Genomic DNA, 56,900 nt, shown 5'->3' with positions numbered 1-56,900 from the left:
GTGGGCCGCACTGGACGCCGGGCCCATCCCGCGCACCGGCCGGCCGCTCGCCGTCGCCCTCGCGGGCTGGCTGGTGGTCGGCTCCGCCGTCGCCTCGCTCGGCGCGGTGGCGATCCTGCTCTCGGGCGGGGGGAGCGTCGGCCCCCGGGTGGTCCTCGCGGGGACCGGCGGCGCGGTGGTCGCGCTCGTCTTCCTGCTGCTGGGACTGGGGAGCGTCCGACGCCAGGGCCGCTGAGGGCGATGACAACAGCGTGAATGGGGCCGTTCGGCCCTGGGGTCCGGCGGTGCGGTGGGCGATGATGCCGTGGGCCCCGCCAGGAGTGTGCGGGGGTGACGAAGGTGGGGCCGCGCGATGGCGACCAAGACGGAGGGGGCCGGGGCACCGGCCCCGGTCCGGGTGTTCCTGCTGGACGACCACGAGGTGGTGCGCCGCGGCGTGCACGACCTGCTGGACGGCGAGCCTGACCTGGAGGTGGTCGGCGAGGCGGCCACCGCCGAGCAGGCCCTCGTCCGGGTGCCGGCGCTGCGGCCCGACGTCGCGGTGCTGGACGTCCGCCTCGGCGACGGGGACGGCGTCTCGGTCTGCCGGGAGCTGCGCTCGCGGATGCCCGGCCTCGCCTGTCTGATGCTCACCTCCTTCGACGACGAGGAAGCGCTGCTGGACGCCGTGATGGCGGGCGCCGCCGGGTACGTGCTGAAGCAGATCAGCGGCACCGACCTGGTCGCCGCCGTCCGTACCGTCGCCTCCGGCCGCTCGATGCTCGACCCCGGCGCGGCCACCCGCCTGCTCAACCGGCTGCGCAGCGACGCCGAACCCGCCCAGCCGGTCACCACCGGACCCGGGCTGACCGCGCGCGAGCAGGAGGTGCTCGCGCTGGTCGGCGAGGGCCTGACCAACCGGCAGATCGGCGAGCGGCTCTACCTCGCCGAGAAGACCGTCAAGAACCACGTCTCGCGGCTGCTCGCCAAGCTCGGCGTGGAGCGGCGGGTCCAGGCGGCTCTGATCGCCACCGAACTGCGTCAGACGTCCGCCGCGCCGTCCTCCCCGCTGCGCGGCTTCCGGGGCTGACCGGCCCCGGATTCGCGTCCCCGGCCCGGGGCCCTCGGCGGGCCCCCGCCGGGACCATCGGCCCTCGTGAGCGTCCCCCGGCCCGGGCGAGCGTCGCGGCATGAACCACGACCACGTCCCGCACCCCCGGCACCCCTCGTACGGCCTGCGCGAGCTGCCCGACCTGCCCGAACTCCGTGAACTCGACCGGAACCGGGCGCTGGAGCTGCCGGCCCGGGCCTCCGTCGGACGGGTCGTCCACACCGTCGACGCCCTCCCGGCGGTCCTGCCCGTGCCCTTCCGGCTGGTGCCCGGCGGCGTGCTGGTCTGCGCGCCCGCCGACTCCCGGCTGGTTCGCGCCGTCGACGGCGCGGTGATCGCCTTCGAGCCGACGAGGTGGACGGCCGCGACGGCTCCGGCTGGTTCGTCGCCGTCCTCGGCCACGCCCGGGTCGGCCGGAGCACGGCCGGCCGACACCGCCCGGATCCGCATCCGCCCGGCGCTGGTCATCGGCAGCTGCCCGATGTAGCCGTGCGTGATGGAGCGCGTCGCCTCCCGTGGTTCTTCTCCGAACTTCCGAATTTCCCTCCCGTGCCGTCACATTCGATCGTCGGCATCCGTCGGAGGTGTGCAGGGCGCGGTGGAACCGCCCTTGTGGAAGCACCGAACCGTCAATGGAGGAAAGAGCCATGAACTTCCGTCAGACCGCTTCCCGGATCGGCCTGCTGGCCGCCGGCCTCGCCGTCGTCGCCGGTGGCGCGGGCGTCGCCCACGCCGACATGGACCGCTACACCTCGGGCTCGCACTCGTGGCGGACCGGCAGTGGCGAGGGTGCCCCGAACGGGATGGCCGCGGTGATGGACACCAAGGCCGACGGCAACCCGGTCTACACCCGGTACAACCGCAACTACCCGAGCACCGAGCTCTACTCGCTGTGGAACAAGAACGGTGAGGGCACGAAGAGCTACAGCGGGGCGGGCGGCGTCATCTGGGACATGAAGACCTGCGTCTCGCTGCCCGCGGGCAGTGACGACTGCAGCAACTGGTGGTCCGACGACCACTGATCCCCGGGCCGTACCCCGGTGATGTCCCGGCGGGGCGGGTGGCGCCGCCCGCCCCGCCGGACTCCGGGTCCCCGTACAACCTGCATAACCACCCCCCCCGCCGAACAGGGCGGAATCCAACAGATCGTGCACATAGCCACCAGGAAAGGCCCGGACCGCACATGACTGACGAACCGCCGGTCGTCATCCGCAGGCTCAGCTACCGCATCGGCGACCGCCGACTCCTGGACGAGGCCGAACTGTCCGTCGCCGCCGGTGAATCGGTGGCGGTGATGGGACCGTCCGGTACGGGCAAGAGCACGCTGCTGGCCCTGCTGGTCGGCCTGGACAAGCCCTTCGCCGGTGAGATCAGGGTCGCGGGCCAGGACGTGCCGCGGCTGGGCGGCGCCCGCCTCGCGGCCTTCCGCCGGGACCGGGTCGGCATGGTGTTCCAGTTCGGCGAGCTGCTCCCGGAGTTGGAGCCGGTGGAGAACGTGGCCCTGGCCGGTCTGCTGGCCGGCCGGTCCCGGCGGGACGCCCTCGCCGAGGCCCGCGCGCTGCTGGCCGAGGTCGGCCTGCCCGTGCGCCCGGGCGTGACGACGGCGGCGCTGTCCGGCGGCGAACGCCAGCGGACGGCCATCGCCCGGGCCCTGATGGGCGCACCGCCCGTACTGCTCGCCGACGAGCCCACCGGCTCCCTCGACGGCCCGGCCCGCGACCGGATCACCCGACTGCTCTTCGACCTGCCCCGGAGCCGGGGGTGCGCCCTGGTCGTCGTCACGCACGACTCCGCGGTGGCGGCCGCCGCCGACCGGACCGTGCTGCTGCGCGCGGGGAAGCTGGTCGAGGAGCCCGCCCTGATCGGTGGTGCCCGGTGAACGGTGAGGGTGAGGGCGGTGCCCGCCGGTTCGGGCGGCCGTCCGGTTGGGCCGGGGAAGGCGCGTGGACCCGGTTCGTCGCCCTGCTCTGCGCCACGGCGGTGCTGGTCCTGACCGGCGGCGCGTTCGTGGCCACCACGGCCGCCTACTCCGGCCGGGAGAGCCGCTCGGACGCCCGGAACCCGGCGATAGCGGCCGAGGGCGACCACCCCACCGCCCTCTGGACCAGCCACTGGGACTCCTACCGGGGCCGCCAGTTCGCCGTCGTCCTGATCTCCCCGCTGACCGACGACGCGCCCCTGCCGCCCGGCGTCGCCCACTGGCCGGCCCCGGGCGAGGTGCTGCTCTCCCCGGCCCTGCGCGACGGGCCGCCCGAGGAGGACTTCGCCCACCGCTACGGCAGTGTCGCCGGAACCGTCGGTCCGCAGGGCCTGGCCTCGCCGGGGGAGCGGCTCGCCTACGTCCGGCCGACCGCCGAGCTGGCCTCGACCACCAAGCGCTGGGTCGGCATCACCGGCTACGGCGGCGGCTCCAAGGCGGCGTTCGGCGACATCAGGATCGTCCGACCGGCCGGCGAACTGCTGGCCGCGCTGGCCGTCCTGCTGGCCCTGCCCGCCCTGGTGCTGGCCGTGGTCGCCGCGCGGACGGGCGCCGTCCCGCAGGACCGCCGGCTCGCCCTGCTGACCGTCCTGGGCGCGCGCCGCCGCGACCGGGCGAGGGCCGTGCTCGCGGCGGCCGTCCGGCCGGTGGCGGCCGGGGTGGTGACGGGTGCCGCACTGCTCCTGCCGTTCCTGGTCCTCGACGTCGAACTCCCGTGGATCGACTACCGGTTGGACGCCGGGGACCTCCGGCGGGCCTGGCCCTGGCTCGGTGCGGCCACGGTGCTCGCCCTCGCGCTGATCGGCGCCGTCCTGCTCCTGGTCCGGCCGCGGAGCGCCACCGGAGCCGGACGCCCGACCCGGTCCGCCGGTGCCGGTGCTGGTGCCGGTTCCCGGGCGGCCGGGCCCGGTTCCGGTGTGGCCGGGCGGCTCCGGACGCCGGTCCTCGGGATGTGCGGCGGGTTCCTGCTGCTGGCCTGGTTCGCCGGCCCGCTCTTCGGCGGCGGCCGCTCCAGCGCCCAGGTGTTCATCGTGGCCACCACCGGACTGCTCGTCACCCTCCCCGCAGCCGTCTCCTGGGCCGTCTCCCGGACCGTCGGCCCGCTCGCCGCGGCCGCCGCCCGCCGCAGCCGCGGCCCGGCCCTGATCGCGGCCCGCACGGCGGCCGCCCACCCCGGCCTGGTGGCCGGGCTGACCAGCGCCCTGGTGCTCTGCGCCGGCCTGCTCGGCCAGGCCCGACTGCTCACCGACTACACCACCATGACCTCCGGTGGGCCTGCCCGGGTCGCCGCGGCCGGACAGGGCGCGGCGGCGATCGTCCAGGCCTCGGCAGCGGCCCGACCGGACCAGCGCTTCCTCGCCGCGCTCCCGCCCGGCGTGCACACCGTGTCCGTCGGCTCCGGCCCGGCCGGGCTCCCCCTCGTCCAGGCGCCCTGCGCGGAGCTCACCGCGCTCGCCCTGCCCTGCCCCACGGAGAACACGAGCGTCACCGTTCCGGCCGGAGGCCTCGACCGGCGGCTGCGCGAGGCCGTCCTGGACGACGGCGGGAGCGCCGGGCCCACCGGCGTCGCCGTCCGCACCGGGGCACTCACCGGTCTGCGGGACGACGGTTCGTACGGGCTGGTCGTCGTCGCCGACGGCGGCCGGCTCGACGTCCCGGCGGTGAAGGCCGCCGTGTACCGCCACCTCGGCGCGACGGCCAACGTCGACGTCCCCGGTGAGCGCGGCCAGTCCGCCGCCAACGCCCACCAGGCCCGCTGGGTGACCTTCCTCGGCGGGGCCGGCGCCCTGGTGCTGCTGCTCGCGATCGGGTTCGGCGCCCTGGCGCAGGCCCTCCGCTTCGCCGCCGCGGTCGCACCGCTCGCGCCCCTCGGCGGCGACGGCCGACTGGTCAGGTCCGCCGCCCGCCACCTGCTCGGCCTGCCCGTCCTGACCGCCGTCGTCCTCGCGACCGCCCTGGACACGGTGCTGGCCCTGCCCCGCCTCCAGACCCCCGACATGCTCGCCACCCCAGCCCGCTCCCTCACCGACTACGGCGCCCTCCTCGCTGCGGCCCTCCTGCTCACCGCCACCCTCACCGCCACCGCCGGCACCGCCGCCACCCGCCTCGCCGGCCGCTGGACACCGGCGGGGGACTGAGGCCTGTCGTGCGGGTCTTCGCCGGGTCCGCGACGCCAAGGCACGCACTCGCCCAGCCTCCGGCGTGCGTTGCACGCACCCTGACGCCGCGGCCTGATCCGACAAGACCCACAAGACACGCCCTGGGGCCTGCCTTGGGTGACCGGCGACCGGCGGGCTCGGGAGGGCGAGTCCGGGCGTCGGGTCGGAGGATGTCGCCGGACCGCCAGGACACCGCCGTGCGGCACCCCGCGGCCGCCGCCACGGCTCGTCGGCGGGCCGTCGGGAATGCCAGATCGACGGGGCGATGGACGTGTGACCGCCGTTTCGGGAGCGCGGAGAGCCGGTACGGCGACCGGGCCGGGATCCGGGCCCGGGCGGGGGGTCGGGGCGTCCGCCGGGTCGAGGAGCCGGCCGTGCCCCAGGGCGTGTCCGGTGCCGCGTCGACGGCGAACACTTGCCCGGTCGGCCGTCGGTCCGCTTCACTACCGGGCGGAGGGGGTGGCGCATGCTCGACTACGACCGGGAGGCGCGGGAGTACGACGCCTCGCGCGGGGGCGAAGCCCGGGCGGAGGCCGCGGCGACGGCCGTCGAGCGGCTGCTCCCGGCCGACACCCGTACGGTGCTGGACGTCGCCTGCGGGACGGGAATCGTCACCGCCCGGCTGCTCCGGCCCGGCCGCACCGTGCTCGGGATCGACCGCTCGCCCGGGATGCTCCGGCTCGCCGAGCGCCGCCTCGCACGGCGGGGCCCCGCCGGCGCCGTGGCCCGCGCCGACGCCACCCGGCTGCCGGTCCGCACGGGCGGCGCGGACGCCGTGGTGCTGATCTGGCTGCTCCACCTGCTGCCGTCGGCCGGACCCGTCCTGGCGGAGGCCCGCCGGGTGCTGCGGCCCGGCGGCGTGCTGATCACCACCGTCGACAAGAACGCCGCCGCGTTCACCGAGCCGAGCGACCTCGCCGAACTGACGGCACCGCTGCGCCGACGGCACGCACCCCGGGTGACGGACGACGCCGACCGGCTCACCCGGCACGCGGCCGCCCTCGGCCTGCACCCCGCGGGCGGGACGGCCTTCACCGGTGCCGGACAGGGCCGCAGCCCCCGCGCCTGGCGCGAGGCCGTCGAACGCGGCCGCATCCCCTGGTGCGCCGACCCGGCCGACGCGGCCGCCACCGTCCGGGCGCTCGCCGCCCTGCCCGAGCAGGACGCGCCGCGGCCGGACCCGCGCTACCGCCTGCTGGCCTTCCGGGCCTGACCAGGCGCCTGAACGGGCCCGGAGCGGCCCCGGCCGGCCCACGCAACGAACGGCGGGCCCCGGCACGTGAACCCCTGGACAGGACCCACCGGAGGAAGACCACGATGACCGCCACCGACATCGCCCGAGCCGTCAACGACCTGCTGTTCGATCCGGACCTCGACCTCGACGAGGCCCTCGACCGGCACTTCACGCCCGACTACCGCCAGCGCACCGACGGCGTCTGGAGCGACCGCGCCGGCTTCGCCCGGCACATGGCCAAGCTGCGCTCCCTGGTCCGCGGCGGGCACATCGAGGTGCACGACGAGCTGCGCGACGGGCTGAGCTATGCCGACCGGCACACCGTCACCGTCGTCAAGGAGGACGGCCGGACCTCCCGCATCGAGGTGTACCTCTTCGCCCGGCTCGCCCCGGACGGGCGGTTCCGGCGGGTCGAGGAGACCACCCGGCTCGTCGACGGCCACGAGGACGACCGGAACCTGGGTTCCGTCACGTGAGGGCGGCGTACCTGTCGGCGCACCCGGCGGGGCGGCCCGGAGCCCGGCGCCCGTCACCGCAGAAGTCGTCAAGGCCCGCCCCGCACCACGGGTCCGGCGCCGACACCCGGGGAGGGGAACCGTCATGGCGTCCGTCAGGGACAGGCTGAGCGACGCGCGGGGCCAGGCCTTCATCGGCCGGGAGGAGGAGGTCGACGGCTTCGCCCGGGCCCTGGCCGGTGACCCGCGGTCCCCGTTCGCCTTCTACCTGGTCGGCCCGGGCGGCATCGGCAAGTCGACGCTGCTGCGCCGCCTGGCCGACCGCGCCCGGGCGGCCGGACGGTCGCTCCTGGAGCTGGACGGCCGGTTCGTGAGCCGGGATCCGGCCGACTTCGAGCGGGCCGCCGCGCCGTTCCTGGACGTCCCCGGGACGGTCCTGCTCGTCGACTCCTTCGAGCACTGCCAGTGGCTGGAGGGCTGGCTGTGGCAGCGCTTCCTGCCCCGGGCCGCCGACGACGCCCTGGTGGTGCTGGCGGGCCGGCTGGCACCGCAGCCGCAGTGGACCGCCGACCCCGCCTGGGCCGGGCTGCTGGACGTCCGGGAGCTGCGGCCGTTCTCCGAGGACCAGGCCCGGGCCCTGCTGACCACGGCCCGGGTGCTGCCCGAGCTGCGGGAGCGGGTGCTGCGCTTCGCCGGGGGCAACCCGCTGGCCCTGTCGCTCGCGGCCGCGGCCAGGGCGTCGGACTGGAGTCGGGAGGACGTCTGGGCGCCCTCCGCCGACGTGCTGCGGACCCTGCTGTCCGGCCTGATCGGCGAGGTGCCGACCGCGGCCCACCGCCGCGCCCTGGAGGTGGCGGCGCAGGCCTACTCGACCTCGGAGGAACTGCTCGCCTCGGTGCTGCCCGACGAGGACGCCCACGCGCTGTTCGGCTGGCTCAGGGGCCTGCCCTTCATGGAGTCCACCCACCGGGGCCTGCACCCGCACGACGCCGCGCGCGAGACGCTCGCCGCCGACCTGCGCTGGCGCGCCCCCAACGGCTTCGTGGCGATGCGTCAACGGCTCGCCGAGGAGTACCTGCGGCAGCTGCGCGAGGCGCCCGAGGAGCGGGTGTGGACCGTCACCGACGAGCTCTTCCACGTCTTCCGGGAGGGGGAGATCGTGGCCCGCACGCGCACCTGGTCCCGGGAGGACGAGGTGCACGACCGGCCGCTGCGCCCGGACGACCTCGACGTCGTGCTGCGGATGGCCGAGGAGACCGAGGGCCCGGCCTCGGCGGAGCTGGTGCGCTACTGGGCGCGGCGCCAGCCGCAGGCGTTCAGCGTGTACCGGCTGGTCGGCACCGGCCGGGTGGTGGCGTTCACCGCCCGCCTGGCCCTGCCCGCCCCCGCCGACCCCGAGGACCTGGCCACCGATCCGGTGGTGGCCGCGGCCTGGGCGTACACCGAGGCCACCGCTCCGGTGAGCCCCGGCGAGCACATCGGCGTCAGCCGCTTCACGGTCTACCCCGAGCGGTACCAGGTCCCCTCCCGGGTGATCGACCTGAGCAGCTCCCGGGCCCAGGCGGAGTCCGCCCGCGCCCGCGGCCGCGCCTACGGCTTCGCGGTGTGGCGGGACGCCGAAGCGTGGGCCGCGCGGGTCAGGGGCAGCCTCACCGACACCGGCGCGCGGCCGCGGGTCGGCGACCACACCTACGGCGTGTTCGGCGTCGACTGGCGCCACGTGCCCGTCGAGACCTGGCTGCGGCACTTCATCGCGGCCACCGCCGTACCCGTGCGGGCCGGGCCGTCGGGGGTGTCGCGCAGCGGGTTCGACCAGGCCGTACGGGAGGCCCTGGGGCACTGGCGCGACCCCCGCGCCTTCGCCGCCTGCGCCCTGCTGCGCGCCCGGCTGGCGGCCGACCTCGCCGACCCCGTGGAGGAGTTGCGCACCCTGCTGCGGGAGGCCGTGGAGGACCTCGCCCGCGACCCGCGAAGCGCACGCGCCAAGGAGGCCCTCACCGCCGGATTCCTCTCCGGGGCGCCCACCCAGGAGGCCGCCGCCCGCCGGATGGGCCTGCCGTACGGGACCTACCGGCGGCACGTGCGGCAGGGGCTCGACCTGCTCTGCGAGGCGCTCTGGCACCGGGAGTTGCACGGCCCGGGGTAGGCGCGGCGGCCGCCCCGCACGCAGCCCGCCGGACCGGTCCGCGCGCACGGGTGATGATCGCGGTCTGCTACGTTCACCTGCACGTATGACTCGCTCGACCGGGCCGATCCGCGGGCGGGCGCAGGGCGGCTGACAGGGGGACCGGAATCCATGAACGCGTACGCAGGCTCGGACGGGCCGGGAGGGCCCTTCGTCGCCCCGTGGACGGGACCGTCGGTGGCGGCGCCGCTCGGGCCGACGTTCGGGGTCAACCCGGCCGACCTGGACCTGGCGGCGAAGGCCGCGAAGGAGAGCGGCGAGGCGATGCCGGGTGAGCTGAAGGCGATCCACCAGCCCTCCGACACGGCGGCCGCCGCGCTGTCGGGCTGGCAGGTCGGCGCCTCGCTGCACAACTGCACCGCGGCGTGGGAGGAGCTGCTGAACAAGCTCGCCTCCGAGGTCGACGGGGTCGCCCTGAAGCTGAGCCAGACCGCCACCGACTACCGCAACGCGGACAAGAACGGCGCCTCGGGTCTGAAGCCCTCCGGTCTGTTCCCGCAGGGGACGCGCTGATGGTCACTCTCGCCCAGCTGCGCGACGCCGACCTGTCCGGCCTGGCGCCGGCGGCCACCGCCTACGACACCCTGGCCACCAACTTCGGCAAGCACGTCCAGAACATGCAGCACGAGGTCCTCAAGCACGTCCTCAACGCGAACTGGGTCGGCAACGCCGCCGGCGCCGCCAACGCCTCGCTGCAGCGCACCAGCAATCGCCTGGACGCCGCGCACACCGAGATGTCGGCGGTCTCCGGGCTGCTGCGCGAGGCCTCCGACAGCTTCCTGCTGGCGCAGTCCAAGCTGCAGGCGGCGTTGCAGGAGGCCAAGGACCTGGGGCTGACGGTCGCCGACGACGGGACGGTGTCCTGGCCGGCGCCGTCCAAGGCCGACAGGAACGACCCGGACTACAACATCCCCCAGCGGGCGAAGGCGCTGGCGACCCGGATCTCCGGCGCCGTCACCGAGGCCGGGAACGCCGACCAGAAGATCTCGGCGCTCCTGAACTCCCTGACCGAGCGCGCCCGCAACGGCACGGGGCTGGAGACGGACAAGGCGGCCGCCGACCTGAAGGCCGTCACGCAGCAGGGCGTCGACCTGATGGCCGCCGGCTTCCCGCCCGCCGGCGCCTCGCCGACCGAGGTCAACTCCTGGTGGCGGGGCCTGACTTCGGCCGAGCAGCAGCGGCTCATCGAGGGGCACCCGGACCTGCTGGGCATGCGCGACGGCATCCCGGCCGTGGCCCGGGACCAGGCCAACCGGCTGAACCTGGCCAACCTCATCACCAAGTACCAGCAGCTGCCGAACCCGACGGACGACGACAAGCAGAAACTCAACGGGTTCCTCGCGATCAGCAAGCGCCTGGACACGGACAAGGACAAGCAGCCCCCGCGGCTCCTGATCGGGATCAGCGAGGAAGGGCAGGGCCGCGGCATCCTGGCCTTCGGCAACCCGGACACCGCGAAGAACGTCAGCGCGTACGTGCCGGGGCTGGGCACCAAGCTCAGCGACGTCGGCGGCAAGGACGGCGACCGCGCCCTGAACGTGCTGAACGCCGCGCAGAATGCCGACGCCGGCTCCACGTTCGCGTCGATGGTGTGGCTCGGCTACGACCCGCCGCCGGGCCTGGAGAAGCTCCAGGAGGGCGACATGCGTCCGCTGGACGTGATGGACACCGAGCGTGCCGCGAAGGGCGGCGCCGCCTACGACAAGTTCATGGCCGGCCTGCGCGCCACCCACGACGGTCCGCCCGCCCACCTCGTCGCCCTCGCCCACAGCTACGGCTCCACCACCGTCGGCCTGGGCGCCCAGATGAACGGCGGCACCGGCGCCGACGACATCATCCTCGTCGGTTCCCCCGGCACCGGCGCGCAGCGCGCCTCGCAGCTGCACATCGACCCCAGCCACGTCTGGGTCGGCGACGCGGAGAACGACCCGGTCAGCCACCTGCCGTCCAAGGGCCGGGTGTCCAACGACCTCCAGGGCGCGGTGCAGGGGGGCGTGATCGCCGGCCCGATCGGCAGCGTCGTCAGCGGCTACGTCTCCGACAAGGTGTACGACTGGTTCGGCCCCGAGAACCAGCTGTGGTTCGGCCAGGACCCGGGGAGCAAGGAGTTCGGCGCCAACCGCTTCGCCGTCCCGGACGGCCCGTCGATGTCCTTCGACTCGCACTCCCACTACATGGACGAGCCGAAGAAGGACCCCGCACCGGACGACACCGCGGTCTCGGTCAACAACATCGGCCAGATCCTGGCCGGGCAGTACGGCAACGTCACGAGGCAGGACCAGCGATGAGCACCCCCCACGGCCGCACCCCGCCCGTCAGCGCCGCGCTCTCGAACGACCCGCGACCCCGCAAGCCGCTGACGCGGCGCCTCGCCGCGGCCGCCGTGCCCCTCGCACTCGTGCTGACCCTGACGGCCTGCGGTGCCGTCACCGCCGCCGTCAAGGACGGCGCCCGCCCGGACCCGACGGCGACGGCACCGCTCATGCCGCCCGGGCAGGCCCTGCAGAAGCTCGACGCCCTGCTGGCCGAAGCGACCTCGAACGTGCAGCCGGCGCTGCGGTACTGGGATGCCTGGCCCGTAGCCAAGGAGCAGTACTCCTCCGGCCTGGACGAGCACTCCCTGGGCTACGCCAAGGCCTCCCGCACGCGCCACGTCATGACCAAGGTCGCCCCCGCCAAGTACGCCACCCTGCTGGACGCGGTGCGGAGCGTGTGGAAGGCCAAGGGCTACCGCATCGAAGAGGGCCCCACCGGGCAGGCCGTGTCCGCCACCACCGCAGAAGGTCTCAGCGTGGGAATCGGCATCGGCTCCGCCGGGGACATCGACATCCAGGCCACCGTCAGCCCGATCCCGGTGCCCGACGGCCGGGACCCGTTCGGCACCCCCACGCCGGACCCCGTCATGGCCAACGGCAACCCGGACGTCCTCCCGAAGTACGACGACCCGTACTGGTCGCTCTGACCGCCGCACCCCCACCTCCCCGTTCCGAAAGCCCCCACCCCATGACCCCCGAACAGGCCGTCCAGGCACTCGACGCCCTCCTCGACGAGGCGATGTCCGCCATCCGCCCCCCGCTGCGCTACCGGGACGGCTGGCCGTGGTCCACCGAGCGGACCGCGGGCCCGGACGACCACTCCCTGGGCTACGCCACCGCCACCCGCGACCGGTACGTCATGACCAAGGTCGCCCCGTCCAAGTACGGCGCGCTGCTGGGCATCACCGAACGCGGCTGGCGGGCCCGGGGCTACCGGATCACCGCCGTCAACCCCAGCCAGCCCGCCATGTTCGCCTCCACACCCGACGGGTACGGCGTGTGCCTGCTCGTCGGCGCCGCGGGCAACATCACCTTCCAGGCCGGCGTCGGCCCCATCCCGGTCATCCGCGACCGCGACCCCTTCGGCACCTACGTCCCCGAGCCGACCCTGCCCGACGGCCGACCCGACATCCTCCCCCGGTACGAGGACCCGTTCTGGTCGCACTGAACCCGGCCCGGCAGGTGCGGCGGGTCAGACGACGGAGTGCGCCGGTCAGACGACGGAGGCCCGCCGGGGATCGACCGGGTCGATCGCGTGCTCGTCGAAGAGGCTCTCCAGGGCCTCCAGGCCGCCTTCCCGCCGGAAGTCCTTCTCGGCCGTGGTGATCGGCAGCAGCCAGAGGATCCGGGCGTGGGCCCCGCCGTCCCAGGTGCAGACCTCGAACTCGGGCCCGAACGGATAGGGCAGGCTCACCAGGTAGTGGTCGCAGTCCGAGTCGTCCAGCCACGGGCGGCCGATCGGGACGGTGTGGCCGACGTCGAGCCGTTGGCGAACGGGCCCGCAGTGGTAGTACGCGTTCATGGTGACGCTCTCCAGATTGACCCACTCGTCACGCGGTGCGGCCAGGAAGAACTCCGTCCCGTGACCGTCGTGCTGCGTCGACTCCCAGCAGCCCGACGTCACGTACAGCCACCAGTCACCCGGGCGGGCGGGATGGATCCGGAAGATCCGGAACCCGGGCACGCGGTCCTCGATCGGCCCCTCCACCCCGGGGACCTCGTCGATCACACGACCGGGAAGGGTCCTGCGGAGGTGGTCGAGGAGAGCGGTGCGTGCTGCGGCGTTCGGCATCCGGTCATCATTCCCCCGGGCCGTCGGAGCCCGTCGACCGGGGTGCGCTCCCCGCCCGGTCAGTCGGCCCGCCCGGTCAGTCGGCCCGGCCACGGGAGAGGACCGTGCGGACGACGGCACCGGCGGGGGCGTTGCCGGCGGTGAAGGTGCCGCCGAGCTCTTCGGCCCGCTCGGCCATGGACCGCAGGCCGACCCCGGACAGCGGTGGACAGTGATGGACAGTCCCCGGGCCCGGCGGGCCTGGCAGGTGGACGGCGCCCGGCCCGAGGCTCTGCGGCATGAACCTCGTACGCACACCGAAGGGGCCGGGGGCCGGCCGTCCCCCACGGCCGGGAGCCGCGCTCGCCGCGCTCGCCGCGGCCCAGTTCACGGTCATGCTCGCGACCTCGATCGTGAACGTCGCACTGCCCCAGATCCGCGCCGGGACCGGACTCTCGGACGGTGCCGTCACCTGGGTGGTCAACGCGTACGGCCTGGCGTTCGGCGCGCTGCTGCCGGCCGGCGGACGGGCCGCGGACCTGCTGGGGCGCCGCCGGGTGCTGATCGCCGGGGCCGGGCTGTTCGCGGCCGCCTCGCTGACGGCGGGGCTGGCCGCCACCCCGGAGGTGCTGATCACCGCCCGGGCCCTCCAGGGCCTCGCCGCCGCGGCGATCGCCCCGGCCGCGCTCGCCCTCGCCCTGGTGCAGGACCCGTCCGGCCCCGGGCGCGGTCGGGCGCTGGGGGTGTGGGGCGCGGTCTCCGGCGCGGGCGGCGCGGGCGGCGTCCTGCTGGGCGGGGTGCTCACCGAGGCCTGGGGCTGGCCGTGGATCTTCCACGCGGTCGCCCTGGGGTCGGCGCTGGTCCTCGCCGCCGTGGCCGTCCTGGTGCCGGTGGACGAAGGATCGGCGGACGTCGGGCCGGTGGTCGGCCGGGGGAGCGGGCGGTTCGACCTGGCCGGCACCCTCACCGTCACCCTCGCCCTGACCTGCCTGGTCTGGGGCCTGACCACCGCGCGCGGCGCCGGCTGGAGCGACGGCCGGGTGGTGGGCGCGCTGGCGGCCGCCGTCGTCCTGCTCGTGGCCTTCGCCGCGATCGAGCGCCGCCGGCCGAACGCCCTGGTGCCGCCGCGACTGCTCACCACCGGGCGGGTGGCCGCCGGCAACCTGCTGATGGTCCTGCTGGGTTCGGTCTGGATCGCGCTGTTCTTCTTCCTGCCGCTCTACCAGCAACAGGTCCTCGGGTCCGGGCCGCTGGCCACCGGAGCGGCTCAACTCCCGCTCGCCGCCGCCAACATGCTCGGTGCGGCGCTGGCACCGCGGATCGCCCGGCGGATCGGCGCCACCACGACCGCGGTCGCCGCGCTGCTCACCGAGGCCGCGGGCCTGCTGTGGCTGTCCCGGATCGCCGCCGACGGCGGGTACGCCACCGACGTCCTCGGCCCCACCCTGCTGATCGGCCTGGGCCTCGGCGCCGCCTTCGTCCAGCTCACCGCGCTGGCCGTGGAGGGCGTCCCGCCCCAGGACGCCGGACTGGCCGGCGGACTGGTCAACACCACCCGCCAGGTCGGCGGCGCGATCGGCCTCGCCGTGCTGACCACACTCGCCGGATCCGTCACCGCCGGGGCGGCCGGCCACCACTCCCACCCGGAGGCGCTCACCGCCGGCTACCGGGCCGCCTTCGCCGTCTCGACCGCCGTCCTGACGGCCACCGCGCTGCTCGCCCCGCTGCTGCTCCGGTGTACCGGGCTGCGGCGTACCGGCGGGACGGGCGCCGCGGCCGACGCACCGCCGGCGCCCGACCACCGCGAACCCCGGGTCGGACAGAGCGCCTGACCCCCCCCGGGCGGCGCCGCCGCGCCGAATCAACTGACCCATCGTCACATCCACTGAGAGGCAACCGTCATGACCGACCAGAAGCCCTACCTGACCGGCCACTACACCCCCGTCGTCGACGAGGTCACCGCCACCGGGCTGACCGTCGAGGGCGCCCTGCCCCCGGAGCTCAGCGGCCGGCTGGTCCGCAACAGCCACAACCCCAAGCCCGGCGTCACGCCCACCCACTGGTTCAAGGGCAGCGGCATGGTCCACGGCCTGCGGCTGCGTGACGGGCGCGCCGAGTGGTACCGCAACCGCTGGGTGCGCACCCCCGCCCTGGACGGCGCCCCCTACCTGACGGAGCACGGCCCCGACCTGACCGCCAGCGCGGCCGGCACCCACGTCATCGAGCACGGCGGGCGCCTGCTGGCCCTGTGCGAGGCCAACCTGCCCTTCGAGCTCACCCCCGAGCTGGAGACCGTCGGCGCCTACGACTTCGGCGGGACGCTGCGCACCGCGATGACCGCGCACCCCAAGGTGGACCCGGTCTCCGGCGAACTGCACTTCTTCGGCTCCTCGCCCGTCCCCCCGTTCCTCACCTACCACGTGGCCGACGCCAAGGGCCGGATCGTCCACAGCGCCGAGGTGCCCGGTGCGAGCGCCTCGCTCAAGCACGACTTCGCGATCACCCGCGGCCACGTGGTGTTCGTCGAGGGGTCCGTCACCTTCGACCCCGCCGAGCACTCCGGGATCCCGTACGGCTGGAAGGACGAGCAGGCGGCCCGGATCGGGGTGATGCCGCGCGGTGCGGACGGTGCCCGGGCGATCCGGTGGTTCTCCGTCGAACCGGGCAACATGCTGCATGTCTCCAACGCCTACGAGGACAGCCGGGGCCGGATCGTCCTGGAGGGCCCGACCGTCGACCGGGAGGGCTTCGCCCTGTCCTGGAACTGGTGGACCGGGAGGCCGGGGCGCGGCAGCGAGCCCGTCTCCCGTTCCTACACCCGCCGTTGGGTGGTCGACCCGGTGGCCGGTACCGTCGACGAGCGGATCGTCGACGACCTGCCGGTGGAGTTCCCGACCCTCAACGAGGAGTACCTGGGCGCCGACAACCGCTACCAGTACGCCGTCTCCTTCCCGGACGAGGCGGGCCACGGCGGCTACGGCGTCGTCAAGTACGACCGGGTCACCGGCGCCCGCCGCATCCGCCGGGTCGGCGACGCCCGGATGCCCAGCGAGGCCCTGTTCGTCCCGGCCGCCGACGCCGGCGCCGAGGACGACGGCTACCTGCTCACCGTCGTGACGGACCTCAAGCAGGACGCCTCCCAGCTGCTCGTCCTGGACGCCTCCGGCCTCGACCGGGTCGCCACCGTCCACCTGCCGCACCGGGTCAGCGCCGGCCTCCACGGGTCGTGGATCCCGGACGAGGGCCGGGGCATCGGCCGCGGCTGACGCGCCGCCCGCCCCTGCCGGACCCGGGTCCTCCGGGCCCGGCAGGGGCCCCGCATCGGGCCCGGCAGGGCCTCAGGACCCGATCGGGGCCTCCCAGGCCAGCCGGGTGCCGCCGTCCTCGGCGGGGGTGACGGCGAAGGAGCCGCCGACCCGCTCGGCGCGCTCGGCGAGGTTGCGCAGGCCGCTGCGCCGTCCGCCCTCGGGCACGCCCACGCCGTCGTCCGCGACGGTCAGCGCCACCCGGCCGGCGAGGGCGCGCAGCGTCACCTCGACCCGGGAGGCGCGGGCGTGCCGGGCGGCGTTGCTGAGCGCCTCGGCGAGGACGGCCACCACGTGCTCGGCCAGCTCCGGCGGCACGTCGGTGTCCAGCAGGCCCTCCATGCTCAGCCGGGGCGCGAAGCCGAGCGGGCCCTGGGCCTCGGTGACCACCCGGGTGGCCCGGGCGCGCAGGCCGCGGTCGGGTTCGCTGTGGGCGCGCAGACCGAAGATCGTCGAGCGGATGATCTTGATGGTCTCGTCCAGGTCCGCCACCGCCCGGGCCACCCGGTCCGCGGCGGCCGGGCTCTCGATCAGCCGGCCGGCGCTCTGCAGCGTCATGCCCGTCGCGAACAGCCGCTGGATCGCCAGGTCGTGCAGGTCCCGGGCGATCCGGTCACGGTCCTCCAACAGGGTCAACTGCTCGGCGTCGCGCCGCCGTTCGGCCAGCTCCAGGGCGAGCGCCGCCTGGTCGGCGAAGCCCAGCAGCGGACCGGTCTCCTCCGGCCCGAAGGCCGGCTGCCCCTGCGCCCTGGCCAGCAGCAGCACGCCCCGCCCGTACCCGGGGCCGGTGCCCAGCGGCACCGCCACCGCCGCGCCCAGCCCGTCGAAGCGGCCCGCCGGACCGGCCGGGAAACGGGGATCGCAGGCCAGCTCGTCACTGGTGACCGGCGACCCGGAGGCGTACGCGGCACCGGACAGCGTGCCGTCCACCGGCACCGTCACCCCCAGCCGTGCCGACGGCGTGCCGCCCAGCGCGACCTCCACCGCCAGTTCCTCGGCGCGCTCCTCCGGGCCCGCCAGTGCCACCGACACGTCCGCCAGTTCCGCGCCGGAGATCTCCCGGGCCCGCCGGGCGATCAGCTCGACCACCTCCAGGCGCGGCGCCCCCGACAGCAGGCTGCGGGTGATCTCGGTGCTCGCCCGCAGCCAGCGCTGGCGCAGCTGGGCCTCCTCGTACAGCCGGGCGTTGTCGATCGCCACCCCGGCCGCGACCGCCAGGGTGGCGATCACCGCCTCGTCGTCCTCGTCGAAGTCCAGCCCGCCGCGCTTGTCGGTCAGGTAGAGGTTGCCGAACACCTCGCCGTGCACCCGCACCGGCACCCCGAGGAAGGTGTGCATCGGCGGGTGGTTCGGCGGGAACCCGACCGAGGCCGGGTGGTCGGAGAGCACCGGGCAGCGCAGCGGCCGCGGTTCGCGGATCAGCTCGCCCAGGATGCCCCGGCCGGCCGGCGGCGGGCCGATCTCGGCCATCTCCTCGTCGGTCAGACCCACCGTCAGGAACTGCGACAGCGAGTGCCCGTCCGGCCCGATCACCCCGAGCGCGGCGTACCGGGCGTCCACCAGGTCCGCGGCCGCCTCGACGATCCGGTGCAGCGCCTGCGCCAGGTCCAGCTCACGGCCGACCGCGAGCACCGCCTCCAGCAGGCTGTGCACCCGGTTCTGCGTCCCGCGGGCCGCGTCGATCCGCCACTGGAGCTCCTCCAGCAGCTCGTCCAGGCGCAGCCGGGGCATCCGCGCGCCGCCACCCGCCGCGCTGCCGTCCGCTCCGCCCACCGCTGTCCTCCTCCTCGTGCCCTGCCCCTGTCCCGCCCGGCCCGGTTGCCGTCCGGTCGGCGGGATCGCCCCTGCTCACGGTAGTGCCAGGGTGTCGGCGGAGTGGAGGGCGGGGTCGGTCGTAGGCTCCCGAAGCGGGCCTTTCGTCCCGTGGCCGAGGGTCCTGCGGCCTCTGTCGCGGGGCCGTGGGCGGCTGCCAGGGTGGGGGAGGAGCGGACGGAGCGTCAGCGCGCCGCCGCCGGCTCCGAACCACCGAGTGCCGACACCGTGGAGGAACGCTCATGAGCGAGCGAAGCGAGCTGACGCCGACCGTGCTGGCCGGGGTCGACGGCTCACCGCAGAGCACGGCCGCCGCCCACTGGGCCGCCGAGGAGGCGGTGCGCCGCGGCGCCGCACTGCGGCTGGTGCACGCCTGGCCGTGGCTGACGGACGGCGTGTCGTCGTTCGCCGAGCCCGACGACCTCCCCGAGGTCGTCCAGCGGACCCTGACCGAGGCGGCCGAGGACCTCCGCGGGCGGTACCCGGACCTGGCCGTACGGACCGACGCGGTGCTGGACGCGCCGGTCGACGGCCTGGTGGCCGCCGCCGGGGACGCGGAACTGCTGGTGCTCGGCTCGCGCGGCCGCGGCGGCTTCACCGGGCTGCTGCTCGGCTCGGTCAGCATGGCCGTGGCCGGGCGCAGCGAGGTGCCGGTGGTCGTGGTGCGCGAGGCCGGAGAGGCCCGGGAGGCCGCGGACGGCACGGCCGAGGTGGTGGTCGGCGTCGACGGGCACGCCCCGGAGGAGGAGGTGCTGGCCTTCGCCTTCCGCGAGGCCGCCCTGCGCGGGGTCAGGGTCCGGGCGGTGCACGGCTGGGACCTGCCACCGCTGTTCGGCTACGCGGGCGGGGCCGTCCCGGCGGCCGAGATCGCCCAGCTGGAGGCACTGGAGGCGAAGCTGCTCTCGCTCGCCCTGGCCGGCCCCCGCGAGCGGCACCCGGACGTCGCGGTGGTCGAGGACGTCCGGCTGGGTGCGGCCCGCGGCCTGGTCGAGGCCTCAACCGGAGCCGCGCTGGTCGTGGTCGGCCGACGCCACCGCCCGGTCGACTTCGGCCCCCGCCTCGGCCGGATCGCGCACGCGGTACTGCACCACGCGGAGGCACCGGTCGCGGTCGTCCCCCACGGGTGAGGCGACCAAGGCCCCGGCGTGCGACGGGCCGTAGGGCCCTGCCGCCCGCCGGGGCCGCCGCGCACATCCGGCAGAGGGCCCGGGCCACGTACAACTGGTGCTGCGAGCCGGATGCGCGCCCCGCCGCATGATCTCCTCCCCGAGGCCGGCGCACCTGTCCTTTCTCCTGTGAATTAAGGGAGTTGGCGTGCACCTGTGCGTGTGATGGGTACGATCGATCGGTCTGTCGTGAGGGGGCTGGCCTCGATCAGCCGTAGGGGGTGGAACGGACGATGTCCGATCGCGCGACCGAGTTCGACCGCTTGATGAACCCATGGGCGTACGACGCGGATGGCAACCTGACTGCCGAAGCCCAGCGCCGGGAAGCTGCTCGGACGCAGCTCAACTCGGCAGGTGCTTCGGCCGGTGGCGGCTTCTCGGTCGATCCGGGCGCGCTCGACGCCGCCGCCACGGACGCCGAGCAGATCAACGGCCGTCTCGTGGGCGAATGCCGGAGTGCGGACGACGAGATGGCCGCGGTAGGGGGAGGGCTCGTCGGGTTCGGTCTCGGAGGGGCGTGCAAAGAGGCGTCGGCGACCTGGGACAAGCAGATCCTGGCGCTCTCGAAGGTGATCGGTGGACTTGCGCAGAATGTGCGGTCGACGGCCAAGAACTACCGCGATGCCAATGCCGCGGTCGCGGGCACGTTCAAAGCGGACGGGAGCTGATGCGTCGTGGTCGGCTTTCACGATCTGACCAATGCGAAGGTGGACTCGCTGGGGGCGGCCGCGGGGGCCTGGGACGAAGTGGCCGCGAAGCTCAAGGCGCTGGACGGCGAGTGGAACAGCGTGGTGGTCGCCAAGATCAACGGTTCCGGGTGGACCGGTCCGAGCGCCGAGTCGGCCAAACCGGCACTCCAGCGCGGCAATGACCAGCTCAACGCGGCGGCGACCGAAGCCGGAGCCCTCGCGTCGGTGTTACGGGAGGCGGCCACCGAGATCCAGGCGGCCAAGGACAAACTCGGTGCACTGGTCGCCGAGGCCACGGCTGAAGGACTCACCGTCAGCCCTGACGGGACGGTCAGCTGGCCGGATCCCGACAAGGCCGTGAAGAACGACCCGCAGGCGGCGACCGTCTACCACGACCAGTACCGGGCCAAGGCCGGCGACATACGGGCCCGGGTCGACGGCGTTCTCCGTGACGCCACGGAGGCGGACCAGCGGGCCTGTTTCGCTCTGCGGACCGACGCCTCCAGCGACAAGGACGGTTCCTTCAACGGACAAGCCGTCGGTGGAGGCCCGGAAGCCGATGCCAGGCGAGCGGCTCAGCTGGTGTCCAGGGGGAACAAGCTCTCGGACGCGGAACTCGTAGAGCTCAACAGCCTACTGCGTTCCCACGCGACCGATCCGAAGTTCACGACCGGGTTCTACCAGGATGTCGGCCCCAAGGGCCTGCTGCTGTTCTGGAACAGCATGGTCGGGGACGACAACAGCGTCGCCGGAGCGAGCGAGGCACGCTGGAAGCAGTACCAGGAACTGCAGAAGAACCTGGGAACCGCGCTGGCCACCGCCACACGCACCACCAACGAGCCGCACCTGTCCGACCAGTGGGCGGCCGACCTGCGCAAGGCCGGCGCGGAGCCGTTGTGGGAGACGCCCGAGACGACAGCGGGCAAGCCATGGGTCCCGCGGGGCTACCAGGTGCTGGCCGGCATCCTCCGCACGGGAAACTACGACCCCCACTTCCTGAACCCGATAGCCGAGCACGTCCTTCAACTCGACGCCAAGGACACGCACCCGACGATGCGGTTCTGGACTCCGGCACTGGTGAGCAGGAGTCCCGAGCGGCTGGGCTTCAACATCCTGGGCCAGGACGGCGGGGCCGGGTTCGAGCCCGTGTCGGGAATCCTGGAGGCGCTGGCCCACAGCCCGGAGGCGGCCACCAAGTTCTTCCACGACCAGCCCACCGCGTACAACACCGATGGAACGGTCAGCCCCAACGGCAACGCGAAGCCCGCGGACTACCTGCACTACCTGGCGCACGACAAGGAGTTCAGGGGGGACACCGTCTCCCAGGACAAGGACGTCGTGGCCGGCTCCCGGGCCAGCGGACCCGTCGCTCTCGGGCATGCGCTCGAGGCGGCGACCAGCGGTCACCCGTACGACGACATGCCCTCGGCCCCGGCGAAGCACCTGGCCGATCAGGCGGACGTGATGAACAAGGTGATGAAGGAGTTCGGACGGGACGAGGGAGGAAGTCTCGCGCGCATCACCGGAGGTGCCGACCCCGGTGCGCCGCTGGCGGCCCTGCGTCCGAGCCTCGGCAGGATGGCCGCCGACTACATGGGGGACGTCCAGCGTGCGATGTCGCCGTGGGACCACACGTTGCCGGTGAACGGCGAACCGGCCAGGCTCAGCACCTCCGACGTCCGGTCCGTGCTGAACGTGATCGGCCGGGACCCGGCTGCCTACGGAAGTGTCATCAACGCCCAGCAGGCGTACACCACCGCTCTGATCCACGGCGCCTTCGCCGGCGGGGAGACCGACACCGCGAAGCTCGCCATTCCGGTGGAGAACGCTGCCAACGCGGGGGGATCAGTGGCCGGAGTGCTCAACGAAGCCCGGGCCGATGCCGTTTTCAAGCAGCACGCGGCCACGGACAAGGCGTTCAACGACGCGGTCCAGAACGGCTCGTTCTGGGCCAAGACGGCCTTCAGCACCACCATCGGCGGGATCACCGACGGTGTCGCCGGTGCGGCCGGTGCGTCAAAGGCATCGGACTTCATCGTCGACCAGATCCTGCAAGGCGTCACTGCGAGCGTGCAGCAGGACACGACGGCGGCCGCCCGGGACGAGGCGGGCCACGAGTCGGACAGCGGCCGCAACTCCAATGCGATCAGCGCGGCTCAGGCGGTGCGGGACGCGGCGAAGGGCTCGGCCCTCACCCAGGCCCAGATCGAGGACCTCGCCGCACGGGTCGGCGGGCAGGCTGCTCAGGGCGGTGCGGTGGGTGGCGGGGCGAACAGCACCGCGAACGGAAAGAAGTGACGGCCGCGCCCCGCGATGCCGCGGCCGAGGGGCCCGGGAGGTTGCCGAGGAGGGGGAACCAGCAGGTGAAGGTTGGTCGGTCATGGCTGGTCGCGGTCTCCTTGCTCGTACTGCTGGCCGGCGGCGGCCTGCTCCTGTGGGACCGCTCGCGGGATCCGGTGGCCGACCGGCGATCAGTGGCGCACCTTCCGCTCGGCGAATGCCGAGGCGTCCTCGACGACGTACGTTTCAGCGAGGCCCTGTCCTCGGCCTCGCCGGTCACGGTGCGCACGACGTTCACGCCGGCCACGGGGTCCGCACCCGCCTACCTGTCGTGCACGGCGAGCGGGGACGGCCGGCGCAGTCTGGTCGTCACCGCGATCGGTGCCGCCACTGAGGCGGAGCGCATCCACAACGAAGGGCAGCAGGTGGCGAAGGACTTCCTGCCGTTCCCGGACGGCGAAGCCGGCGAGCGCTCAGCCGTGGTCCGCTTCTCCTGTACGACCGGGGCGACGCCCGATGGTGCGGACCGTACCTGGTACTACACGGCTTCGGTCGAACTCCGGACTCCCGAGGGCTCGTCCACCCCGGCTCCCGGGCGGCAGAAGACGGCCGAACTGTCGGTGGCGTTCGCCCGCCAGGCGATCGACAAGGCGCTGGGGTGCACCAACACCGTCCAACTGCCCAGCGGCACTGTCACCTTCACCTGACCCGGCTGATGGCGGCGACTCGCAGGGCGCCGGGTCGCCGCCATCGATGCCTCTCGATCGGACACCCCGCCACCGGTCGTCGCCACCTACGGCGGGGCGATGACCGGCCGGGGCGGCGCAGGCCTGAGCGGGTGGGGCCGGTCAGCGGGGGCGGGTGGCTGGGGTGAGGACTTGGGCGGTGAGGTGGAGGTCGGGGCTGTGGCGGAAGGTGAGGGTGAACCGCACCTGCTGGCCGGGGTGGAGGGGTGGCGGGTCGGCGATCATCAGGTCGGCGTCCTCCGGGGTCATCGCGAGTTCGCCGCGGCCCGGGACGGGCAGGGCGGGGACCGGTTGCCAGCGGCCCGCGGCGCCCTGGTGGAGGTGCCGTTTCAGGGTGATCTGGCCGCCGAACTCCCAGCTGGCGCCGGTCAGTTCGTCGGGTATGTCGCCGGGGTTGCGGATCGTGAAGAAGGCCGCGGTGGCGGTGGCCGCGCCCGTCGTCGGCAGCAGTACCCAGCCGGGGCCGGCCTCCACCGGGCGGGAGCGGCCCGCCCCGCCGAACGCCGTCCAGCCGGACAGCAGGACCAGGGCCAGCGCCGCCGCGCCGACCGGCGGGCCGACGACCTTCAGCCGTTCGAAGGGGCCGTTCACCGCCGGGCCCCCTTCCCGCGGGCCGAACCGCCCCGGCCCGGTTGCCAGGTGCGCAGCCGCAGGCTGTTGCCCACCACGAGCAGTGAGCTGAGGGACATCGCGATGGCCGCCAGCATCGGGTTGAGCAGTCCGACCGCCGCCAGCGGGATCAGCACCAGGTTGTAGCCGAAGGCCCACAGCAGGTTGGCCCGGATGGTGGCGAGGGTCTGCCGGGCCAGCCGGACGGCGTCCACCACGGCCTCGATGTCGCCGCGCACCAGGGTCAGCCCGGCCGCGCCGATCGCGGCGTCGCTGCCCGAGGCCAGCGCCACGCCCAGGTCGGCGGAGGCCAGGGCGACCGCGTCGTTGACGCCGTCGCCGACCACGGCCACCGTCCGTCCGACGGCGCGCAGTTCGGCCACCACCTCGGCCTTGCGCTCGGGCGAGGCCGAGGCGTGCACCCGCTCGATGCCCAGCTCGGCCGCCACGGCCCGGGCGGCGCCCTGGCCGTCCCCGGTCAGCAGGACGGTCTCCAGCCCCATTCCGCGCAGCCGGTGCAGCGCCCGCCAGCTGCCCGAGCGCAGGGTGTCGCCGACCGCGAGGACGGCCGCCGGGCGCCCGTCCAGTTCGACCAGGACGGCCGTCCGGCCCGCGTCGCCGGCCGCCTCGACGGCCTCGGCCAGCGCCGGGGGCAGCGGGGTGCCGTCCGGGCGGACCACCCGGACCGCCCGGCCCTCGACCGTGCCGGACACCCCGAGCCCGGTGGTGGCGGCGAAGCCGTCCACGGGCGGCAGGGCGCCGCAGCGTTCCCGTGCCGCCGCCGCGACGGCCCGGCCGATCGGGTGCTCGGAGCGGTGCTCGACCGCGCCGGCCAGCCGCAGCACGCGCTCCTCCGGGCCGTCGGTGTCGCCGTCGGCCGTGGTGACCGCCGTGAGCTCCATCCGGCCGGTGGTCAGCGTCCCGGTCTTGTCCATCACCACGGTGTCCACCCGGCGCAGGCTCTCCAGCACCTCCGGGCCGCGCACCAGCACGCCCAGCTCCGCGCCCCGCCCGGTCGCCGCCAGCAGCGCCGTCGGCGTGGCCAGGCCCAGCGCGCACGGGCAGGCCACCACCAGCACCGCGACGGCCGCCGTGACCGCCGCCTGCGGGGCCGCGCCCGCGCCCAGCCAGAAGCCCAGCACGGAGGCCGCGACCGTCAGCACGCAGGGCACGAACACCCCGGCCACCGCGTCCGCCAGCCGCTGCGCCCGCGCCTTGCCGGCCTGGGCGTCCGCGACCAGGGCGGTGATCCGGGCCAGTTGGGTGTCCGCGCCGACGGCCGTGGCCCGGACCACCAGTGCGCCGCCGACGTTCACCGTCGCGCCCGCCACCCGGTCCCCGGGGCCCACCTCGACCGGCACGCTCTCACCGGTGAGCAGGCTCAGGTCGAGCGCCGAACCGCCCTCGACCACCACCCCGTCGGTGGCCACCCGTTCGCCCGGCCGGACCACGAACTCCTGGCCGGGCAGCAGCAGTTCGATCGGTACCAGGCGTTCCTCGCCGTCCGCCCCGCGCAGGCAGACCCGCTTGGCGCCCAGCTCGGCCAGCGCCCGCAGCGCGGACCCGCTGCGCCGGCGCACCCGGCCCTCCAGCAGCCGTCCGGCCAGCACGAACAGCGGCACCCCGACCGCCGCCTCCAGGTAGACGTGGGCCGCGCCGCCGCCGTCGGCGGTCAGCGAGAACGGCATCCGCATGCCCGGATCCCCGGCCCCGCCGAACACCAGCGCGTACGCCGACCAGCCGAAGGAGGCCAGGACCCCCAGGCTGACCAGGGTGTCCATGGTGGCCGCGGCGTGCCGCAGCCCCTGCCAGGCCCGCCGGTGGAAGGCGGCCGAACCCCAGGTCACCACCGGGACGGCCAGCGCGAAGCAGACCCACTGCCACGCGGTGAACTGCAGCGAGGGCACCATGGAGAGCACCAGCACCGGGACGGCCAGCAGGGCGGTGACCAGCAGCCGCCACCGCTCGTCCGGCTCCTCCTCCGCCGCCCCGACCGGCACCCCCTCGGGCGCCAACTCGGCGGTGTAGCCCGCCCGTTCGACGGCCGCCACGAGGTCGGCGACCGGCACCCCGGCCGGGTGCAGCACCCGGGCCCGGCCGGTCGCCAGGTTCACCCCGGCCGTCACCCCGTCGATCCTGCCCAGCCGCTTCTCCACCCGGCCCACGCAGGCCGCACAGGTCATCCCGCCGACCGCCAGGTCGGTGGAGAGCAGGGCCTCGGCCCCCGCGACGGCGCTCATCGCATCCCGCCCATGCCGTGCCCGTCCATCCCGGGTGACGCCCCGCCCCCGTCGGCCGGCCGCAGCCCGGGCGCCACCGGCCCCACCTGCCGGCCCACCCCGTAGGCCACCACGAACACCACCACCAGCAGCAGGGCGAACCCCGCCAGCACACTCGACGGCCGGACACCCGGCGATTTCGCACTCACCCCCCACCAGTCGGACGGGCACCCGGATCGGTTCCCGTACGGTCGGAAATCGGTGGGAGGACGCGGCGGACGAGGCCGGCCGGCGGATCGGGCCCGTGCGGCGCGGTGGCGGTCCACGGTCTCCCGCTGCCCGGGCAGGGAAGCGCCGCGGGCCGACGTCCTACCGGTTGGTATGTTGACCTCCGCAACGAGGCAGGGTGGGGGATCTGGTGGTACGACGAAACGGGCGCCGCGGTGCCGGGGTGCTGTGGGCACGGGCCGCGGCCGGCCTGGCGGTCCTGGGCGGAGCCGGCTGGCTGCTGGCACGGGCGGTGGCCCCGTCCGACGGGTCCGCGGAGGCGTGGACGGGGCGGGGGGCCGGAAGTCTCGCCGCCTCGGTGCTGGGCGCGGTCGCGGTCGGGGCCTGGATGGCCGCGGCCGGTGCGCTCGGGATCGCGCTGGTCATCGGGGCGGTCGACACGCTGCGGGGCTGGTGGCGGGCCGGCCGCCGGTCGGGCATGAGTGCCGGGTCCCTGCTGGCGGTGGGCGTGGCCGGCGTGGCGGTCCTGGCGTGGGTGCACACGCTGCTGACGGACACCGTCCCGGAAGGCTCCGTCGAGCTGCGGTCCCACCCGGGCGCCGCGGGGTTCATGTCGTTCTCGTACGGGCCCGATCTGCTCCTGATCGCGCTGATGGTCGCGGCGGTGGGCCTCGTCCAGGGCTGCCGGCGTGCCGGCCGCCGGCCGAGCGACCGGGAGCCGGACGCCCGCGCGTGAACCGGCGCGCGGTGAGGGCCACGGCCGTCCACCCCGCGGGCGCGGCTACGGCCGTACGCTCCGGGGACCGGTCACTGCGGCGCCCAACTCGCTGACGCGGGAGCGCAGTTCACGGTCGGCGGTGACCACCAGGCAGCTCCGGCCGGGGTGTTCGGCGCGGGCGGCCCGGACCAGCTCCACGATCCGGTCGTCCCCGCTGCCGCTCGCCTCGACCACCCGCACCTCGGGCAGCCCGGTGACGCCCCGGGCCGCGCCCTCCACCACCAGGACGACCTCCAGCGGTCCGGGGTGCTCGGGCAGGCCGCGCCCGGCGACGGCGACCAGCGCGTCCCGCAGCCGCTCGGCGGCGCCGCGCCGGTCCCGCCACCAGCCGTCGGGCACCGACCCGACCACGTTCGCGCCGTCCACGACCAGCAGGGTCGGGGTGTCCTCGTTCTCTTCCACGGTCGCCAAGCCTGCCACCATCCTGGCCGTGCCTGTCACCGAGGGCTGAACCGCGGTCGGTCCGCCGGCGTGAGTCAGTCCGCCAGCGTGATCCGGATGCCGACGGTGCCGCGCTCGCCGCGCCGCAGCCGGCTGCCGAGCAGGGTGAGCACACCGACCAGGCCGTACTTCTGGCGCAGCAGCGTCCGGTAGGCGGCGGTGCGCTCGGGGCCGAGGACCTCGGCGGTCGCCGGGTACTGCTCGCCGGCCGGCCGGCCCTTGACGTCGCACGGGCCGACCAGCACGTCGGCGCGGTTGCGGATCCGCTTGACCTTCCAGGAGTCCGCGACGGTCCAGACGCCGAGCGCCTCCCCGTCACGGACCACCCACACCGGGGTCGGCACCGTCGTGCCGTCCTTCTTGTAGGTGGTGACGAGCAGGTAGCTGCCGGAGGAGAGCCGGACGATCCTGGCGAGACGGTCGGCGGCGGCGGGGTCGGGCGTGGTCATGGCCGGAATTCTAGAGGGGACCGGAGGCGGCTCGGGACCGGCGGGTGCGGGCGGAGCGCAGGGCCGCGCGGGCGCGGCGGGCCAGGTGGCGCCGGCCGCGGCCGCCGAGGCCGGTGGCGCCGCCGAGGGCGGTTGCGCCGCCGCGGTAGGCGGCAGCACCATGTCCGGCCGGGGATCCGGCGACGGCCGGAGCGGGCACGGGGGCGGTGCGGCGCCGGGCCACCGTACGGGCGGCGGCCAGGGCGGTGAGGGCGCTGCCGAGGACGGCGGCCGTCCAGACGGCGGGGGCGAGGCCCGGGCCGCCGCTGAGGACGGGCGGGCGGGACCACGGCGGCAGCTGGGAGTCGGCCGCGGCCTCGGCGGCCGTGGCGGCCTGCCCGGTGGCCGCGCCGGTGGCGGGCCCGGCGGCGGGTCCGGTGGCCGCGCCGGCGGCCGGGGCGGCGGTGTCCGCGACCAGTTGCCCGACCGGTTGGACCTTCCCGGCGGCCGCGAAGCCCCAGTCGAGCAGGCTCGCCGCCTCGTCGTACACCTTGCCCTGCGCCTCCGGGTGCATCACCGTGACCAGCAGGGTGCGGCCGCCCCGCTCGGCGGCGCCGGTGAAGGTGGCGCCGGCGTTGGTGGTGTAGCCGTTCTTGACGCCGATCAGGCCCGGGTACTTGCCGAGCAGCCGGTCGGTGTTGGCGATGTCGAAGCTGGTGCGCTGGCCGGTCAGCTTGTCCAGCCCGCCCGGGAAGTGCGCGGTACGGGTGGCGCAGTAGGAGCGGAAGTCGGCGTTGCGCAGGCCGGCGCGGGCGAACAGGGTGAGGTCGTAGGCGGAGGAGACCTGACCGTCCATGTCGTAGCCGTCGGGGGAGAGCACCCGGGTGTCGTTCGCCTGCAGGGTCCGGGCGCGGGCCTGCATCTCGGTGACGGTCTGCTGGAGGCCGCCGTTCATGTGGGCGAGGACGTGCACGGCGTCGTTGCCGGAGCTGAGGAAGACGCCCCGCCACAGGTCCTCGACCCGGTACGGCAGGTTCTCCTTGACACCGACCAGGCTGCTGCCGGCGCCGAGGTTGGCGAGCTCGGCCGGGGTGACCTGGTGCTCCTGCGCGCGGTCGAACTTGGGCAGCACCGTGTCGGCGAACAGCATCTTGAGCGTGCTGGCGGGCGGCATCGGCTGGTGGGCGTTGCGGGCGGCCAGCACCTCGCCGGTCGCGGCGTCGGCGACCAGCCAGGAACGCCCGGTCAGTTCGGGCGGCAGGGCGGGCGCCCCGCTCAGCGGCGCGACCTGGACGTCCGGGCGGCCGAGCCGCTCCCCGCCGACGACCCCGGCGGCGTCCTGCGCGAGGGCGGCGAGGGCGGTCGAGGCGCCGACGGCGAGCACCAGCGCGGAGGCGGCGGCACCGGCCGCGGCCCTGGTCACGTACGGCGACTTCTGGGATATGCGCGTGGGAGGCACACGGCGAACGTAACCCGGGTCACCGCCGCGCCGCCGTGCCTGCTGCTCCGTCCGGAGCCCACGAGGGCCGGGCGCGGCGGACAGGGCGGCGCGGCGGGCGGGGTTCTACGGGTGTGCGACTTTGGTGGTGCCCGGCCGCGCCGAAAGTCGGATGACCGGCCGGTGACGGGTTCCTAGGCTCACGGGTATGAAGACCTTGCTCGGCTACCTCGGTTTCACGCTGATCCTCGGCGGCGCCTCCGGCCTGCTGTCCGGTTGGCTCGGGGGATTCCGGCTGTTCGGCTTCGTCCGCTTCCTGGTGCCGGAGGGTCACGAGACGGCCGGGTACGCCGCGCTGCTGGTGCTGGGCGTCCTGCTGGCGATCCCCGCCGCCCGCCGGGGGTAGCCCGGCGGGCGACGGGGAGGAGCAGGGCTGGAAGGCTCAGAAGGTGAGGTTCCAGGAGTCGATGGTGCCGGTGTCACCCGAGGCGCCGTCCTTCACCCGGAGCTTCCAGGTGCCGTTCGCCGCGCTGGCGGCGGCGTTGACGGTGTACGTCTTGGCGACGTCGTCGGCGCTGTCGTTGTCGGCGAAGTCCTCCAGGAGGTAGACCGTGCCGTCGGGGGCGACGAGGGAGAGGACCAGGTCACCGCGGTAGGTGTGCTTGATGTCCACACCGACCTTGAGCGTGGCGGGCGCGTTGCCGGTGACCCCGGTGACGGTGAGCGCGCTCTCCACCGTGGTGTTGTCGGGGATCGCCACGTCGGCGGTGTTCTCGAAGTACTTCCCGGCGGGCGGGGTGCTGCCGCCGACGGCCTTCAGCGCGTCGACCTGGCCCTCGCCGAAGAAGCCGTTGTTGGCGGTGGTGCCGGTGCAGCGGCTGTCGGAGGCGGGGCAGGCCAGGTCGTTGGCCTGGCTCGCCAGCCGGGCCCGGATGTCGGCCGGGGTGAGCGACGGGTCGGCGCTCGCGATCAGCGCGGCCACCCCGGTGACGTGCGGGGAGGCCATCGAGGTGCCGCTCTTGGTGCCGTACTTGCCGCCGGGCAGGGTCGAGTAGACGCCGGTGGCGCCGTCCCCGCCGGGCGCCGCCACGTCGATGACGCCCCGGCCGAAGTTGGAGTAGGAGGCCTTGCCGCTGCCGCTGCCCGTGGCGGCGACGGTCACCACTCCGGGGAGTTCGGTGGGGATGTCGAGGCAGGCGTTGCTGATGGTCCGGGTGACCTTGGTGGAGTCGTTCGGACTCTCGCTGTCGGTGGTCTTGTTCGCCAGGTCGTAGTTCGAGTTGCCGGCCGCCGCGACCTGCAGCGAGCCCTTGCCCTCGGCGTACTCCTGGGCGCGCTTGACGCCCTCGATGATGGCCGCCTGGTCGAGGTCGTTCGGGCAGTTGAACTGCCAGGGGTCGGTGTAGTAGCTGTTGTTGGTGACCTTGAAGCCGTGGTCGCCGGCCCAGACGAAGCCGCAGACGGTGTTCTCGGCGTAGAACAGGGTGCTCGTCGGCTCGGCGATCCGGACCGAGGCGATCTTCACGCCCGGGGCGACGCCGATGACTCCCTTGCCGTTCTTGGCGGCCGCGATGGTGCCGGCCACGTGGGTGCCGTGGGTGTCCACGTCCCGCCAGGCGCCGCTGCGGGTGTCGGCCTTGCCGTACGCGCAGGAGGCCGAGTCGGCGGCGTCGAAGTTGGGCGCGAGGTCCTGGTGCTGGTCGTCCACGCCGGTGTCGAGCACGCCGACCTTGACGGACGGGGAGCCGGTGGTGACGTTCCAGGCCTGGTCGGCCTTGATCTGGGTCATGTCCCAGCGGTTGGACTCGGTGAGCGTGGTGGCCGACTGGGCCGGGTTGGCGGGCAGCGCCGGGTTGTAGGCGTCGGCCGGCACATCCGAGGTGCGGGTCGCGCCGACCTGCTGGATGCCGGCGACGGTCCGCAGCGCGGCGGCGAAGCCGGCGGCGGTCGAGTGGGCGACGATGACGCCGATCGGGTCGTAACTCGCGAAGACCGTACCGCCCTTGGCCGCGACGGCGGTCTTGGCGGCGGCGACGTCAGCGGGTGCGCTGATCACCAGGTAGGCGCGGGTGCCGGCGGCCCAGCCGGCCGCGGTGCCCGCGACGGCGGGGGCCTGGACGGCGGCGGGCGCCGCGACGGCGCCGGGGACGGCCGGGGTGGTGGCCGCGAACGCGGCGGGGGTGGCGAGCGCCATGGCCGAGAGCACGGCGAGGGCTGCGGCCGGGCGGCCGAGCCGCCGGGATATCAGGGGTGACACGTGTCCTCCGATTCGGCCCGCGCGTGAGGGGGATCGCACGGGAATTGAAGGAAACATGCCAGATGGGGGAGGTCTTGGGGAAGACTTTACGCCTGATGACTTTTCACGGAAACGTTACGTTTTCATGTCGCGGGCACCGCAACCCCGGTCGGACGGAAAACGCCTTGGACGCCGGCGTTCCCGCTGGGACGATCCCGGGGTGACCGACCACCGTGACGCCGCCCTCCGTCTCTGGGGGCGCCAACTGTACGAGCGGCAGGCCGAACCGCTCACCTGGGCGGCGGCGGTCCTGCGGGCCGCCGGCCGCTGTCGCGGCGGCGATGGACGGCCGGCTCGACGCCCTGGCCGACGACCCGTCCGACCACGCCCGGCTACTGTTCCGTACGGTCGCCAAGCTGGCGGCGAACCTCTGCGACGACGGCCGCTACGACGCCGACGTCGGCACCCGGATCGGCCCGCTGGCGCTGCGGCTGGCCGTGTCCGAGCCGGCCCTCGCCGGCCCGCTCGGGGACGCGCTCGGCCACCCGCCGGACGGGCCGGCCTCCCTGGTCGCCGTCCACGCCGCCGAGCTGCGGGGGAGCCGGGCCGTCAGACTGCGGGCGATCGACGCGCTGCTGGAGTGGCTCGAACTCGGCCATCCGCGGGCGCGGGCCGCTCTGCGCGAGGTGGCCGCCGACCACCGGACGCAGGACGTCACGGTGTGGACCAAGGCGCTCAACCGGATCGCCCTGTTCGGCGACGAGGGCCTGGCGCCGGGGCTGCTGCGCGCGGTCGCCGACACCGGGCACCGCGGGGTGCGGTGGTCGGCGCTCGCCTGCGCCGAACTCGGCTTCCACCGGGCGGCTCCGCTGGTGACGGCCCTGCTGGAACACCCGGACCCGATGGTCCGCGAGGGCGCCTGCGAGGCACTCGGCCTCCTCGGGGAACGGGCCGCCGTGCCCGCCCTGGCGGCCCGGCTGGACGACGAGGTTTCCTGGGTGGGCAGTGCCGCCGCCCACGCCCTCGGCGAGATTGGCGGCGACCGGGCGCTCGCCGCGCTCTGGCGGGCGATGACGGAGCGCCGGAACCCGAAGGCCGGTCATCTCGCCGCCGCGATCGCCGCCTTCGGCCCGCCGGTGGTGGACGGGCTCATCGGCCTCACCGCCGACCCCGACCCGGACCTGCGGGCGCTGGCCTGCCGTGCTCTCGGCGCCACAGCCGACGAACGCGCGTTGCCGGTGCTGGAGCGCCTCGTCGGCGCCGACCTCACCAGGACGAGTCTCGGCGGCCTGGTGGCGACCGCGGCCAAGCAGGGGCTGCGCACCGCCCACCGGATGCGGGCACGCGCGGCGGCCGACCGGTGCGACGGGTGACGGTGCCGGGCGGGTGAGGGGTCCGCCCGCGCCCGGGGGAGGGTCAGCGGGCCGCCGCGATGCCGTCGAGCAGGATGGCGAGGCCGGTGCGGAAGGCTTCTCGGTGGCTGTCCTCGGGGGCGGAGCCGGGGGTGTCGGCGGGGGTGCTCTGCAGGCCGGTGAGGAGGGGGAAGCGGTCGGCGAAGTCCGGTGCCAGTTCGGCGAGTCGGGTGGACCGGGCGATCCACCAGTCCTCGTCGGTGACCCCGGTGGCGGCCGCCGCGGCGCGGGTCTCGGCGGTGGCGGCGGCGAGGCCGCGGACGAACTGCCAGAGGGCGGCGACCGCCCCGCGCAGCCGCCGCGGCGGCAGGCCGGCGGGCTGAAGGGCGCGCAGCAGGGTTTCCATCGCGGCGAGTTCGGCGGGGCCGAGGACCGGGCGGGCCTGGGAGACCTGGAGCACCCAGGGGTGGCGCAGGTAGCAGGCGTGCAGTTCCTCGGCCCAGACGGTGACGGCCTCCCGCCAGTCGTCCGCGGACGGGGGGCCGGCCGGGAGCTCGGCGAGGGCCCGGTCGTGCATCAGGTCGAGGAGTTCGGCCTTTCCGGGCACGTACGTGTAGAGCGCCATCGCGGTGCGGCCGAGTCGTTCGCCCACGGCGCGCATGGAGAGCGCGGCCATGCCCTCGGCGTCGGCCACCGCGATTCCGGCGGACACGATCGCGTCCACACTCAGGCCCGGTTTGGGGCCGCTGCGTCCGGTGCGCGGTTGCTCGGGCGCGCCCCACAGCAGGGCGAGCGAGCGGTGGGCGTCGCCCTGCCCGGCGTAGACGGTCATCCAGCATCTCCTTATGGCGTAAAGTATCGCCTCCGCGGCAACTCTTTATGCCGTAAGGTTACCAACCGAAGGGGTTTCGTGATGACATTGCCCGTCACCTTCGTCGACGTCGTCGAGGTCCGCCGGATCACGCCGCGCACCGCCCGGATCACCTTCGCGGCCGAGGAACTCGCCGACACCGTCGGCACCACCCCCGACCAGCAGCTCAAGCTCTGCTTCCCCCGCCCCGGGCAGGCCGAGCCGGTACTGCCCGCGCCGCAGGACGACCCGATGGGCTGGTACCGGGCCTACCTGGCGATCCCGGAGGCCGAGCGCCCCCTGATGCGCAGCTTCACGCTGCGCCGCCGGCGCCCCGGCACCCGGCTGGTCGAGATCGACTTCGTGCTGCACGGCGACACCGGGCCGGCCGCCGCCTGGGCGCTGCGCGCGGCGCCGGGGCAGCGGCTCGGCATGGTCGGCCCGTCCGCGCTGTACGCCCCGCCGGTCCCGTTCGCCGAGGCCGCGGCGGCCGCCGACTGGGTGCTGCTGGCCGGGGACGAGACCGCGCTGCCCGCGCTCGCGACGCTGGTCGGGGCGCTGCCCGCCGGGGTCCGGGCGCTCGCGTACGTCGAGGTCGCGGACGCGGCCGAGTGGCAGCCGCTGGAGAGCCGCGCCGACCTCGCCGTGCACTGGCTGCACCGGGACGGCGCCGCCCGGGAGCCGTGCTGGCCGGGGCCGTCCGGGCCGCCGAGCTGCCGGCCGGCACGCCGTACGCCTGGCTGGCGGGGGAGGCGGGCGCGGTCCGGGCGCTGCGCCGCCACCTGGTGGAGGAGTGCGGGGTGCCGAAGCCGTCCGTCGACTTCACCGGGTACTGGCGCCACCGGCTGACCCAGGACGACGCGCCCACCGCCGAGGACCTGGCGGACGCTCAGGAGCGGCTGGCCGGGTCCTGATTCCTCGCGGCGGCCGGCGCGCGCCGGGCCGGCCGCCGCGCCCCGGTGTCCGCGCGCCGGTTTCCGATGCCGGTTTCCCGCGTCGGTTCCCGCGCCGGTTTCCCCGCGGCGCGGCGGGGAAGGGATTGTCGGCAGGGGCAGGGAATGTCGCGGTGTCGACAAGTGGTCGCCCGGTGGCGAGGGTTCGCCACTGTCCAGAGTCCGCCACCGGAATCCCCGGTACGGGGGTGTTCGGGGCCGCGCAGGGCCGATCGGCTGAAAGATGTGGATTCGGCCCGATTTCCGCCGTGAATTTTACTGAACGATGGTCAACTTTACTTTCTGATGGGGATTTACCCCCTTGTCGTGATCGTGTCCAGCTGCGTTGGATTGCGTCATCCATTCATCTGACGAAAGGATGTCCATGATCGGCTGGCGGAAAGCCCAGCTCACCGTTGGCGTCACAGTCACCGCCGCGTCCATGATCCTGAGCCTCGGGACCATCGCCGACGCGGCACCGGCCCCGGACCCGCAGAACGCCCCGACGGCGTCCGCGGACGGGACCCCGGTGCCCGTGATCGTGATCCTGAAGGACCAGATAGCGGACGCCCCGGCTGACCACGGTCACCTGGGAGCCCGCCAGCAGAAGGCCGCCAGCTCGCAGGCGCCGCTGCTGAACCGGGTGAAGGCCAACGGCGGTACGAACGTCAAGTCCTTCGTGGTCGGCAACGCCTTCTCGGCCACGGTCAGCCCCGCCCTGCGCGCCCAGCTGCAGGCGGACCCGGCCGTCTCCTCCGTGGTGGCGGACACCCAGGTCCAGGTCGCCCCGGCGGCCGCCGGCGCGGCGAAGAAGGCCGCCAAGGACGCCGCCGCCGCGGACGCGGCCGGTGCGAAGGCGCCCAAGGCCGCCGCGGCACCGCAGGCCGTTACGGGCAGCAACGGTCAGGGCGCCGAGGAGAACGCGACCAACACGGTCTGCCCCTCCGACCCGAGCAAGCCGCTGCTGGAGCCCGAGGGCCTCTACTCGACCCGGGCCTACACCGGCAACGGCAAACCCGGCGTGGAGAACCTGGCCACCGGCAAGGGCGTCAAGGTCGCCTACATCGCGGACGGCCTCGACCCGAACAACCCGGACTTCATCCGGGCCGACGGCTCGCACGCCGTGGTCGACTACCAGGACTTCGCGGGTGACGGCTGGGACGCTCCGACCGGCGCGGCGGAGGCCTTCGGCGACGCCTCGGCGGTCATCGCCCAGGGCCGCCAGGTCTACGACGTCTCGCAGTTCGTCAACGCCTCGCACCCGCTGCCGGCCGGCTGCAACATCCGCATCCGCGGCCTCGCCCCGGACGCCGACCTGGTCGCCCTGAAGGCCGGCGGCGAGCTGATGTCCAACTCGTCGATCCTGCAGTCGATCGACTACGCGGTGCGGGTCGCCCACGTGGACGTGCTCAACGAGTCCTTCGGCGGCAACGTCACCCCGGACAGCGGCGCGCACGACACCATCTCGCTCTTCAACGAGCAGGCCGTCAAGGCCGGTGTCACCGTCGCCGTCTCCTCCGGCGACGCCGGCATCAGCGGCACCGTGGGCACGCCGTCCACCGATCCGTCCGTGATCTCGGTCGGTGCCTCCACCGACAACCAGAACTACCAGCAGACCGGTTACGCGGCCGCCCAGTTCTCCAACAAGACCTGGAGCAACAGCCGGATCTCCGCGCTCTCCTCCGGCGGCTTCACCCAGGCCGGCCGTACGGTCGACCTGGTCGCCCCGGGCGAGTCGGACTGGGCGCTCTGCACCCCCGACACCGCCAAGTACCAGGACTGCACGGGCTTCAACGGCAAGCCCTCGCCGATCCAGCCCTTCGGCGGCACCAGCCAGTCGGCCCCGTTCGTCACCGGCGCCGCGGCCCTGGTCATCCAGGCCTACCGCGACACCCACGGCGGCGACTCGCCCAAGCCGGCGCTGGTGAAGAAGTTCCTCACCGGCACCGCCACCGACCTCGGCATTCCGGCCGAGGAGCAGGGCGCCGGCCTGCTGAACGTCCGCGCCGCCGTCGAGGCCGCCCGCGGCTACGACGACGGGGACGGCACCCCGGGCGCCAACACCGTGGTGGTCAACACCGGCCAGGTCGACATCGCCGGCGCCCCCGGCTCGACCCACACCACCGACGTGTCCGTCACCAACACCAGTGACGAGCCCCAGACGGTGAGCGCCGCGACCCGCGGTTTCGTCCCGCAGGCGAGCAACCGGCAGACCGTCCAGCTGGACTCCTCCTCGACGGACACCTTCAAGTACGCCACCAACGGCACGGACTGGGTGCAGAAGCAGGTCAAGTTCACCGTCCCGGCCGGTGCCGACCGCCTCGCGGCCTCGATCGCCTGGCACGGCGCGCCGAACCCGGTCACCAACGGCCCGGTGGTCCGCATGACGCTGCTCGACCCGTCGGGCCGCTTCGAGACCAACACCCGTCCGCAGGGCGGCGCCACCCCGGCCGACTTCGGCCTGGTGGACGTCCCGCACCCGGTGGCCGGCGAGTGGACCGCGATCCTCTACACCCCGGCGGGCAAGAACGGCTTCACCGGCCCGGTCCAGCTCGGCACCGCCACCCAGCGGGCCGTTCCGGCCGGCGGCGTGAGCCCGAGCACCACCGAGCTGAAGCCCGGTCAGACCAAGACCCTCAAGGTCCAGCTGACCACCCCGGCGACCAGCGGTGACTCCAGCGAGGCGATCACCGTCTCCAGCTCCAACGGCAACACCACCAGTGTCCCGGTCACGCTGCGCAGCCTCGTCCCGGTCAACCAGGGCAAGGGCACCTTCACCGGCACCATCACCGGTGGCAACGGCCGCAGCGCCTCGCCGACGCAGAGCTTCACCTACGGCTTCGACGTCCCGAAGGGCCAGAAGGACCTGCGGGTCGGCGTCACCGTCGGCAAGGACTCCAACCTGCTCATGCAGGGCGCGCTGATCAGCCCGAACGGCACCCCGATCGACATCGAGGGCAACGGGCAGTTCGACGCCCAGGGCACCCTGACCGGCACCGCGCCCGGCGTCTCGGCCACCACCGTCAACCCGGCCGCCGGCCACTGGCGGTTCGTCCTGAACGTGCTCGGCCCGGTCAGCGGCGAGCAGCTCGCCCAGGACTTCGCCGGCACCGTCGCGTTCAACCAGAACCAGGCCACCGCGGCCGGGCTGCCGAACGACGCGCGCACCAAGCTGGCGGCCGGCAAGCCGGTCACCGTCCAGGTGAACTACACCAACAACACCGTCGCCGCCCAGAAGATCTCGGCCGACGGCCGGCTGGACCGCCGGGTGGACCTGCCGCTGGTGCCGCAGGGCGCCTCGGCCTCCGTCAACCTGCCGCTGAGCCTCAGCTCCACGGTGCCGTCCTTCCTGGTGCCGCCGGGCACCGACCAGCTCAAGGCCGTGGCGGCGTCCAGCACGCCGGCGCAGATCGAGCTGAGCGCCACCACCGGCTCGCCGGACCTGTTCGGCGACCTGAAGAAGGCCCAGAACGGCTCGACCATCTCGGTCGTCACCGACAACGGCACCGCCGAGCAGCCGGTCGTCCCGGGCAACTGGAGCACCTTCGTGCAGCAGATCGGCCCGTTCGGCAACGGCGGCGCCCCGACCGGCACCTCCACCATCACGGCCACCGCGCACACCCAGGCCTTCGACCCGGCGCTGACCTCCAGCACCGGTGACCCGTACGCCGCCGCGGTGAACGCCTCGGCCCAGGCCGCCGGTCCGGTGGCCGTCGCGCCGGGCGCCACCGGCTCGCTGCAGGTCACGCTGACCCCGACCGGCCCGAAGGGCAGCACGGTCAAGGGCGTGCTGTACCTGGTGTCCGGCCCGACCGGGGTGGCCACCGCCAACAACGCCCTGAACACCACCGGTGCGGTGCTCGCGGCGATCCCCTACAGCTACACGGTGAACTGACGCCACGTCGGATCAGCTCCCAAGGCCGAGGCCGTCCCGGATTCCGGGGCGGCCTCGGCTGCTTGTCCAGGTGTCCAACTTCTCCAGTTCTCCAGTTCTCCGGGGCCGCGGGGTGCCGGCCCAGCCTTGCCAGGTGCATGGCGATGGGTGTATTCCGAAACTGCCGGGATTCCCGGCGGGCCGGCCCGGGCAGGGGTCGGGCAGGAGCTACGAAGCGATCAGGGAGCCGGAGTTGAACGACGCCGTCAAGCACAGCGAGATCGAGGTGAACGGGGTGCGGTTGCACCTCGCGGAGCAGGGCGAGGGGCCGCTGGTCCTGCTGCTGCACGGTTTCCCGGAGAGCTGGTACTCCTGGCGGCACCAGTTCGGGCCGCTCGCCGAGGCCGGCTACCGGGTGGTGGCACCCGACCAGCGCGGGTACGCCCGCAGCGAGCAGCCCGAGTCCGTGGACGCGTACAGCCTGCTGCACCTGGTCGGCGACGTGACGGCGCTGATCGGCGCGCTCGGCGCGGACCGGGCCGTGGTGATCGGCCACGACTGGGGCGCCCCCGTCGCCTGGGCCACCGCGGCACTGCGGCCCGACCTGGTCCGCGGGGTCGCCGGCCTGAGCGTGCCGCCGCTCCCGTCCGGGCCGACGCCGCTGGCGCAGTCCAGGGAGAAGTTCGGCGAGGGCTTCTACCAGATCTACTTCCAGGAGCCGGGCCGGGCCGACGCCGAACTCGCGGCCGACCCCAAGTCCACGTTCCGGCGCATCCTCGGCGGCACCCACCCCGACGGGGAGCCGCGGGCATGGGTCGTCCCCGAGGGCATGAAGCTGCTGGACACCATCCCCGAGCCGGCGCGGCTGCCCGCCTGGCTCACCGAGGCCGACGTCGACGCCTTCGCGGCCGACTACGCCCGGCACGGCGAACGCGCCTTCACCGGGGGCCTCAACTGGTACCGCAACATCGACCGCAACAACGAGCTGATGGCCGCGTTCGCCGGCCGCCGGATCGAGGCGCCCGCACTGTACGTGGCCGGCGAGCAGGACCTGGTCAACGCGATGGTCCCGCGCGACGTGATGACCTACCTGCTGCAGCAGGTGACGCCCCGGCTGCACCGCCACCTCCGGCTCCCGGAGACCGGCCACTGGACACAGCAGGAGCGGCCGGCGGAGGTCAACGAGGCGCTCCTGGACTTCCTGCGCTCGCTGGACTGACACCGGGCCCGCCCCCGGGCGGCCGGACCTCCGGCCGCCCGGGGACGGGGGTGGTCAGCCGGTGGAGAGGGCGGTGCCGGGGACGGTGACCCATCCGGTCCGCCGGCGAGGGCGCGGGGTACCCGGACCAGGCGACTACCGGTTCGACCTGAAGAAGGAATACAACTTCGACACGGACAAGCCGCCGATCGACGTGTGGGGCATCCCGGCCGACGTGAAGATGCTGGCCCTGGCCCCGAGCCAGGGGTACGCCCGTGACTTCACCGTCCAGGGGAGCACCAACGGGCACATCGACTCCACCACCGGTTGATCACCGGAACCGGACCGGGGTACCGTCCCGCGGGGCCTCCCCGAGGGACGGTACCCGCCCGTGAAAGGACAGTGATGCGAGTACGGAACGCAGCGCGACCGCACGGCCGTGGCGGATCGCGGCGCGCGGTCGCGGTGGCCGCGAACGTGGCCGTCGCCGTCGCCCTGGCGGCCGGCTGCTCGGCGGCGGACCCGGACCCGAGGGCGTACCCCGGTTCCCCGAAGGGGCAGACCCTCGAGGCGGTCACCAAGGCGTTCGGGCTGGACCTGCCCGCCTGCGAACTCAAGGGCGTCGGGTTCTCCGGGAGCTCCAAGTACCCCGAGGAGCGCCTCAGTCTGAGCTTCCGCGCGTCCAAGGAGTGCGTGGACGGCTACCTCTCCACCCACCAGGCCGACCCGGCCGATCCCCTCCACTGGACTCCGGGACAGGGGAACAGGATCGGGTTCGACACACCCGAGACGCAGCGCTTCGGCTGGTCCTTCGACCGGGCCGTGACCTACGACCTCTTCGTGGACTTCACGACGTCCACCGGCAGCCGCTTCAGCGTGGTCGCCGGTCCGGGGCAGACGGAGCGGACGGTGTACCTGGAGTCCCATTTCCTCGGCGGATCCTCCTGACCCGGTTCCGTACGTACGGCCGGTGCCTCCTGACCGTTCTCCGGTCGGGAGGCACCGGCCTTTCGGGTGCGGGGCCTCAGACCGGCAGCAGGCGGGTGATCAGTTCGCCGAGGCGGCGGGCGTTGCGGCAGGGGTGCATCTCGACGACGGCCGCGTAGGCGAGGGCGGCGGAGTCGCCGGTGGTCCAGAGCGAGGGCTGCTCGGGGTTGAGCCAGAAGACCCGGCGGGCCCGGCCGGCGATCCGGCGCAGGGCGTCGACGTTGGGGTCGCGGTGGTTGTTGCGGGCGTCGCCGAGGACCAGGACGCAGGTGCGGGGGCCGACGGCGTCGAGGTGGTGGTCGGCGAAGCCGCCGAGCGCGGACCCGTAGTCGCTGTTGCCGTGGTAGCCGGTGACCTTGGCCCCGGTGAGGATCCGGGCGGCCAGCCGGGCCGGGTCGTCGCCGGAGCGGAGCAGGTCGGTGACCTCGGCGGTGCGGTTGACGAAGGCGAACACCCGTACCTTGCTGAACTGTTCGCTCATCGCCTGGACCAGCAGCATGGTGAAGTCGGCGAAGCCCGCGACCGAGCCGGAGACGTCGCACAGCAGGACGAGTTCCGGCCGGGCCGGGCGGCGCAGCCGGTAGGCGGGGCGCAGCGGTACGCCGCCGGTGGTGAGGGAGCGGCGCAGGGTGCGGCGCAGGTCGATGTGGCCGCGGGCGGCGCGGCGGCGGCGGGCGGCCAGCCGGGTGGCCAGCTTGCGGGCCAACGGGTGGACGGTGCGGCGCAGTTCGGCGAGCTGGTCGCGGCCGGCGTAGAGGAAGTCGATCCGGTCGGCGGTCGGGGCGACGGCGCGTTCGGCGATCCGCTCGGGGCCGCGGAGTTCGGCGACCCGGCGGCGGGCCTCGGTGGTGACCAGGGCGCGGAAGTCCCGGATGCGGCGGCGGACCTCGTCGGCGAGGACGAGGTCGGAGAGGTCGGTCGGGGCGCCGGGCCGGCGCAGGGCGGTGAGGATCCGGGCGAGCAGCGTCTCGGGGGAGAGCCGGCCGAGCGCCTGCTGGGCGGACCAGCCGTCGGAGCCGGGGGTGCCGCCGGCGCCGTACCGGCCGAAGGCCTCCATGACCTCGCCGGCCAGCCGGGCCTGGGCGGCGCGATCGTCGGCGGCGAGGGCGGCGGCGAGCCGGTCGCGCAGGTCGTCGCGGAGCGGGTCGGGGCGGCCGAAGCGCGGGGGTTCGGGGTCCTCGGGGACGGGCGGCGGGTCGGCGCGGACGGCCTCGGGGGTGCCGACGCCGAGCGGGAAGAACAGGTCGAAGGTGGCGTCGAAGACGGCCCGTTGCCCGTCGGAGCGCAGCAGGGCGGCGGCCAGGCCGGCCCGGATCCGCTCGCGGTAGGTGAAGCCGAGGACGTCCAGGACGGCGGCGGCGTCGACGGTCTCGGCGGGGCCGATCCGCAGGCCGTGGCCGCGCAGGGCGCGGACCAGGCCGGTGAGGCGGGCCGCGGTGTCGGCGGTGACCGGCTCGCCGGCGGTGACCGGTGCGGCGGCCGCTCCGGTGTGCCGCGGTGCGGTGGTCACGCGGGGGTGAGCTTCTGGGCGGCCTTGCGGATGTCGTCCTGGTGCTTGAGCACGACCCCCAGGGTGTCCCGGACGACCGCCTCGTCGAGGGTGTCCGCGCCGAGGGCCAGCAGGGTGCGGGCCCAGTCGATGGTCTCGGCGACGGACGGCGCCTTGCGCAGCTCCATGGCGCGCAGGGCGCCGACGATCCGGACCAGCGACTCGGCCAGGGTGTCGTCCAGCCCCGGCACCTTGAGGCGGACGATCCGGCGCTCCAACTCGGCGTCCGGGTAGTCGAGGTGGAGGAAGAGGCAGCGGCGGCGCAGGGCCTCGGAGAGCTCCCGGGTGGCGTTGGAGGTGAGCAGGACGAAGGGGCGGCGGGTGGCGGTGATGGTGCCGAGCTCGGGGACGGTGACCTGGAAGTCGCTGAGCACCTCCAGGAGCAGCGCCTCCACCTCGACGTCGGCCTTGTCCATCTCGTCGATCAGCAGCACGGTCGGCTCCTCGCCCCGGATGGCGGTGAGCAGCGGCCGGGTGAGCAGGAACTCCTCGCCGAAGATGTCGCCGCGGGCCTCCTCCCAGCCCTCGTCGCGGCCGGCGGTGATCCGGAGCAGCTGCTTGGCGTGGTTCCACTCGTAGAGGGCGCGGGCCTCGTCGATGCCCTCGTAGCACTGCAGCCGTACCAGCCGGGCCTGCCCGAGGGCGGCCAGGGCCTTGGCGAGCTCGGTCTTGCCGACCCCGGCCGGGCCTTCGACCAGCAGTGGCTTGCCGAGCCGGTCGGCGAGGAAGACGGTGGTGGCGACGGCGGTGGAGGCCAGGTATCCGGTGGCGGCGAGCCGGTCGGCGGCGTCCGTGACGGAGTCGAAGAAGCCCGTGCCGTTCGCCGTGGTGCCGTCGCTGCCCATGTGCCCCGCCCCGTTCCGGTTCGCCGTCTCCGTGCGGCGCCACCCTACCGGCCGGTCACTTCGGTGTCTCGGGGCTCCTGACGTCCTGTTGTCCCGCTGCCCCACGCGGGCACGGCCGGGCGGCGTACGGCGTGGTGCCGGTGCCGTACGCCGCCGTGGTCGGGGTGGTGCTGCTCGTCGGCCGGCGGTGCTCACCGTCGGCCGACGAGGGCGGGGGCCGTCAGTCGACGGCGGTGCCGGCCGTCAGTTGACGAAGAGGACCGGGCTGCCGGCGACCGAGGTGTCGGTCACCGGGCCGTAGGTGGCGCTGAAGTAGCCCGTCGAGAAGCACAGGCCGGGGCCGGAGGCCAGGGCGAACGGCTGCCCGGAGAAGCCGATGGTGTTGCCGGTGTTCGAGGTGGTTCCGTTGATCCCGGTGGAGTTCTGGTAGTTGCAGGTGACGCTGCCCAGGATGGTGCTGAGCACCACGGTGGTGCCCATCACGCCGGCCGCGCCGGGGGTGAGCTTGACCGGGTTGCCGGGGGCGTCGCTGACCGTGTTGGTGAACGGCAGGCTGGTGACGGTGACGCTCTTGACCCCGGTGACGCCGAGGACGTTGGAGGTGCAGGAGCCGAAGGTCTGGGTGTTGAGCTGCTCGACGGCGCTGCCCGGTGCGGCCGGGTTGGCGGTGACGGTCGCCGAGAAGGAGGAGGCGGCGCACTTGATGCCGCTCGTCCCGGTGGCGCTGTTGTAGAAGGTCGCGTAGGTGCCGGAGACCAGGTTGGCGGCCAGGACGTCGCCGACGGCGACGGCGGGGCCGGACGGGCTGCCGGTGATGAGTACGGCGGTGGCGGCCTCGGCGGGTGCCACGGCCGCGCCGGTGAGGGCGAGCGCGGTGAGGGCGGCGGTGGCGAGGGTGCGGCGGATGCGCATGAGGGTACCTCTCTCCGTCCGGGGGACGGGTGGGGGGATTCCCGGCGTGCGGGTGTGGTGGTGTGCACGGCGGGGGAGGTGCATGGCGTACCGGGGGCTCCGGCGGGGCCGCGGTGCGGGCGGGCCCGGCGCCACGGGCCCGCTCGTGCGGTACGGCGGTGTGCGGACGTACGCGAGGGGACGTCCGGTGGTGCGGACGTGCGAGGGCGGACGTCCGGTGGTGCGAGGTGCGGGTGGTGCGCCTCGCGTACGTACGGCGGTGCGCGGCACAACGGCACTGGACAGTGGGGGTGCACGTCGGCGGCTGCCACCGCCGCGGGCCCGCGCCCGCCGAGGTCCCGTGGTCCGGGCGGTTCGCCCGGGCCGTGGCGCCCCTGGAGGTCCGTCCGGTGGGGTTCTGTTCGCCCACCGATTGGAAACCTGTCAGTGTTGTAAACCCGGTGTTCCGTCAATGTCAATACAGGACACAGGAGTTGGTGATGGATCGGAACCACCGCCGGAGTGCCGACGTGGTCCTGCTGCCCGGTGCGCGGACCGGCCGCGATCCCGCCCGGTCGATCAAGCCCGGCCCGCGCCGGCAGCCCGCGGGCGTGGTCGCCGCGACCCAGCGCGAGCGGCTGCTGGACGGGCTGGTCCAGACCGTCGCCGAACGCGGCTACCAGCACGCCACGGTGAGCGACATCTGCCGGGCGGCGGGCGTGACCAGGCCGGTCTTCTACGAGCTGTTCAGCGGGAAGGAGGACGCCTTCCTGGCCGCGCACCGCTACGGCACCGGGGTGGTGATCCGGCGGATGGCGGCGGCCTTCGCGGCCGAATCCGACTGGTGCCACGGGATCCGGGGCTCGCTCGGCGCGATGCTCCAACTGCTGGCGGGGACACCCGCGTTCGCCACCATGGCGGTGATCGAGATCGAGGCGGTCGGCCCGGCCGGGCGGCGGGAGCGCGACCAACTCCTCACCAGGTTCCGGGTGTTCTTCGCCGAGGTGCCCCAACTACCGGGCGGCGTCGCGGTGCAAGAGATGGTGGACGCCGTGGTGGGCGGCGTCTACAGCGCGGTCTACCGCCGGGTCGACTCCGGTCGGACCGAACAACTGCCGGATCTGCTGCCGGTGTTGAGCATGTTCTGCCTGGCGCCGTTCCTCGGGCCGGACGGGGCCGCGGCCCGGCTGCGCGAGGTGCCTGACCGGCCCCGGGCCGGGATCGGTGAAGATCCTTCGTGCACCCGTATTGACCCGGCCAATACCGAGCAGTAGCTTCCCAGTTACTCACCGCGCTCCGACCCGACCCGCCCCGCTGCCGAGGGGCGGGCCGGTCCGGTCGGTGCGCGGAACGCTGTCCGCGCCAGGTCAACGTGCCAGTGCCTGCACACCCATTCCACCCACAGGGAGCACACATGGCCATGTCCGAGGACGCCGCCGCCGCGGCCGGGACCCCACAGCCGGCCGGGCCGAGAAGAGGCCGGGTCCGGTTGAAGCGCACCGCCCTGATGGCCGTGCCCGCCATCGCGGCCGGGGGCGTCCTGATGGCGCTCACCGCCCAGGGCGTGCTCGCCGCGCAGTTCTCCATCTCCGGTATGCCGTTCACCATCACCGCCGACAAACTGGACGGCAAGGGCTTCGCGCAGTTCGGCTCGCTGGACTCGATGATCCCCGACAGCCCCAACGCGGGCGACACCGGCGGCCAGGTGCTGGTCGCGGTGTCGGCGATCAAGAGCGCCGAGATCACCAACCTCTGCCAGAGCGTCGACCTCGGCGGCATCAACCTGGTGATCCACGCGGGCGACAACGGCACCCCCGTCAGCGCCACCAACCTCACCACCGACTCCGATCTGCTGTCCGGTGACGCGGAGTTCACCAACATCGAGATCGGCGGCGACGCCAGCACGTACACCAAGGCCGGACCGGTCGGCAAGGGCAACCCGGGCGTCTTCGGCCAGCAGGCCGACACCGTCCAGATAACCCACCTGAAGCAGCACAACTACGCGAGCACCGCCGTCGGGTTCAAACTGCCCAACCTGCGGCTGAGCTTCAGCTCCCAGGGCTGCTGAGCATGGCGGAGTCCGTACCGGAGCCGGCCGGCGCCGGCGAGGGCACCGCGGCACGGGCCGAGGAGGTGGCGGCCGAGGGGACGGCCGCCGCACCCGGCACCGGCGCCGAGGCCGCCGCCGGGCCGTCCGCCCACCCGGTCAAGCGGGACTGGCGGGGCAGGCGACCGTTCTGGGGCGGGCTGCTGGTGCTGCTCGGCGGCGCCGAGATCCTGTTCACCCTGCGGGCCCCGCTGCCCGTCGTCCTGCACATCGGGATGCAGGGGCTGGCCGGGTACCTGGTCCCGGCGGTGATGGTGCTGTGCGGTCTGCTGATCCTGTTCAACCCGGCGCAGCGGCTGTTCTACTCCGTCCTCGCCGTGCTGGCCTCGCTGGCCAGCTGGATCACCTCCAACCTGGGCGGCTTCCTGATCGGGATGCTGCTCGGGGTGGCGGGCGCCTGCCTCACCTTCGGCTGGCTGCCCGACCAGCCGCTGCGCCGCGGCAGGCAGCGGCGGCTGGACCGGCGCGAGGAGCGACGGGAGGCCAGGACCGCCTCGGTGTGACACGGACGCCCGCGCCCCGGTGACAGGAGAGCACCGGGGCGCGGGCGTCGTGACCGTGCGGGCGGTTCGCCCGTCGGCCGGACGGCTGCGGCGACGATCAGATCGTCCAGATCGTCGAGGCGACGATCAGACCGCCGCGGCGAGGGTCAGATGGTCGAGGCGTCGATCACGAAGCGGAACCGGACGTCGCCGGCCAGCACCCGCCGGTAGGCCTCGTTGATCTCGTCGGCCCGGATCAGCTCGATCTCCGAGGTGATGCCGTGCTCCCCGCAGAAGTCCAGCATCTCCTGGGTCTCCGGCAGCCCGCCGATCATCGACCCGGACAGTGAGCGGCGCCCGAGGGCCATCGGGTACGGGTGCACCGTGACCGGCTTCTCGGGCATGCCGACCTGCACCAGGGTGCCGTCGGTGCGCAGCAGTCCCAGGTAGGCGCTGAGGTCCAGGTCGGCGGAGACGGTGTTGACGATCAGGTCGAAGCTGCCCGCCAGCTCGCTGAAGGTCGCCGGGTCGGAGGTGGCCCGGTAGTGGTCGGCGCCGAGCTTCAGGCCGTCCTCGCGCTTGCGCAGCGACTGGCTGAGCACGGTGACCTCCGCACCCATCGCGTGGGCGAACTTCACGCCCATGTGGCCGAGGCCGCCGAGGCCCACGATCGCGACCTTCTTGCCCGGGCCGGCGCCCCAGTGGGCGAGCGGCGAGTAGAGGGTGATGCCCGCGCACAGCAGCGGCGCGGCGGCGTCCAGCGGCAGGCTGTCGGGGATGCTCAGCGCGTACGCCTCGTCGATCACCAGCTCCGAGGAGTAGCCGCCGTACGTCGGCAGGCCGTCCCTGCCGGTGCCGTTGTAGGTGAAGACGAGGCCGTCCTCACCGGTGCAGTACTGCTGCAGCCCGGCGCGGCAGTTGTCGCACTCGCGGCAGGAGTCCACGAAGCAGCCGACGCCGACCCGGTCGCCGGCCTTCCAGCGGGTCACGCCGGGGCCGACCTCGCTGACTACGCCGGCGATCTCGTGGCCCGGGACCATCGGGAAGATGCCGGTGCCCCAGTCCTCGCCGACCTGGTGGATGTCGGAGTGGCAGATGCCGGAGAACTTGATGTCGATCACGATGTCGTGCTCGCCCACGGCCCGGCGGGTGACGGTGGTCTTCGCCAGCGGGGCGTCGGGGTGCTGTGCCGCGTAGGCGGCGACGGTGCGGGTGGTGCTCGTGGTGTCCGTCGTTCCGTTCGTCATGCCCTCAAGACTGCGGCGCGACGATCGGACCAACCAGACCAGAGGTCTTCGTACGAACGCCCTGCGTACGGACGCCGGACGTACGTCCGCGGAAGGTACGCACGGCAGTATCACCCTCGTCCGCCCCCGGGCCCCGGATCGCCCGCATACTGCAGACATGGACCAGCGCACCGAACTCAGCGAGTTCCTCCGATCCCGCCGCGCCCGGCTGCGGCCCGAGGACGTGGGGCTGCCGGACACCACCACCCGGCGCCGGGTGCCCGGGCTGCGGCGCGAGGAGCTGGCCCAGCTCGCCGGAGTCAGCACCGCCTACTACACCCGGCTCGAACAGGGCCACGGCGAGAGCGTCTCCACCTCCGTGCTGGACGCCATCGCCCGGGTGCTGCGGCTCAGCCCCGCCGAGCGCGACCACCTCAACCGGCTCACCAAGCCGCCCCGCCGCCGCACCGGCCGGGCCGCCGCCAGGGTGCAGCGGGTGCGGCCCGCGCTGCAACAGCTGCTGGACGCGATGGAGGGCGTGCCCGCGTACGTGCTCGGGCGGCGGCTGGACGTCATCGCCTGGAACCGGCTCGGCGCCGCCCTGCTCGGCGACCTCGCCGCGATGCCGCCCGAACACCGCAACATGGCCTGGCAGGTCTTCCTCGACCCGGCCGCGCGCGAGCTCTACCAGGACTGGGAGGGCAAGGCGAACGACGTGGTCGGCATCCTGCGGCTGGACGCCGGACGCGACCCGGACGACCCCCACCTGGCCTCGCTGATCGGCGAACTCTCGGTCAAGAGCGAGGACTTCCGCCGGCTGTGGGCCACCCACAACATCCAGGACAAGGGCCACGGCACCAAGCACCTGCACCACCCGGTGGTCGGCGGGCTCAGCCTCCAGTACGAGACGCTGCGCCCGGCCGGGGACGCCGACCAGGTACTGGTCACCTACCACGCCGAACCGGGCTCGGCCTCGGCCGAGTCGCTGCGGCTGCTGGCGAGTTGGGCGGCCACCGAGCTCCAGGCGGGCCCGGTCGAGCGGACCGGCGGCGCGCAGGCGGAACAGCACCGGTAGGCGGACCCGGCCGGCACAGCGCTTCGCAAGGGGTCGATGGTCCCGGGGCCGCCCGGGGCGATCGGCCCTTCTCGCGTCCGGCGGCCGCGAGCTGGAGTTCCACGTCCGGCGCACCGGCCCCGACGGGGTCAGCGCCGCCCTGGTCGAGCACACCGCCGTCGGCGACCGGCTGCGGCTGGGGCCGCCGCGCGGCGGCCTGCTGTCCGACGGCGACGCCCGCGACCTGCTCCTCGTCGCGGGCGGCACCGGCCTCGCCCCGCTGAAGGCCATCGTCGAGGAGCAGGCCGCCCACCGGCCGACCGGCATGGTCGCCTCCGTCCGCCGCGAACTCCTCGCGGCGGGACTGCCGTCGGGCCGGGTCCGGTACGACCAGGCGCTACCGCGGTAGCGGTCCTCAACGCGGTGTCAGCGGAAGCAGTACGAGTCCGAGGAGGCGTCCCCGCCCGCGAGGTGGGTCTGGTGCACCCGCAGGCCCCGGAAGTCCGCGCCGTGCGGGAAGAAGCGCTCGTCGACGCTCAGCCCGCCCGCCTCCGGGTCGGCGTCCAGCTTGACGATCCACGGCTCGATGCCGTCCGGGTAGATCTGGTCGTCCCAGGCGCCGTAGAGGGAGTTGGTGACGTACAGCCGCCGGCCGTCCCGGCTGACCTCCACCATCTGCGGCGCCCCGCTCAGCGGCCGCCCCGGCTCGGCCGGGTGCGGGGTGCGGGCGACCACCCCGCCCAGCCGGACCGAAGAGGCCTGCCGGGGGTGGAACGGGTCCGAGACGTCGAACTGGAACAACTCGCCGGTGCCCCACGCGGACACGTACAGCCAGCGGTCGTCCACCGACAGGTTGATGTCGGTGACCAGCGGCGGCACCGCGCCGAACGGCTGCAGCGCCGGCGGCAGGTCCTCGGCCTTGGCCGGCTCGGCCGGGATCTCGATCACCTTGCGCGCGGTGAAGGCCGGCCCGTCCCGGTACCAGAGCCAGATCGAGGAGGAGAGGTCCTCCACGTTCGCCACCACCCCGACGAAGCCCCACTCCGCCTGCGGATCGTGCGCCGGACGCAGCTCCAGCACCATCTGGTACTGGTCGCCGAGGTCGACCCGCTGCAGGTGCCGCCCCGAGTCCAGCTCCCAGAAGTGCAGCGCGTGCCCGTACTTGCGGCCCAGCAGCAGCTCCGGCACCACCCCGTCCTCGACCATCCACGGGGTGCCCCACTCGCTGGTGACGCCCACGTTGGTGCCCAGGTGCCACCAGACGTCGTACGCGAAGTGCTGCGGCCCGCGCTCGGTCTCCCAGGCGCGCAGCACGTCGAAGGTGGTGTGGTCGAGGATGGCCACCCCGCCCGGCCCGTCCGAGCCGTCACCGGCGCCCAGGCAGGAGAGGAACACCCCGTCGGGGCCGCAGTGCAGGGTGTGCGGGCGCGAGTAGCCCGCCTTCGCCGCCAGCTCCTTCGCCTCGACGGTCTTCACCAGCCGCGGGCGCACCGGGTCGGGCCGGGTGTCCATCACGTGCAGCCGGGAGGACCGCAGCCCGGGCAGCAGCAGGAACCGCCGCTCCGGGTTCTCGTGGCAGGCGTGCGCCAGCGCGCTGGAGCAGGCGTTCCACCCGAAGTGGTGCAACTCGTCCCCGAGGGTGGGCATTTCGGCGAAGTTCAGCACCGTGCCGTAGGTCGCCGACGCCGGATCGGTGTCGACCGTGAGCAGCGCGTCCGGCCGCTCCCCGGCCCGGTCGAACCCCGCCACGTACGCGAGTTTCTCCGGCGGCGCGGCGATGGCCTCGGCGGCCGACCGGTAGAGCGACGGATCGGTGTGCCCGTGCTGCATGCAAACTCCCCAACTCGCCTGGTCTGTGCGGGAAGCGTTCCACATGGGCACCGGCGCACAGCAGGCGCACGAGGAGTGCTGCGGAGGCGCGGAGAGTACCCTGTGCCGGTGCACAACAGCATTCGCGGGGGAACCTTCCACGGCCAGGTCGTCCAGGCCGGCACGGCCCATGTGACGGTCGGGGCACGGCCGCCGACGATCGGCGGGCTGCCGCCGCTGTCGTCCGTCTTCACCGGCCGGGAGCAGGACCTGGCGGACCTCCGGACCCTCCTCACCCCCGACGGCCCGCCGATCGTCGCGGTCACCGGCCTCGGCGGCATCGGCAAGACCACCCTGGCCATCGCGGCCGGCCACGCGCTCGTCGCCGCCGGCCGGGTCTCGCTCGCCCTCTTCGTGAACCTCCGCGGCTACGACGAGACCCCGGTCGAGGCCGGCCAGGCCCTCGACACCCTGCTGCGCGCCCTCGGCGTCCCGGCGGAACACATACCCCCCGACCCGGAGACCCGGGCCACGCTCTACCGCGACCAGCTGGCGAAGCACGACCGAGGCGTCCTCGTCATCGCCGACAACGCCTCCACCGCCGAACAGGTCCGGCTGCTGCGGCCCCCGTCCGCCCGCCACCGCCTCCTGGTCACCACCCGCGAGACGCTGCCCAGCCTCGGCGCCCACCTCCACCGCCTCGGCGTCCTCGCACCCGGGGCGGCGACCGAACTCCTCGACTCGGCCGTCCGCGCCGCCCGGTCGGACGACGACCGCATCGCCTCCGACCCGGAAACCGCCCGCCGCATGGCCGAGTTGTGCGGCCGCCTCCCGCTGGCGCTGCGCCTCGCCGCCGCCCAGCTCGTCCTCGACCCGCACCTGCGGCCGGAGGAACTCGCCGACGACCTGGCCGACGGCGCCGACCGCCTCGACCTCCTGCATGTCGACGAGATCGGCATCCGGCTCACCCTGGAACGCTCCTACCGCCGCCTCACCCCCGACCTGGCGGAACTCTTCCGCCTGCTGGCCCTCAACCCCGGCCCCGACATCTCCACCGAGGCGGCCGCCGCCCTCATCGACCGCAAGCCCCGCGAAGCCCGCTCCCTCCTCGCCCGCCTGGCCGGCACCGCCCTCATCGAACAGGGCGCGGAGGGCGGCCGGTGGTACCTGTACGACCTGGTGCGGGACTACGCGGCGGAGATGGCGAGCCGGCACCCGGACGGTGTGGGGGAGGCGCTCGGCCTGCTGCTCGACCACTACACGAGCAAGGCGCGCCTCGCCGACGCCCGGGTGCGGGACCTGCCGGCCTGCGTCGCCGAGGACGGTTTCGGGGACCGGGCCGAGGCGCTGCTGTGGCTGGAGCGCGAGCGCGTCAACCTGATCACCGCCGTCCAGCGCGCGGCCGATTCCGGACTTCCCGATCTGGCGGTGCACCTCTCCTCGGTGGTGGCGCCCCACCTGATCCGCGGGTTCCGGACCGATGACGCCCTGACCGTCACCGGCGCCGCCCTGGTGGCCGCCGCCGCGATCGGGGAGGCGGAGGTGCACGCCATGGCCCTGACCAGTCACGGGGTCTCACTCGAACGCGCTCGGCGGTTCGTGGAGGCGGCCGAGGCCCACCGCCTCGTCGCGGCGATCTGCCAGGACCTCGGCGACCCGCTCGCGGAAGCGGACGCCTACGTCAACCTCGGCAACGCCCTGCGGGGGACACGGGACTTCGACGCCGCGATCGACGTCCAGAGACGGGCGCTGGACATCGTCAGGGAACGGGGTGGCCGCGCGGCGGAAGCACGGACGCTGATCAACCTGGGAGGTCTGCTGACCGAGGTCCGGCGACTCGACGAAGCCGTCGAACTGTTGCGGGCCGGTCAGGAGATCTTCGCGGAGGTCGGCGACCGCTACGGCGAAGCGACCGCCTGGGCGAGCGCCGGTGTCGCCCTGGGCGAACTGCGCCGCTTCGAGGAGTCGATCGCCGCCCACGAGCGGGCCCTCGAAGCGTTCCGGGAGTTCGGCGACCTGCACAGCGAGGCGAAGGCCCTGGGCGGGCTGGGAGCGGCCCTCCTCGGGGGGCTGAGGTACGAGGAGTCGGCCGAGGCCGCCCGGAGGGCCTGCGACCTCTTCCGGGAGCTCGGCGACCTGCACGGCGAGGCCCTGGCCCGGAGGGCTCACGGTTCGGCGCTGAGCGCTCTCCGGCGGCCGGAGGAGGCGCTGGCCTCACACCGGCGGGCACTGGCGATCGACCGGGAGGTCGGGGACCCGCACGGCCGGGCCGAGTCCGGGACCCGGCTCGCGAACCTGCTGCAGGAGCTGCGGCGCTACGACGAGGCCGAAGCCGCCCACCGGGACGCGCTGGCGGCCAGCCGGGCCGCCGGCGACCGCGGGTTCGAGGCGACCGTCCTGAGCAACCTCGGCAACTGCCTGTCCGCCATGGGTCGGTTCGAGGACGCGGTGAGCGCCTACGAATCGGCGCTCGCGATCGACGGGGAGCCGGACGGCCGGGACCGGGAGGCCGGGATCCTGTGCAACGCCGCTGTCGCCTACGCGAACCTGGGACGGTACGAGCGGAGCATCGAGGCCCTCCAGCGCTCCCGTGACCTCTACCGGGAGTGCGGGGACGAGGCCGGCGTGGCCATGGCCCAGGTGAATCTGGGGAGCCTCCTCACCGAGGTCGGCCGGTTCGACGAGGCCGCCGACGCGTCCAGGCAGGCCGTCGTCGCCTTCCGGCGGGCCGGTGTGCGTGACAGGGAGGCCCTCGCCTGGAGCGTCCTCGGTGACGCCCTGCACGGCGCGGGCGCCGAAGCGGAGGCGGAGGAGGCCTACGAGCGGGCGCTCCTCGCCGAGCCGGTGCCCGAGCCGGGTCCGGACGCCTCCACGGAGTGACACGCCGCCGCGCGCCCGGTAGCTACCGGCCGGTATCGTCGTGGCTCGAAACGGGTGGTCGCCTGCCGGTCCGGCAGGCAGAGGCAGAGGACGGGTACGGCGCAGATGGAGTTTCGGGAAGACATCCTGGGTGCCCCCTACGAGGCGGCGGAGCTGGACCTCCGCCCCGACGCCGAAGGGGCGGTGTGCGCGACGCTCGTCCGGCGGCTCGTCCCCGGGTCGGAGCGCGCGGTGCTCTACATCCACGGCTACAACGACTACTTCTTCCAGACCAACCTGGCCGACCACTACACCGCGCTCGGCTTCTCCTTCTACGCGCTCGACCTGCGCAAGTACGGCCGCTCGCTGCGCCCGCACCAGTCGCCGAACTTCGTCCAGAGCCTCGCCGAGTACGACGAGGAGATCGACGAGGCGGTGCGGATCATCCGTGAGGTGGACGGGCACCGGCAGCTGCTGCTGAACGGGCACTCGACCGGTGGGCTGGTGGCCGTCCTGTGGGCGGGGCGCCGGGCCGGGCGTGGGCTGGTGGACGGGCTGTTCCTCAACTCGCCGTTCCTGTCGATGCCGACCTCGCAGGCCGTGCGGACGTTCGGCGGCCCGGCCGTGACGGCGATCGGGCGGCTGGCGCCGACCCGGGTGCTGCCGTCCTCGCTGAACCCGCACTACACCCACAGCCTGCACAAGGACCACAAGGGCGAGTGGGACTTCGACCTCACCCTCAAGCCGGCCGAGGGCTTCCCGCTGTTCGCCGGCTGGCTGTCGGCGATCCACCAGGGCCACCGGCGGCTGCGGCACGGGCTGGGCATCGACGTGCCGGTGCTGCTGATGGCCTCCACCAGGTCCATCGCCACCACCAAGTGGCAGAACGCCCTGCACCACGCCGACGCGGTGCTGCGCGCCGACGACATCGCCGCGCTGGGGCCGAAGCTCGGCGGGCACGTGACGATCGTGCGGATCGAGGGCGGCATGCACGACCTGGTGCTGTCCGGGGAGAAGGCCCGCACCCGGACCTTCGCCGAGCTGGACCGCTGGCTGGCCGCGTACCTGGACGTGCGTCCGGTGGGGGAGCACGCATGACCTTCGCGTCGGAGGAGCCGGACGACCGGGGTGAGCACGACGCGCCGGAGCAGCACGACGAGCACGACGCGCTGGAGGAGCACGACGAGCCGGTGCCGGTCGGCCGGCAGACCGACCTCGGCTTCGCCAAGCTCATGCCGGACATCGACCGCGACGGCGGCTGGCTGCTCACCCTGGACGGCACCCCGCAGTCGTACGTCGACCTGGCCGACCCGACGCACCTGGAGTTCGAGTACACCCGGCGCCTCGGCCACCTCGCCGACGCGCTGGCCCCCGCCGGGCGGCCGCTGGACGTGCTGCACCTCGGCGGCGGCGCGCTGACCCTGCCCCGCTACCTGGCCGCGACCCGTCCGGGTTCGCGCCAGCGGGTGGTGGAGGTGGACGGCCCGCTGCTGGCGCTGGTCGAGGAGCACCTGCCCTGGCGGGGCCCGGGCGCGGACGTCTCCGCGACCGTGGGGGACGCCCGGGCGGCCCTCGCCGCGATCCCGGCGGGCTCGCAGGACCTGGTGATCGCCGACGTCTTCCACGGCTCGCGGACCCCGGCGCACCTCACCTCGGTGGAGTTCCTGCGGCTGGCGGGCGCCGCGCTGCGCCCGGGCGGCTGCTACGCGGCCAATCTGGCGGACGGCCCGCCGCTGGCCTTCGCCAGGGCGCAGGCGGCGACGGTGCGGTCGGTGTTCCCGTACGTCTGCCTGGTGGCGGAGGCGTCGGTGCTGCGCGGCCGGCGGTACGGCAACGTGCTGCTGGCCGGGTCCACGGCGCCGCTGCCGGAGGCGGAGCTGGCCCGGCTGTTCGCGGGCGACATCTTTCCGGCCCGGCTGGTGGCGGGGGAGGACCTGGCGGCCCTGGTCGGCCGCACCGCCCCGGTGGCGGACGCCGAGGCCACGGACTCCCCGCCCCCGCCGGACGGCGCCTTCAGCGTCGGCTGAGCGGCCGGGCGGCCGCCGGGGGTTCCGCGTACGGGAAGTCGGCCCGGCCGACTTCCCGTACGGCAGCTGGTGCGGCGGCCCGGGCAGCCTGTGCGGCAGTCCTGGCGGCGCGTCGGCCGGTCGACCGGTACGGCCCGGGTGTCAGAATCGGCGGGTCCGTGCCCGAGCGCGGAACGCGGGTGGAGCACGTCGAAGGAGCGAGCGATGACTGGCGGCGCGGAGCGGCCCGAGCTGGGGGCGGTGCCGGAGACGGCGCTGTGGACGCTGTGGCACCGGGCGGTGGAGGCCCGGCGGCCGGACACCGTGCTCCCGGACCCGAAGGCCGTCGAGCTGGTGGAGCGGATCGACTTCCCCTTCGCCGAGCGGTTCGGGCAGGACGCCCTGGTCAGCCAGCTCCAGGCGCTGCGCGCGGGCTGCTTCGACCGTGAGGTGGCGGACTTCCTGATCCGGTGCCCGCGCGGCACCGTGGTCGGGCTCGGGGATGGCCTGGAGACGCAGGCCTGGCGGGTCGACAACGGCCGGGCCGAGTGGCTGTCGGTGGACCTGCCGGAGACGGCCGCGCTGCGCGAGCGCCTGCTGCCGCCCGACGAGCGGCACCGGATCCTCGCCGGCTCGGCCACCGACCCGGGCTGGATGGACGAGGTGGACCCGGCCAACGGGGTGCTGATCAGCGCGGCGGGCCTGCTGATGTACCTGCGGCCGACCGAGGTCCGGGCACTGATCGCGGCCTGCGCCGAGCGCTTCCCCGGCGGGTCGCTGGTCCTCGACACCGTGCCGCGCTGGTTCAGCAGGCGGGCCGTCGAGGGGAAGCTGAAGGACCGCCACTACCAGGCGCCGCCGATGCCGTTCGGCATGGACGCCGACGAGCGCGACAAGCTGGCCACCGCCCACCCGGCGGTCACCGACCTGCGCGAGGTGTACCCGGAGGGCGGGCGCGAACCGCTGCGCACCCTGCTGCCGCTCGCGCGCCGGGTGCGGCGGCGGCCGTCCGTGATCGCGATGCGGTTCGCCGCCACCCGAGGGGCGGGTTCCGGCGCCGGGTGAGGCGCGGGCTCCGGCGCCGGGTGAGGTGCGGGTTCGCCGTCCGAGGGGCTCCGCCCGAGGTCAGAGGCACTTTGCCGAATCTTGAAGAAATGCCGGTCGGCCTGGAACCATGGTGTGCGGCCGCACGTCGTAACCACGAGGGACAGGCCGGGGGGACAGGCCGCCCGGCACGTTACGCTGCCTTGAGGGGGAGCGGCGTCGTGCCGCCATCGGACAACCGCCGGGACCGGCCCGCGGCTCCACGCGGAGCCC

The 56,900-nt window shown here is 74.4% G+C and carries 49 protein-coding genes and 1 pseudogene (1 of these 50 cut by a window edge); 35 read left to right on the top strand and 15 right to left on the bottom strand.

The genetic code is table 11. The annotated features are described in order from the left end of the window. From ACYP53_RS23930 to ACYP53_RS23870, 13 genes are all read left to right on the top strand, one after another. On the top strand, window positions 1-235 hold the 3' portion of the coding sequence (locus ACYP53_RS23930; protein ID WP_459648884.1) for a hypothetical protein. Its footprint begins 299 nt before the window's first position; only the last 235 of its 534 coding nucleotides appear in the window; its start codon lies beyond the left edge, outside the window; the stop codon is at window positions 233-235. 117 nt (window positions 236-352) lie between these two features. Then, complete coding sequence (locus ACYP53_RS23925) at window positions 353-1,069, top strand: response regulator (RefSeq protein WP_189920341.1); 717 nt, start codon at window positions 353-355, stop codon at window positions 1,067-1,069. A 100-nt stretch (window positions 1,070-1,169) separates the two neighbouring features. Continuing rightward, complete coding sequence (locus ACYP53_RS23920) at window positions 1,170-1,577, top strand: PNPOx family protein (protein WP_189920343.1); 408 nt, start codon at window positions 1,170-1,172, stop codon at window positions 1,575-1,577. A gap of 160 nt (window positions 1,578-1,737) precedes the next feature. After that, complete coding sequence (locus ACYP53_RS23915; protein ID WP_189920345.1) at window positions 1,738-2,112, top strand: hypothetical protein; 375 nt, start codon at window positions 1,738-1,740, stop codon at window positions 2,110-2,112. Window positions 2,113-2,273: 161 nt separating this feature from the next. Continuing rightward, entirely contained in the window at window positions 2,274-2,969 is a 696-nt protein-coding gene (locus ACYP53_RS23910; protein WP_189920347.1) for an ABC transporter ATP-binding protein, read from the top strand. Then, window positions 2,966-5,206: a hypothetical protein gene (locus tag ACYP53_RS23905; RefSeq protein WP_189920349.1), complete on the top strand. Its 2,241-nt coding sequence runs from the start codon at window positions 2,966-2,968 to the stop codon at window positions 5,204-5,206. The genes ACYP53_RS23910 and ACYP53_RS23905 overlap by 4 nt, the downstream gene beginning before the upstream one ends. Window positions 5,207-5,693: 487 nt before the next feature. Continuing rightward, window positions 5,694-6,440, top strand: a complete 747-nt coding sequence (locus tag ACYP53_RS23900; RefSeq protein ID WP_459648883.1) for a class I SAM-dependent methyltransferase — start codon at window positions 5,694-5,696, stop codon at window positions 6,438-6,440. 104 nt (window positions 6,441-6,544) lie between these two features. Next, entirely contained in the window at window positions 6,545-6,937 is a 393-nt protein-coding gene (locus ACYP53_RS23895) for a nuclear transport factor 2 family protein (protein WP_189920353.1), read from the top strand. A 124-nt stretch (window positions 6,938-7,061) separates the two neighbouring features. Then, window positions 7,062-9,062 carry an AAA family ATPase gene (locus ACYP53_RS23890; RefSeq protein WP_189920355.1) on the top strand — a complete coding sequence of 667 codons (2,001 nt, stop codon included), beginning with the start codon at window positions 7,062-7,064 and terminating at the stop codon, window positions 9,060-9,062. 150 nt (window positions 9,063-9,212) lie between these two features. Continuing rightward, window positions 9,213-9,614 (top strand): hypothetical protein, encoded by a 402-nt coding sequence (locus ACYP53_RS23885; protein WP_459648882.1) that lies wholly within the window; start codon window positions 9,213-9,215, stop codon window positions 9,612-9,614. Next, window positions 9,614-11,389 (top strand): alpha/beta hydrolase, encoded by a 1,776-nt coding sequence (locus ACYP53_RS23880; RefSeq protein ID WP_189920359.1) that lies wholly within the window; start codon window positions 9,614-9,616, stop codon window positions 11,387-11,389. The genes ACYP53_RS23885 and ACYP53_RS23880 overlap by 1 nt, the downstream gene beginning before the upstream one ends. After that, a complete protein-coding gene (locus ACYP53_RS23875; protein WP_189920361.1) occupies window positions 11,386-12,063 on the top strand; it encodes a hypothetical protein in 678 nt (225 codons plus the stop codon). Before ACYP53_RS23880 ends, ACYP53_RS23875 begins: the two co-directional genes overlap by 4 nt. Before the next feature lie 41 nt (window positions 12,064-12,104). Further along, entirely contained in the window at window positions 12,105-12,584 is a 480-nt protein-coding gene (locus ACYP53_RS23870; protein ID WP_189920363.1) for a hypothetical protein, read from the top strand. Between the two features lie 45 nt (window positions 12,585-12,629). Here ACYP53_RS23870 and ACYP53_RS23865 read toward each other — a convergent pair whose 3' ends face one another. Beyond that, a complete protein-coding gene (locus ACYP53_RS23865) occupies window positions 12,630-13,208 on the bottom strand; it encodes a suppressor of fused domain protein (protein WP_189920365.1) in 579 nt (192 codons plus the stop codon). A 278-nt stretch (window positions 13,209-13,486) separates the two neighbouring features. On the opposite strand from ACYP53_RS23865, the gene ACYP53_RS23860 reads away from it, so the two are divergent. Both ACYP53_RS23860 and ACYP53_RS23855 read left to right on the top strand, forming a co-directional pair. Beyond that, on the top strand, window positions 13,487-15,019 hold the full coding sequence (locus ACYP53_RS23860) for an MFS transporter (RefSeq protein WP_459648881.1): 1,533 nt from the start codon (window positions 13,487-13,489) through the stop codon (window positions 15,017-15,019). A gap of 69 nt (window positions 15,020-15,088) precedes the next feature. Next, window positions 15,089-16,453: a carotenoid oxygenase family protein gene (locus ACYP53_RS23855; protein ID WP_459648880.1), complete on the top strand. Its 1,365-nt coding sequence runs from the start codon at window positions 15,089-15,091 to the stop codon at window positions 16,451-16,453. Window positions 16,454-16,525: 72 nt separating this feature from the next. Here the strand turns inward: ACYP53_RS23855 and ACYP53_RS23850 are convergent, their stop codons facing one another. Beyond that, the gene (locus ACYP53_RS23850; RefSeq protein ID WP_459649817.1) at window positions 16,526-18,223 is read right to left on the bottom strand and encodes a sensor histidine kinase; all 1,698 of its coding nucleotides are present in this window, start codon (window positions 18,221-18,223) and stop codon (window positions 16,526-16,528) included. A gap of 323 nt (window positions 18,224-18,546) precedes the next feature. Between ACYP53_RS23850 and ACYP53_RS23845 the strand changes: the two genes are divergently transcribed. The 4 genes from ACYP53_RS23845 (at window position 18,547) to ACYP53_RS23830 (ending at window position 23,146) form a co-directional block, all read left to right on the top strand. Then, window positions 18,547-19,431 carry a universal stress protein gene (locus tag ACYP53_RS23845; protein ID WP_459648879.1) on the top strand — a complete coding sequence of 295 codons (885 nt, stop codon included), beginning with the start codon at window positions 18,547-18,549 and terminating at the stop codon, window positions 19,429-19,431. Between the two features lie 272 nt (window positions 19,432-19,703). Continuing rightward, window positions 19,704-20,138 carry a type VII secretion target gene (locus tag ACYP53_RS23840; protein WP_459648878.1) on the top strand — a complete coding sequence of 145 codons (435 nt, stop codon included), beginning with the start codon at window positions 19,704-19,706 and terminating at the stop codon, window positions 20,136-20,138. Window positions 20,139-20,144: 6 nt separating this feature from the next. Continuing rightward, window positions 20,145-22,457 carry a PPE domain-containing protein gene (locus tag ACYP53_RS23835; protein WP_459648877.1) on the top strand — a complete coding sequence of 771 codons (2,313 nt, stop codon included), beginning with the start codon at window positions 20,145-20,147 and terminating at the stop codon, window positions 22,455-22,457. A gap of 65 nt (window positions 22,458-22,522) precedes the next feature. Next, a complete protein-coding gene (locus ACYP53_RS23830) occupies window positions 22,523-23,146 on the top strand; it encodes a hypothetical protein (RefSeq protein ID WP_189920381.1) in 624 nt (207 codons plus the stop codon). Window positions 23,147-23,287: 141 nt separating this feature from the next. Here the strand turns inward: ACYP53_RS23830 and ACYP53_RS23825 are convergent, their stop codons facing one another. Genes ACYP53_RS23825 through ACYP53_RS23815 form a run of 3 tightly spaced genes read right to left on the bottom strand, consistent with a single transcriptional unit; the run spans window position 23,288 to window position 26,222 of the window. Beyond that, on the bottom strand, window positions 23,288-23,776 hold the full coding sequence (locus tag ACYP53_RS23825) for a copper chaperone PCu(A)C (RefSeq protein ID WP_189920383.1): 489 nt from the start codon (window positions 23,774-23,776) through the stop codon (window positions 23,288-23,290). Beyond that, window positions 23,773-26,034, bottom strand: coding sequence for a heavy metal translocating P-type ATPase (locus ACYP53_RS23820; protein ID WP_459648876.1), 2,262 nt, complete (start codon window positions 26,032-26,034; stop codon window positions 23,773-23,775). Before ACYP53_RS23820 ends, ACYP53_RS23825 begins: the two co-directional genes overlap by 4 nt. Then, window positions 26,031-26,222 (bottom strand): hypothetical protein, encoded by a 192-nt coding sequence (locus ACYP53_RS23815; RefSeq protein WP_189920387.1) that lies wholly within the window; start codon window positions 26,220-26,222, stop codon window positions 26,031-26,033. The genes ACYP53_RS23820 and ACYP53_RS23815 overlap by 4 nt, the downstream gene beginning before the upstream one ends. A 209-nt stretch (window positions 26,223-26,431) precedes the next feature. On the opposite strand from ACYP53_RS23815, the gene ACYP53_RS23810 reads away from it, so the two are divergent. Next, a complete protein-coding gene (locus tag ACYP53_RS23810; protein ID WP_459648875.1) occupies window positions 26,432-26,977 on the top strand; it encodes a hypothetical protein in 546 nt (181 codons plus the stop codon). Between the two features lie 45 nt (window positions 26,978-27,022). Here ACYP53_RS23810 and ACYP53_RS23805 read toward each other — a convergent pair whose 3' ends face one another. From ACYP53_RS23805 to ACYP53_RS23795, 3 genes are all read right to left on the bottom strand, one after another. Next, complete coding sequence (locus ACYP53_RS23805; protein ID WP_459648874.1) at window positions 27,023-27,430, bottom strand: PIN domain-containing protein; 408 nt, start codon at window positions 27,428-27,430, stop codon at window positions 27,023-27,025. A 65-nt stretch (window positions 27,431-27,495) separates the two neighbouring features. Next, window positions 27,496-27,909, bottom strand: coding sequence for a PPOX class F420-dependent oxidoreductase (locus tag ACYP53_RS23800; RefSeq protein ID WP_189920393.1), 414 nt, complete (start codon window positions 27,907-27,909; stop codon window positions 27,496-27,498). A gap of 10 nt (window positions 27,910-27,919) precedes the next feature. After that, complete coding sequence (locus ACYP53_RS23795) at window positions 27,920-29,347, bottom strand: D-alanyl-D-alanine carboxypeptidase family protein (RefSeq protein ID WP_459648873.1); 1,428 nt, start codon at window positions 29,345-29,347, stop codon at window positions 27,920-27,922. A gap of 187 nt (window positions 29,348-29,534) precedes the next feature. Here ACYP53_RS23795 and ACYP53_RS23790 point away from each other — a divergent pair, with 187 nt between their 5' ends. Continuing rightward, window positions 29,535-29,732, top strand: coding sequence for a hypothetical protein (locus tag ACYP53_RS23790; protein WP_189920395.1), 198 nt, complete (start codon window positions 29,535-29,537; stop codon window positions 29,730-29,732). Between the two features lie 36 nt (window positions 29,733-29,768). On the opposite strand, the gene ACYP53_RS23785 is transcribed toward ACYP53_RS23790, so the two are convergent. Further along, the gene (locus tag ACYP53_RS23785) at window positions 29,769-31,520 is read right to left on the bottom strand and encodes a S8 family peptidase (RefSeq protein WP_189920461.1); all 1,752 of its coding nucleotides are present in this window, start codon (window positions 31,518-31,520) and stop codon (window positions 29,769-29,771) included. 383 nt (window positions 31,521-31,903) lie between these two features. Between ACYP53_RS23785 and ACYP53_RS23780 the strand changes: the two genes are divergently transcribed. Beyond that, on the top strand, window positions 31,904-32,935 hold the full coding sequence (locus ACYP53_RS23780; RefSeq protein ID WP_459648872.1) for a HEAT repeat domain-containing protein: 1,032 nt from the start codon (window positions 31,904-31,906) through the stop codon (window positions 32,933-32,935). A gap of 43 nt (window positions 32,936-32,978) precedes the next feature. Here the strand turns inward: ACYP53_RS23780 and ACYP53_RS23775 are convergent, their stop codons facing one another. Next, entirely contained in the window at window positions 32,979-33,746 is a 768-nt protein-coding gene (locus tag ACYP53_RS23775; RefSeq protein ID WP_459648871.1) for a TetR/AcrR family transcriptional regulator, read from the bottom strand. A gap of 81 nt (window positions 33,747-33,827) precedes the next feature. Here ACYP53_RS23775 and ACYP53_RS23770 point away from each other — a divergent pair. The 5 genes and pseudogenes from ACYP53_RS23770 (at window position 33,828) to ACYP53_RS23750 (ending at window position 40,716) form a co-directional block, all read left to right on the top strand. Next, window positions 33,828-34,678: pseudogene (locus tag ACYP53_RS23770) on the top strand (siderophore-interacting protein). Between the two features lie 460 nt (window positions 34,679-35,138). Next, window positions 35,139-38,591, top strand: coding sequence for a S8 family serine peptidase (locus tag ACYP53_RS23765; protein ID WP_459648870.1), 3,453 nt, complete (start codon window positions 35,139-35,141; stop codon window positions 38,589-38,591). A gap of 232 nt (window positions 38,592-38,823) precedes the next feature. Beyond that, on the top strand, window positions 38,824-39,789 hold the full coding sequence (locus tag ACYP53_RS23760) for an alpha/beta fold hydrolase (RefSeq protein ID WP_459648869.1): 966 nt from the start codon (window positions 38,824-38,826) through the stop codon (window positions 39,787-39,789). 73 nt (window positions 39,790-39,862) lie between these two features. After that, window positions 39,863-40,099, top strand: a complete 237-nt coding sequence (locus ACYP53_RS23755) for a hypothetical protein (protein WP_459648868.1) — start codon at window positions 39,863-39,865, stop codon at window positions 40,097-40,099. 134 nt (window positions 40,100-40,233) lie between these two features. Next, complete coding sequence (locus tag ACYP53_RS23750) at window positions 40,234-40,716, top strand: hypothetical protein (protein WP_459648867.1); 483 nt, start codon at window positions 40,234-40,236, stop codon at window positions 40,714-40,716. 76 nt (window positions 40,717-40,792) lie between these two features. On the opposite strand, the gene ACYP53_RS23745 is transcribed toward ACYP53_RS23750, so the two are convergent. The 3 genes from ACYP53_RS23745 to ACYP53_RS23735 form a co-directional block, all read right to left on the bottom strand. After that, the gene (locus tag ACYP53_RS23745) at window positions 40,793-42,265 is read right to left on the bottom strand and encodes a vWA domain-containing protein (protein ID WP_459648866.1); all 1,473 of its coding nucleotides are present in this window, start codon (window positions 42,263-42,265) and stop codon (window positions 40,793-40,795) included. Further along, the gene (locus ACYP53_RS23740) at window positions 42,262-43,149 is read right to left on the bottom strand and encodes an AAA family ATPase (RefSeq protein ID WP_189920411.1); all 888 of its coding nucleotides are present in this window, start codon (window positions 43,147-43,149) and stop codon (window positions 42,262-42,264) included. Before ACYP53_RS23740 ends, ACYP53_RS23745 begins: the two co-directional genes overlap by 4 nt. 243 nt (window positions 43,150-43,392) lie before the next feature. Beyond that, a complete protein-coding gene (locus ACYP53_RS23735; protein ID WP_459648865.1) occupies window positions 43,393-44,061 on the bottom strand; it encodes a Tat pathway signal sequence domain protein in 669 nt (222 codons plus the stop codon). Between the two features lie 479 nt (window positions 44,062-44,540). On the opposite strand from ACYP53_RS23735, the gene ACYP53_RS23730 reads away from it, so the two are divergent. The 3 genes from ACYP53_RS23730 to ACYP53_RS23720 all read left to right on the top strand — a co-directional run bounded on the left by ACYP53_RS23730 (window position 44,541) and on the right by ACYP53_RS23720 (window position 46,650). Next, the gene (locus tag ACYP53_RS23730) at window positions 44,541-45,314 is read left to right on the top strand and encodes a TetR/AcrR family transcriptional regulator (RefSeq protein ID WP_459648864.1); all 774 of its coding nucleotides are present in this window, start codon (window positions 44,541-44,543) and stop codon (window positions 45,312-45,314) included. A gap of 140 nt (window positions 45,315-45,454) precedes the next feature. Then, window positions 45,455-46,108, top strand: a complete 654-nt coding sequence (locus ACYP53_RS23725) for a DUF6230 family protein (RefSeq protein ID WP_189920418.1) — start codon at window positions 45,455-45,457, stop codon at window positions 46,106-46,108. Window positions 46,109-46,110: 2 nt separating this feature from the next. Then, complete coding sequence (locus ACYP53_RS23720) at window positions 46,111-46,650, top strand: DUF6114 domain-containing protein (protein WP_459648863.1); 540 nt, start codon at window positions 46,111-46,113, stop codon at window positions 46,648-46,650. Between the two features lie 146 nt (window positions 46,651-46,796). Here the strand turns inward: ACYP53_RS23720 and ACYP53_RS23715 are convergent, their stop codons facing one another. After that, window positions 46,797-47,876, bottom strand: a complete 1,080-nt coding sequence (locus ACYP53_RS23715) for an NAD(P)-dependent alcohol dehydrogenase (protein WP_189920420.1) — start codon at window positions 47,874-47,876, stop codon at window positions 46,797-46,799. Between the two features lie 157 nt (window positions 47,877-48,033). On the opposite strand from ACYP53_RS23715, the gene ACYP53_RS23710 reads away from it, so the two are divergent. Next, window positions 48,034-48,930, top strand: a complete 897-nt coding sequence (locus ACYP53_RS23710) for a helix-turn-helix domain-containing protein (RefSeq protein ID WP_189920422.1) — start codon at window positions 48,034-48,036, stop codon at window positions 48,928-48,930. 405 nt (window positions 48,931-49,335) lie between these two features. Here ACYP53_RS23710 and ACYP53_RS23705 read toward each other — a convergent pair whose 3' ends face one another. Next, complete coding sequence (locus ACYP53_RS23705; protein WP_459648862.1) at window positions 49,336-50,739, bottom strand: selenium-binding protein SBP56-related protein; 1,404 nt, start codon at window positions 50,737-50,739, stop codon at window positions 49,336-49,338. A 108-nt stretch (window positions 50,740-50,847) separates the two neighbouring features. Here ACYP53_RS23705 and ACYP53_RS23700 point away from each other — a divergent pair, with 108 nt between their 5' ends. The 4 genes from ACYP53_RS23700 (at window position 50,848) to ACYP53_RS23685 (ending at window position 56,648) form a co-directional block, all read left to right on the top strand. Continuing rightward, window positions 50,848-53,598 carry a tetratricopeptide repeat protein gene (locus ACYP53_RS23700; protein WP_459648861.1) on the top strand — a complete coding sequence of 917 codons (2,751 nt, stop codon included), beginning with the start codon at window positions 50,848-50,850 and terminating at the stop codon, window positions 53,596-53,598. Window positions 53,599-53,703: 105 nt separating this feature from the next. Continuing rightward, window positions 53,704-54,675 (top strand): alpha/beta hydrolase, encoded by a 972-nt coding sequence (locus tag ACYP53_RS23695; RefSeq protein ID WP_459648860.1) that lies wholly within the window; start codon window positions 53,704-53,706, stop codon window positions 54,673-54,675. A 134-nt stretch (window positions 54,676-54,809) separates the two neighbouring features. After that, window positions 54,810-55,604 (top strand): spermidine synthase, encoded by a 795-nt coding sequence (locus tag ACYP53_RS23690; RefSeq protein WP_459649816.1) that lies wholly within the window; start codon window positions 54,810-54,812, stop codon window positions 55,602-55,604. A 204-nt stretch (window positions 55,605-55,808) separates the two neighbouring features. Then, the gene (locus tag ACYP53_RS23685; protein WP_459648859.1) at window positions 55,809-56,648 is read left to right on the top strand and encodes a class I SAM-dependent methyltransferase; all 840 of its coding nucleotides are present in this window, start codon (window positions 55,809-55,811) and stop codon (window positions 56,646-56,648) included. Window positions 56,649-56,900 lie beyond the last annotated feature (252 nt).

The sequence above is a fragment of the Kitasatospora sp. Ki12 genome (assembly GCF_054601375.1).
The sequence above is the reverse complement of the archived record's forward strand: the minus strand, read 5'-3'. Positions and strand labels throughout refer to the sequence as shown.

Bases quoted from the DNA above. Each gene is read 5' to 3' on its own strand.
- ACYP53_RS23820 (WP_459648876.1), bottom strand. From the start codon at position 26,034: ATGAGCGCCGTCGCGGGGGCCGAGGCCCTGCTCTCCACCGACCTGGCG.
- ACYP53_RS23850 (WP_459649817.1), bottom strand. From the start codon at position 18,223: ATGCCCCGGCTGCGCCTGGACGAGCTGCTGGAGGAGCTCCAGTGGCGG.
- ACYP53_RS23780 (WP_459648872.1), top strand. From the start codon at position 31,904: ATGGACGGCCGGCTCGACGCCCTGGCCGACGACCCGTCCGACCACGCC.
- ACYP53_RS23895 (WP_189920353.1), top strand. From the start codon at position 6,545: ATGACCGCCACCGACATCGCCCGAGCCGTCAACGACCTGCTGTTCGAT.
- ACYP53_RS23720 (WP_459648863.1), top strand. From the start codon at position 46,111: ATGGCGGAGTCCGTACCGGAGCCGGCCGGCGCCGGCGAGGGCACCGCG.
- ACYP53_RS23920 (WP_189920343.1), top strand. From the start codon at position 1,170: ATGAACCACGACCACGTCCCGCACCCCCGGCACCCCTCGTACGGCCTG.
- ACYP53_RS23890 (WP_189920355.1), top strand. From the start codon at position 7,062: ATGGCGTCCGTCAGGGACAGGCTGAGCGACGCGCGGGGCCAGGCCTTC.
- ACYP53_RS23740 (WP_189920411.1), bottom strand. From the start codon at position 43,149: ATGGGCAGCGACGGCACCACGGCGAACGGCACGGGCTTCTTCGACTCC.
- ACYP53_RS23845 (WP_459648879.1), top strand. From the start codon at position 18,547: ATGAGCGAGCGAAGCGAGCTGACGCCGACCGTGCTGGCCGGGGTCGAC.
- ACYP53_RS23730 (WP_459648864.1), top strand. From the start codon at position 44,541: ATGGATCGGAACCACCGCCGGAGTGCCGACGTGGTCCTGCTGCCCGGT.
- ACYP53_RS23725 (WP_189920418.1), top strand. From the start codon at position 45,455: ATGGCCATGTCCGAGGACGCCGCCGCCGCGGCCGGGACCCCACAGCCG.
- ACYP53_RS23715 (WP_189920420.1), bottom strand. From the start codon at position 47,876: ATGACGAACGGAACGACGGACACCACGAGCACCACCCGCACCGTCGCC.
- ACYP53_RS23765 (WP_459648870.1), top strand. From the start codon at position 35,139: ATGATCCTGAGCCTCGGGACCATCGCCGACGCGGCACCGGCCCCGGAC.
- ACYP53_RS23690 (WP_459649816.1), top strand. From the start codon at position 54,810: ATGCCGGACATCGACCGCGACGGCGGCTGGCTGCTCACCCTGGACGGC.
- ACYP53_RS23925 (WP_189920341.1), top strand. From the start codon at position 353: ATGGCGACCAAGACGGAGGGGGCCGGGGCACCGGCCCCGGTCCGGGTG.
- ACYP53_RS23735 (WP_459648865.1), bottom strand. From the start codon at position 44,061: ATGCGCATCCGCCGCACCCTCGCCACCGCCGCCCTCACCGCGCTCGCC.
- ACYP53_RS23840 (WP_459648878.1), top strand. From the start codon at position 19,704: ATGTCCGATCGCGCGACCGAGTTCGACCGCTTGATGAACCCATGGGCG.
- ACYP53_RS23685 (WP_459648859.1), top strand. From the start codon at position 55,809: ATGACTGGCGGCGCGGAGCGGCCCGAGCTGGGGGCGGTGCCGGAGACG.
- ACYP53_RS23885 (WP_459648882.1), top strand. From the start codon at position 9,213: ATGAACGCGTACGCAGGCTCGGACGGGCCGGGAGGGCCCTTCGTCGCC.
- ACYP53_RS23875 (WP_189920361.1), top strand. From the start codon at position 11,386: ATGAGCACCCCCCACGGCCGCACCCCGCCCGTCAGCGCCGCGCTCTCG.
- ACYP53_RS23860 (WP_459648881.1), top strand. From the start codon at position 13,487: ATGAACCTCGTACGCACACCGAAGGGGCCGGGGGCCGGCCGTCCCCCA.
- ACYP53_RS23785 (WP_189920461.1), bottom strand. From the start codon at position 31,520: ATGGCGCTCGCCACCCCCGCCGCGTTCGCGGCCACCACCCCGGCCGTC.
- ACYP53_RS23790 (WP_189920395.1), top strand. From the start codon at position 29,535: ATGAAGACCTTGCTCGGCTACCTCGGTTTCACGCTGATCCTCGGCGGC.
- ACYP53_RS23865 (WP_189920365.1), bottom strand. From the start codon at position 13,208: ATGCCGAACGCCGCAGCACGCACCGCTCTCCTCGACCACCTCCGCAGG.
- ACYP53_RS23900 (WP_459648883.1), top strand. From the start codon at position 5,694: ATGCTCGACTACGACCGGGAGGCGCGGGAGTACGACGCCTCGCGCGGG.
- ACYP53_RS23880 (WP_189920359.1), top strand. From the start codon at position 9,614: ATGGTCACTCTCGCCCAGCTGCGCGACGCCGACCTGTCCGGCCTGGCG.
- ACYP53_RS23775 (WP_459648871.1), bottom strand. From the start codon at position 33,746: ATGACCGTCTACGCCGGGCAGGGCGACGCCCACCGCTCGCTCGCCCTG.
- ACYP53_RS23915 (WP_189920345.1), top strand. From the start codon at position 1,738: ATGAACTTCCGTCAGACCGCTTCCCGGATCGGCCTGCTGGCCGCCGGC.
- ACYP53_RS23710 (WP_189920422.1), top strand. From the start codon at position 48,034: ATGGACCAGCGCACCGAACTCAGCGAGTTCCTCCGATCCCGCCGCGCC.
- ACYP53_RS23870 (WP_189920363.1), top strand. From the start codon at position 12,105: ATGACCCCCGAACAGGCCGTCCAGGCACTCGACGCCCTCCTCGACGAG.
- ACYP53_RS23910 (WP_189920347.1), top strand. From the start codon at position 2,274: ATGACTGACGAACCGCCGGTCGTCATCCGCAGGCTCAGCTACCGCATC.
- ACYP53_RS23705 (WP_459648862.1), bottom strand. From the start codon at position 50,739: ATGCAGCACGGGCACACCGATCCGTCGCTCTACCGGTCGGCCGCCGAG.
- ACYP53_RS23855 (WP_459648880.1), top strand. From the start codon at position 15,089: ATGACCGACCAGAAGCCCTACCTGACCGGCCACTACACCCCCGTCGTC.
- ACYP53_RS23695 (WP_459648860.1), top strand. From the start codon at position 53,704: ATGGAGTTTCGGGAAGACATCCTGGGTGCCCCCTACGAGGCGGCGGAG.
- ACYP53_RS23800 (WP_189920393.1), bottom strand. From the start codon at position 27,909: ATGACCACGCCCGACCCCGCCGCCGCCGACCGTCTCGCCAGGATCGTC.